This window comes from Streptococcus sp. 3167, from assembly GCF_013277175.1.
Lineage (GTDB): Bacteria > Bacillota > Bacilli > Lactobacillales > Streptococcaceae > Streptococcus > Streptococcus pseudopneumoniae.
Map to the genome: position 1 here is coordinate 1 of NZ_VMML01000021.1, position 57,456 is coordinate 57,456.

The window sequence follows — 57,456 nt, forward strand, 5'->3', positions numbered from 1 at the left end:
ATCATCGTAAACGCTTCGGCTTACGAATGAATTTGATTGCTGGCATTATCAATCATGAACTAGGATTCTAGTTTTGCAGGAAGTCTAATAAAAGTAAAGGAAATCTAGTGCGAGTAAAAATTAATCTCAAATGCTCCTCTTGTGGCAGTATCAATTACCTAACCAGTAAAAATTCAAAAACCCATCCAGACAAGATTGAGGTTTTAAAGTATTGTCCCAAGGAAAGAAAAGTAACCCTACATCTTGAATCTAAGTAGATTTTATGGTAAAATAATAGGGATTGTAAGGAGTTTGATATGTATAACCTATTATTAACCATTTTATTAGTATTATCTGTTGTGATTGTGATTGCGATTTTCATGCAACCAACTAAAAACCAATCCAGCAATGTATTTGATGCCAGCTCAGGTGATTTGTTTGAACGCAGTAAAGCACGCGGTTTCGAAGCTGTGATGCAGCGTTTGACAGGGATTTTAGTCTTTTTCTGGCTAGCCATTGCCTTAGCATTGACGGTATTATCAAGTAGATAAGAAAATAATGGGCAGGACTAGGTCTTTGCCTCTTTTTGTTTTTATATTCTTCAAAAATCTCTTCAAACCACGTCAGCTTTCATCTGCAATCTCAAAACAGTATTTTGAGCTGACTTCGTCAGTTCTATTCACAACCTCAAAACGGTGTTTTGAGCAACCTGCGGCTAGCTTTTTAGTTTGCTCTTTGATTTTTATTGAGTATGAAAGGATGTTTGAGAAGGTTTTACAGTAAAAGAAAATTAAAAAATCTAGAAAGAAAATATGAAAGATAGAATAAAAGAATATTTACAAGATAAGGGAAAGGTGACTGTTAATGATTTGGCTCAGGCTTTGGGAAAAGATAGTTCCAAGGATTTTCGTGAGTTGATTAAAACCTTGTCCCTAATGGAAAGAAAGCATCAGATACGCTTTGAAGAAGATGGTAGTCTGACATTAGAAATTAAGAAAAAACATGAGATTACCCTCAAGGGGATTTTTCATGCCCATAAAAATGGCTTTGGCTTTGTTAGTCTGGAAGGCGAGGAGGACGACCTTTTTGTAGGAAAAAACGATGTCAACTATGCTATTGATGGTGATACCGTTGAGGTAGTGATTAAGAAAGTCGCTGACCGCAATAAGGGAACAGCAGCAGAAGCAAAAATTATTGATATCTTAGAACACAGTTTGACAACTGTTGTAGGTCAAATCGTTCTGGATCAGGAAAAACCTAAGTATGCAGGCTATATCCGTTCGAAAAATCAGAAAATCAGCCAACTCATCTATGTTAAGAAACCAGCCCTTAAACTGGAGGGAACAGAAGTTCTCAAGGTCTTTATCGATAAATACCCAAGCAAGAAACATGATTTCTTTGTCGCGAGTGTTCTCGATGTGGTGGGACACTCAACAGATGTCGGAATTGATGTTCTTGAGGTCTTGGAATCAATGGACATTGTATCCGAGTTTCCAGAAGCTGTTGTCAAGGAAGCAGAAAGTGTGCCTGATGCTCCGTCTAAAAAGGATACGGAAGGTCGTCTGGATCTAAGAGATGAGATTATCTTTACCATCGATGGTGCTGACGCCAAGGACTTGGATGATGCTGTTCATATCAAGGCCTTGAAAAATGGAAATCTGGAGCTTGGTGTTCACATCGCAGATGTTTCCTACTATGTAACTGAGGGTTCTGCCCTTGACAAGGAAGCCCTTAACCGCGCGACTTCAGTCTATGTAACAGACCGCGTGGTGCCAATGCTTCCAGAGCGTTTGTCAAATGGGATCTGCTCTCTCAATCCTCAAGTTGACCGCCTGACCCAATCTGCTATTATGGAGATTGATAAACATGGTCGTGTGGTCAACTATACCATTACACAAACAGTTATCAAGACCAGTTTTCGTATGACCTATAGCGATGTCAATGATATCTTAGAGGGCGACGAGGAAAAGAGACAAGAGTATCAGAAAATTGTTCCAAGTATCGAACTTATGGCCAAGCTTCATGAAACTCTAGAAAACATGCGTGTGAAACGTGGAGCCCTCAATTTCGATACCAATGAAGCTAAGATTTTAGTAGACAAGCAAGGTAAGCCTGTTGATATCGTTCTTCGTCAGCGTGGTGTTGCCGAGCGCATGATTGAGTCCTTTATGCTGATGGCTAACGAAACAGTTGCTGAGCACTTTAGCAAGCTGGATTTGCCTTTCATCTATCGAATTCACGAGGAGCCTAAGGCTGAAAAGGTTCAGAAGTTTATTGATTATGCTTCGAGCTTTGGCTTGCGCATTTATGGGACTGCCAGTGAGATTAGCCAGGAGGCCCTCCAAGACATCATGCGTACTGTTGAGGGAGAACCTTATGCAGATGTATTGTCCATGATGCTTCTTCGCTCTATGCAGCAGGCTCGCTATTCGGAGCACAATCACGGTCACTATGGATTAGCGGCTGACTATTACACTCACTTTACCAGTCCGATTCGTCGTTATCCAGACCTTCTTGTTCACCGTATGATTCGGGATTACGGCCATTCTAAGGAAATAGCAGAGCATTTTGAACAAGTGATTCCAGAGATTGCGACCCAGTCCTCAAACCGTGAACGTCGTGCTATCGAGGCTGAGCGTGAAGTCGAAGCCATGAAAAAGGCTGAGTATATGGAAGAATACGTGGGCGAAGAGTACGATGCGGTTGTGTCTAGCATCGTTAAATTCGGTCTCTTTGTCGAATTGCCAAATACGGTTGAAGGCTTGATTCACATCACTAATCTACCTGAATTTTATCATTTCAATGAACGTGATTTGACCCTGCGTGGAGAGAAATCAGGAACAACCTTCCGTGTAGGACAACAAATCCGTATTCGAGTTGAAAGAGCCGACAAGATGACGGGTGAAATTGATTTCTCTTATATCCCAAGTGAGTTTGATGTGATTGAAAAAGGCTTGAAACAGTCTAGTCGTAGTGACAGAGGGCGTGGTTCAAGTCGTCGTTCAGATAAGAAAGAAGACAAGAGAAAATCAGGACGCTCAAATGATAAGCGCAAGCATTCACAAAAAGACAAGAAGAAAAAAGGCAAGAAACCTTTTTACGAGGAAGTAGCTAAGAAAGGAGCCAAGCATGGCAAAGGGCGAGGGAAAGGTCGTCGCACAAAATAAAAAAGCGCGTCATGACTATACAATCGTAGATACGCTAGAGGCAGGGATGGTCCTGACAGGAACTGAAATCAAGAGTGTACGAGCAGCTCGAATCAATCTCAAGGATGGCTTTGCCCAAGTAAAAAATGGGGAGGTCTGGTTGAGCAACGTTCATATCGCACCTTACGAAGAGGGCAATATCTGGAACCAAGAACCAGAACGTCGTCGCAAACTCTTACTCCATAAGAAGCAAATCCAAAAGTTGGAACAAGAGACCAAAGGAACAGGAATGACCCTGGTTCCCCTTAAAATCTATATCAAAGATGGTTACGCTAAACTCCTTTTAGGTCTAGCTAAAGGAAAGCATGACTATGATAAACGGGAGTCAATCAAGCGACGTGAGCAGAATCGCGATATTGCGCGCGTGATGAAAGCTGTCAATCAGCGATAAAAAGAGGAATGAAGATGGAAAAACTAGTTGCCTATAAACGCATGCCTTTGTGGACTAAAGAAACCATGCCAGAGGCTGTTCAGCAGAAACACAATACCAAGATTGGGACTTGGGGGAAAATTACTGTCTTGAAGGGAGCTCTCAAGTTTATTGAATTGACAGAAGATGGTGAGGTTTTAGCTGAGCACCTCTTTGAAGCAGGAGCAGACAATCCAATGGCGCAACCTCAAGCCTGGCACCGAGTGGAAGCTGCCACAGATGATGTAGAGTGGTACTTGGAGTTTTATTGTAAACCTGCGGATTATTTCCCTAAGAAATACAATACCAATCCTGTTCATTCAGAGGTCCTAGAGGCTATGCAGACAGTAAAACCAGGGAAGGCCTTGGATTTGGGATGTGGTCAGGGGCGTAATTCCCTCTTTCTAGCCCAGCAAGGTTTTGATGTGACAGCTGTGGATCAAAATGAACTGTCCCTTGAAATCTTGCAAAGCATTGTGGAGCAGGAAGATTTGGACATGCCTGTTGGTCTTTACGATATCAATTCAGCCAGCATTGGGCAAGAATATGATTTTATCGTTTCAACAGTTGTTTTGATGTTTCTACAAGCGGATCGTATTCCAGCTATTATCCGAAACATGCAGGAGCAAACCGCGGTCGGTGGCTATAACCTTATCGTCTGTGCTATGGATACGGAAGATTACCCTTGCTCTGTGAACTTCCCATTTACCTTTAAAGAAGGGGAATTGGCAGACTATTACAAGGACTGGGAATTGGTTAAGTACAATGAAAATCCAGGCCATTTGCACCGTCGCGATGAGAATGGCAATCGTATTCAACTACGCTTTGCGACCATGCTAGCTAAGAAAATCAAGTAAACACACATGAAGATTAGGAATTTTCCTGATCTTTTTTCTTTTTTACGAATAGATAAGATAGAAGCATTGACAAAAATACGCATTATAAGTATAATTTTAGCTAGAAAGGTGACCATACATGCCAATCACAGGTAAGGAAATGGTAAAATTAGCTCTTGCAAATGGATGGATTGAAGTTCGTAAGAGAGGAAGTCATCATCATTTTAAGAAAGAAGGGGTCTCCTATCTTGTCACTATTCCAGTTCACGGTAATGATGATCTAGGAAAAGGTTTAGAGAGAAAAATATTAAAAGATTTAGGATTGTAGTTGATTTGGAAATTGTGGAGGTGTATTATGCTAAAATCTTATCCTGCTATTTTTCATAAAGAAGGTACTGGATACTGGATTGAATTTCCGGAGTTTGGAGGCGGGACTGAAGGAGCAACGATTGAACTTGCAATGAAAAATGCTCGGGAAATGCTTGAGAGTGTTTTAGCTTCTTATATTGATGAAGGACTGGCTCTGCCTACTCCTAGTGACATTGCTGAGTTGAAAGCACCCGATGGATTTGTGACTTTGATTCAAGTCAATCCCTTGCCTTTCGTAAAGAATAATAAGGCGATTCGAAAAAATGTTACAGTTCCAGAGTGGCTAGTCAGACTTGCAGATCGTGAGAAAGTGAACTATTCTGAAGTGTTGACACAAGCTCTTGAAAGTCGCTTGCAACTCTAAAATTATAGAGTGATGAAGATTAGGAAATTTCCTGATCTTTTTTCTTTTTTACGAATAATATAGAAAAAGGAGGGAAATCATGTTTGTTGCAAGAGATGCTAGGGGGCAGCTGGTAAATGTGTTAGAGGATAAGTTTGAGAAGGAAGAATACACCTGCCCAGCTTGTGGAGGTCAGCTCCGTTTGCGTCAAGGACCAAGTGTCCGGACCCATTTTGCCCATAAATCTTTAAAAGACTGTGATTTTTCCTTTGAAAATGAAAGTCCAGAACACCTGGCAAATAAAGAATCACTTTATCACTGGTTGAAAAAAGATGCAGAGGTGCAATTAGAATACCCTCTTCCAGAGCTTAAACAAATTGCAGATGTATTTGTAAATGGCAATCTAGCTTTAGAAGTTCAGTGTAGTCCCTTGCCTCAAAAAATTCTTAAAGAGCGTAGTGAGGGCTATCGTAGTCAGGGTTACCAAGTACTGTGGTTGCTGGGTCAAAAACTTTGGCTCAAGGAGCGTTTGACTCGTCTGCAAGAAGGTTTTCTATACTTCAGTCACAACATGGGATTTTATGTTTGGGAAATAGACAAGGAAAAACAGCTTTTAAGACTCAAATACCTGATTCACCAGGATCTCCGCGGTAAACTCCATTATCAAATCAAAGAATTTCCCTATGGTCAAGCTAGTCTACTGGAGATATTACGTCTCCCCTATAAGAAACAAAAAATATCTCATTTTACAGTTTCTCAGGACAAGGACATCTGTCGCTATATTCAGCAACAACTTTATTATCAAAATCCCATTTGGATGAAAGAACAAGCAGAAGCCTATCAGAAGGGAGAAAATCTCCTGACTTATGGCTTAAAAGAATGGTATCCACAAATTCGACCACTAGTAGGTGATTTTTGCCAAATTGAGCAAGATTTGACTAGCTATTATCAGTATTTTCAAACCTATTATCAACAAAATCCTCAAAATGATTGGCAAAAGCTCTATCCACCAGCCTTTTATCAGCAATATTTCTTGAAAAATATGGTAGAATAGAAAGGATGGAGGAATCTAATGGTATTACAAAGACATGAAATAAATGAAAAAGATACATGGGATCTATCAACGATTTACCCAACTGACCAGGCTTGGGAAGAAGCCTTAAAAGAGTTAACAGAACAATTGGAGAAAGTAGCCCAGTATGAAGGCCATCTCCTGGATAGTGCGGATAGCCTACTCGAAATTACTGAATTTTCTCTTGAAATGGAACGCCAAATGGAGAAGCTTTACGTTTATGCTCATATGAAGAATGACCAAGACACACGTGAAGCCAAGTACCAAGAGTACTATGCCAAGGCCATGACTCTCTATAGCCAGCTAGACCAAGCCTTTTCATTCTATGAACCCGAATTTATGGAAATTAGTGAAAAGCAGTATACTGACTTTTTAGAAGCTCAGCCAAAATTGCAGGTTTATCAACACTATTTTGACAAGCTTTTGCAAGGCAAGGAACACGTTCTTTCCCAACGAGAAGAAGAATTATTGGCTGGAGCTGGGGAAATCTTTGGTTCGGCAAGTGAAACTTTCGCTATCTTGGACAATGCGGATATTGTGTTCCCTTATGTTCTTGACGATGATGGTAAGGAAGTACAATTATCACATGGCGTTTATATGCGTTTGATGGAGTCTAAAAATCGTGAGGTTCGTCGTGGTGCTTATCAAGCCCTTTATGCGACTTATGAACAATTCCAACATACCTATGCCAAAACCTTGCAAACCAATGTTAAAGTACAAAACTACCGTGCCAAAGTTCGCAACTACAAGAGTGCGCGTCATGCAGCCCTTGCAGCAAATTTTGTTCCAGAGAGTGTTTATGACAATTTGGTAGCAGCAGTTCGCAAGCATTTGCCACTCTTGCATCGTTACCTTGAACTTCGTTCAAAAATCTTGGGGATTTCAGACCTTAAGATGTACGATGTCTACACACCGCTTTCATCTGTTGAATATAGTTTTACCTACCAAGAAGCCTTGAAAAAGGCAGAAGATGCCTTGGCAGTCTTGGGTGAGGATTATTTGAGCCGTGTTAAACGTGCCTTCAGTGAGCGTTGGATTGATGTTTACGAAAATCAAGGCAAGCGTTCAGGAGCCTACTCTGGTGGTTCTTACGATACCAATGCCTTCATGCTTCTTAACTGGCAGGACAATCTAGACAATCTCTTTACTCTTGTCCATGAAACAGGTCATAGTATGCATTCAAGCTATACTCGTGAAACGCAGCCTTATGTTTACGGAGATTACTCTATCTTCTTGGCTGAGATTGCATCAACTACCAATGAAAATATCTTGACGGAGAAATTATTGGAAGAAGTGGAAGACGACGCAACGCGCTTTGCTATTCTCAATAACTTCCTAGACGGTTTCCGTGGAACAGTTTTCCGCCAAACTCAATTTGCTGAGTTTGAACACGCTATCCATCAAGCAGACCAAAATGGTGAAGTTTTGACAAGCGATTTCCTAAATAAACTCTACGCAGACTTGAACCAAGAGTATTATGGTTTGAGTAAGGAAGACAATCCTGAAATCCAATACGAGTGGGCACGTATTCCTCACTTCTACTATAACTACTATGTATACCAATATTCAACTGGATTTGCAGCAGCCTCAGCCTTGGCTGAAAAGATTGTCCATGGTAGTCAAGAAGACCGTGACCGTTATATTGATTACCTCAAGGCAGGCAAGTCTGACTATCCACTTAATGTCATTAGAAAAGCTGGTGTTGATATGGAGAAGGAAGACTACCTCAACGATGCCTTTGCAGTCTTTGAACGTCGTTTGAATGAGTTTGAAGCCCTTGTTGAAAAATTGGGATTGGCATAAGATGGTTGAATCGTATAGTAAGAATGCCAACCATAACATGCGTCGCCCTGTTGTTAAGGAAGAAATTGTGGACTTGATGCGCCAGCGTCAAAAGCAAGTCACAGGTTCCTTGAAAGAATTGGAAGACTTTGCCCGCAAGGAAAATATTCCTATTATTCCCCATGAAACGGTAGCTTATTTCCGTTTTCTCATGGAAACCATGCAACCTAAAAACATTCTGGAAATTGGGACGGCCATCGGGTTTTCAGCCCTCTTGATGGCAGAACATGCGCCAAATGCCAAGATTACAACCATTGACCGCAATCCAGAGATGATTGGATTTGCCAAGGAAAATTTCGCCCAGTTTGACAGTCGCAAGCAAATTACGCTCCTAGAAGGAGATGCGGTAGATGTCTTATCTACACTGACAGAGTCCTATGATTTCGTCTTTATGGATTCAGCCAAGTCTAAATACATCGTCTTTCTGCCAGAAATCCTCAAACATTTGGACGTTGGAGGTGTGGTTGTCTTGGATGATATTTTCCAAGGTGGTGATGTTGCCAAGGATATTATGGAAGTCCGTCGTGGCCAGCGAACCATTTATCGAGGCCTTCAAAGACTATTTGATGCAACCTTAGACAATCCAGGACTCACCGCAACACTAGTACCTCTGGGTGACGGCATTCTCATGCTTCGTAAAAATGTAGCAGATGTTCAATTGCCTGACAGCGAATGATTTTCAGAAAAATTTAAGAAAATATAGTAAAATAGATAGAGTAACACTTATCTCAAAGGAGTAGACATGAAGAAAAAACTATTGGCAGGTGCCATTACACTATTATCAGTAGCAACTTTAGCAGCTTGTTCGAAAGGTTCAGAAGGGGCAGACCTTATCAGCATGAAAGGGGATGTCATCACAGAACATCAATTGTATGAGCAAGTGAAAAGCAACCCTTCAGCCCAACAAGTCTTGTTAAATATGACCATCCAAAAAGTTTTTGAAAAACAATATGGCTCAGAGCTTGATAATAAAGAGGTAGATGATACTATCGCCGAAGAAGAAAAACAATATGGCGAAAACTACCAACGTGTCTTGTCACAAGCAGGAATGACTCTTGAAACACGTAAAGCTCAAATTCGTACAAGTAAATTAGTTGAGTTGGCAGTTAAGAAGGCAGCAGAAGCTGAATTGACAGATGATGCTTACAAGAAGGCCTTTGACGAATACACTCCAGATGTAACGGTTCAAATCATCCGTCTTGATAATGAAGATAAGGCCAAAGAAGTTCTCGAAAAAGCCAAGGCAGAAGGTGCTGATTTTGCTCAATTAGCCAAAGATAACTCAACTGATGAAAAAACAAAAGAAAATGGTGGAGAAATTACCTTTGATTCTGCTTCAACGGAAGTACCTGAGCAAGTCAAGAAAGCCGCTTTTGCTTTAGATGTAAATGGCATTTCTGATGTGATTACAGCAACTGGCACACAAGCCTACAGTAGCCAATATTACATTGTAAAACTCATTAAGAAAACAGAAAAATCATCTAATATTGATGACTACAAAGAAAAATTAAAAACTGTTATCTTGACTCAAAAACAAAATGATTCAACATTTGTTCAAAGCATTATCGGAAAAGAATTACAAGCAGCTAATATCAAGGTTAAGGACCAAGCCTTCCAAAATATCTTTACCCAATATATTGGTGGCGGAGATTCAAGCTCAAGCAGTAGTGCATCAAACGAATAGTCCAAATCAATGAGTCAGGGAAAAAACTCGACTTCAGGAAAAAATGAAGTAAATCTTCCCACAATAAAACGCATAGTACAAGGTTTTCAATACCTGATATTATGCGTTTTTTGATTTTAAAGACTTTTTGACCAGCCTCATTTTTTTAACTTAATACTCAGTGAAAAGCAAAGATTAAACTAGGAAGCTAGCTGTAGGCTGCTCAAAGAACAGCTTTGAGGTTGCAGATAAGACTTATGAGGTCACCAACATATATAATGTGAAGCTGACATGGTTTGAATAGATTTTAGAAGAGTATGAGTCTGGAAGTTTTAATGGATAATGCAAGATTCCATAGAATGGGTAAGCTAGAGTTCTTATGTGAAGAGTTTGGGCATAAACTTTTACCTCTTCCTCCCTACTCATCTTATACTCAATGAAAATCAAAGAGCAAACTAGGAAACTAGCCGCAGGTTGTACTTGAGTACGGCAAGGCGACGTTGACGCGGTTTGAAGAGATTTTCGAAGAGTATTAGTATAGAAAAGTGAATCTGAACTAGTACATCACTGCTTCTAAAACATTATTATAAATTGATTTAAATTCTCAAATCACATTATTCAGTTCTTATTTCATTTTGCTCTACAATCCTGTTGAGAAGACACGTGTTCATATCAAAAAGGTATTGGCAAATTGCAATACCTTTTTACGAGGCTCTTTTGTCTTATTTTTGTTTCAACTGACTATATCTCCTATGGTTCTAGTTCAGAAGGCTAGGCTATAATTATGATTGATAAGAAGTATCATTCCAAGTATCGAGAGTGAATGTTTCAAAATCATGGGTTTCTAGAATGGTCAGGCTGGCATTTGCTAGACCGCCATCTTTACGAAGAAATGGTTCTTTATAACCTAGAAGAGTACGAAGACTGGCAGTAAGATTGGCACCGTGACCGACAATTAGAATACGCTCAGCTGGACTATCTTTTAATGATTTGATAAATTGGATGGTCCGTTGCGTGGTGCTATAGAGGGATTCGGCTCCAAACATTTGAGTGTCAAATTGAGCAAGATTAGATCGGAAAGCCTGGATTTGTTGTGGGTAAATAGCTTCCAAGGTTGCAATTTTCAAACCTTCTAATTTCCCCAGTTGCCATTCACGAAGATTAGAAACACTTTCTAAAGGACAGGGGCTCTGGAGTTGACTTTGGATAATTTCAGCAGATTTGACCGCTCGAGGTAAATCACTTGAATAAATCTGATCAAAAGGAATTTCCTTGAGATATTGGCCAAGTAGTTTTAGGGTTTCAATGGATTCAGGAAGAAGGGGAGAATCTCCACTAGCACCTTGAAAACGACCTTCTTGGTTCCAGACCGTACGACCGTGGCGGACAAAGTAGAGTTTCATTACTTGCTGTCCTCCAAAATATCTACAAAGTCGGCTTTTACAAAGTTAGCCAAGTCTTGGGGAGCAACGATAATGCTGTGACCAACTTCGCCTGCAGAGACAATCATTTGATCCAAGTCTAGAGCAATTTTATCGATAAAAATGGGATAATTGTGTTTCTGACGAATACCGACAGGATTATTGGCTCCATGAATGTAGCCAGTTGTTTTTTCCAAGTCCTTTTGTGGAATCATGCTCACTTTTTTGTTGCCAGAAATTTTGGCGAGTTTCTTTTCCGACAAGTGTTTAGTGATGGGCACAATTCCGATAATCGGTCCTGTTTTATCTCCCAAAAGAGCTAAGGTTTTGAAAATCTGATCTCGTTCATAACCTTGCGGAAGTTCTCCTTCCAGGGCATTGATTTGAATTCCCTGATGTGGGATACCTGCTTTAGATAGGATTTGTTCCACCAATGTTTTTTTGATTTTAACTTTTTTTGCCATTATTTATACTTATCCTCCAATTGGCTCATCCAAATACCAAGCCAGATTCCCAGTGCAAAGAAGAAGGCGATGATGACATAGCCAACAAGTGAGAGGCCGGTGTATTGGATACTTTCAGCGTTTCCTGCATTTGGAATCAAGATCAAAAGGGTACTTGATAGGACAATACCGATGATGAAATGATAGACGCGTGAGTGGTAGTTGTTTAAGGCATAATCCATCAATTTTGAAAAAACGATGAGAGTGGCACCTGCCCCGATTCCAATCGGGAAGAAGGTTCCCAAAAGGTCAAAGGTTTTAAAACCAGTCAACATCGGAGCATAGAGACCCAAAATCAAAAGTAGATTTGATGGACTGAGGCCAGGAACTAAGACGCCAAGAGCCAGCAGTGCACCTGCTAAAACAAAATTAAGAAAGCTAGCACTTAAGGTTCCAACGACAAAATTTAAGGCATAGAGTCCTAATCCAGAAATAATAAAGGTTGTCCAGAACCAAGCCAAATCAATCTTGTCTCGATCAGATTCTCGAGTTGATTCTTTGAGGAGGCTAGGAACTGTACCAATGATGGCACCCGCAAAGCTCCATAAGACAAAGACCTGATAATTTTCAAGCAGGTATTCAATCGGATAAGAAAATAGGCCAATTCCCAGAAGCATGCCGATGGCAACTGGAATAAAGTACAAAACATTTTCTTTAAAGTCTTTAAAAGGATGGGCCAGAAAGCCAATCATTCGTTCGTAAATGCCTAAGATTGCTGCTAGAACCCCTCCGGAAATTCCCGGTAGGATAAATCCAAGAGCAATCACAATCCCTTTAATAAGGCGCGCTAACCATGAGAGCATATATTTCCTCCAACTATTTCTATTTCAAAAAATCCTTACTATATTGTATCACAATCAAACACAAAAAGAAAAAGCAAATGCTAAACAAATGCTTTTAAGGTTTTAAAAAGATTTTTCTAAAGGTTTCTTCTTTGTTTTTTAAGGGAGAGATGACGTTGATATCCAAATCGTGGTCAAAGCCGGCAATTTTTCCTTTAGATGTGTATTGGTGAATATCATAATCTAAATCAGTTTTAGGACTGCTCTCCAAAAATCCTGAGTTAGAGCCGTAGGACGGAATCCAAACAGAGGTAAACTTGCCTGTATCAATACTATGTTCTTCCATGAAGTAGACACCAACGTAGATGCCGATGTTTTTAGCACCTAGTGATGCTAGTTTTGCTCGAAAGGCTTCAACACCCTCGTTCATATTGGACATGGTTTTGTCTTCTACGTCTAGCCAATAGTAACTAGGGCTGTAAGGAGAGGCAGCATTGTAGAAAACTTCAGCTGCTTTTTCCATTTCTTGGACACTTTTTCCAGCTACATAAGCGTAGACCCCAACGGGGACATTCCGCTTTTGAAGTTCAGTGATATGACTCTTATAGGCCTTGTCTATTCCATTGATAAAGGAAGCATCATTTTCTTTTGTCGTTTGAGCACCGCTGTGAACACGAACAATAGCGCCTGAAATATTTTGTGAGAGGGCGTCATAGTTGATTTCCTCAGGACGCTGCCAGCCAGAGAGGTCAATAATCGGTTTGTCTAAATGTTTCAAAGCCTGTGCTTCAATCTGCGCTATGTTGGATTTTGTTTTAAAGGATTGGTTGTCATTAAGTGGGCGATTGATGATTAAAATGAAAATTATGATCCCAAAAAAACCAAATAAAATAAGTGGATGAATTTGTTTTCTCATATCTCATAATTTTACCCTAAAAATCAAAAAAAATCAAAAAAATGGGTTAAGGAAAGGACTTTGGAGCATTTTTTCATTCAAGAGCGCGGAATGATTTGAAATATGGTATAATAAAAGGGAATTTCTACAGAAAAGAGAAGATTATGTCAAATTTTGCCATTATTTTAGCAGCGGGTAAAGGGACTCGCATGAAATCTGATTTGCCAAAAGTGTTGCACAAGGTTGCGGGTATTTCTATGTTGGAACATGTTTTCCGTAGTGTGGGAGCTATCCAACCTGAAAAGACAGTAACAGTTGTAGGACACAAGGCAGAATTGGTTGAGGAGGTCTTGGCTGGACAGACAGAATTTGTGACTCAATCTGAACAGTTGGGTACTGGGCATGCGGTTATGATGACAGAGCCTATCTTGGAAGGTTTGTCAGGTCACACCTTGGTCATCGCAGGAGATACTCCTTTAATCACAGGTGAAAGCTTGAAAAACTTGATTGATTTCCACATCAATCATAAAAATGTGGCTACTATCTTGACTGCTGAAACGGATAATCCTTTTGGCTATGGACGAATTGTGCGTAATGACAATGCTGAAGTTCTTCGCATTGTTGAGCAGAAGGATGCTACAGATTTTGAAAAGCAAATCAAGGAAATCAACACTGGAACTTATGTTTTTGACAACGAGCGTTTATTTGAGGCTTTGAAAAATATCAATACTAATAATGCTCAAGGCGAATACTATATTACAGATGTCATTGGCATTTTCCGTGAAGCTGGTGAAAAAGTTGGCGCTTATACTTTGAAAGATTTTGATGAAAGTCTTGGGGTAAATGATCGTGTGGCTCTTGCGACAGCTGAGTCGGTTATGCGTCGTCGCATCAATCACCAACATATGGTCAATGGGGTTAGCTTTGTCAACCCAGAAGCAACTTATATTGATATTGATGTTGAGATTGCGCCTGAAGTTCAAATCGAAGCCAATGTTACCTTGAAAGGTCAAACGAAAATTGGCGCTGAGACTGTTTTGACAAACGGTACTTATGTAGTGGATAGCACTATCGGAGTAGGTTCTGTCATTACCAATTCTATGATTGAAGAAAGTAGTGTTGCTGACGGTGTGACAGTCGGTCCTTATGCCCACATTCGTCCAGGTTCAAGTCTGGGTGCCCAAGTTCATATTGGAAACTTTGTTGAGGTGAAAGGTTCTTCAATCGGTGAGAATACCAAGGCTGGTCATTTGACTTATATTGGAAACTGTGAAGTGGGTAGCAAGGTTAATTTTGGTGCAGGAACCATTACAGTCAACTATGACGGCAAAAACAAATACAAGACAGTCATTGGAAACAATGTCTTTGTTGGTTCAAATTCAACCATTATTGCGCCAGTTGAGTTAGGTGATAATTCCCTCGTTGGTGCTGGTTCAACTATTACTAAAGATGTTCCAGCAGATGCTATTGCTATTGGTCGCGGTCGTCAGGTCAATAAAGACGAATATGCAACACGCCTTCCTCACCATCCTAAGAATCAGTAGGAGCCTATCATGGAATTTGAAGAAAAAACTCTTAGCCGAAAAGAAATCTATCAAGGACCAATATTTAAACTGGTTCAAGATCAGGTTGAATTACCAGAAGGTAAAGGAACTGCTCAACGGGATTTGATTTTCCACAATGGAGCTGTCTGTGTTTTAGCAGTAACGGATGAACAAAAACTTATCTTGGTCAAGCAGTATCGCAAAGCCATCGAGGCTGTGTCTTACGAGATTCCAGCTGGAAAACTGGAAGTAGGAGAAAACACAGACCCTATAGCAGCAGCCCTTCGTGAATTAGAGGAAGAAACAGCCTACACAGGGAAATTAGAACTTTTGTATGACTTTTACTCAGCCATTGGATTTTGTAATGAAAAGTTAAAATTATACCTAGCAAGCGATTTGACGAAAGTGGAAAATCCGCGTCCGCAGGATGAGGATGAAACCTTGGAAGTCCTTGAAGTGAGCATAGAAGAAGCCAAGGAATTGATCCAATCAGGTCATATTTGTGATGCCAAGACAATTATGGCTGTTCAGTATTGGGAATTGCACAAAAAATAGAGGAGGTCAGTATGGGTAAACCTTTATTAACGGATGAAATGATTGAAAGAGCTAATAGAGGCGAAAAAATTTCAGGTCCCCCTTTGCTAGATAATGAGGAGACAAAAATTTTACCAACCTCTTCTTCCCGTTTTGGTTATGCTAATCCTAAGGATCATGGTTTTAGCCAGGAAACCTTGAAGATTCAGGTCGAACCATCTATTCATAAAAGCCGTCGCATTGAAAACACCAAGAGAAATGTCTTCAATTCTAAGTTAAATAAAATCTTATTTGCAGTCATCTTTCTCTTGATTTTGCTTGTCTTAGCAATGAAACTGTTGTAATAGAAAAGGAATTGAAATGAAAATAGGAATTATTGCGGCTATGCCAGAAGAACTGGCTTATTTGGTCCAGCATTTAGAAAATGCCCAAGAGCAAGTTGTCTTAGGGAATACCTATCATACAGGCACCATTGCCTCGCATGAAGTCGTTCTTGTAGAAAGTGGAATTGGTAAGGTCATGTCTGCTATGAGTGTGGCGATTTTGGCTGATCATTTCCAGGTGGATGCTCTTATCAATACAGGTTCAGCTGGGGCAGTAGCAGAAGGTATTGCTGTTGGGGATGTCGTGATTGCTGACAAGTTAGCCTATCATGATGTGGATGTCACAGCTTTTGGCTATGCTTATGGACAAATGGCGCAACAACCGCTTTATTTCGAATCAGATAAAACCTTTGTTGCCAAAATCCAAGATAGTTTATCTCAATTGGACCAAAACTGGCATCTTGGTTTGATTGCTACAGGAGATAGTTTTGTTGCAGGAAATGACAAGATAGAAGCGATTAAGTCCCATTTCCCAGATGTTTTAGCTGTTGAGATGGAGGGGTCAGCGATTGCTCAGGCAGCGCATGCTCTTAATCTTCCAGTCTTAGTCATCCGAGCTATGAGTGACAATGCCAACCATGAAGCAAACATCTCTTTTGATGAGTTTATTATCGAAGCTGGACGTCGTTCTGCCCAAGTCTTACTAGCCTTTTTGAAGGCCTTAGATTAAGCGAAAATTTGACAGTTTTTCTAGCTTATGATAAGATTTAAGTAAAGAAAAGCTAGAAAACGTTTCAGAGGATATTATGAGTATTGAAATGACCGTCAGTGAGATTGCAGAGGTCTTAGGATTATCTCGCCAAGCAATCAATAACCGTGTCAAAGAATTACCAGAAGAAGACACAGATAAAAATGACAAAGGGGTAACAGTCGTTACCAGAAGTGGCTTGATTAAGCTAGAAGAAATCTATAAAAAAACGATTTTTGAAGATGAGCCTGTCAGTGAAGATGTCAAGCAACGTGAATTGATGGAGATTCTAGTTGACGAGAAGAATGCAGAAATTCTTCGTCTTTATGAACAATTAAAAGCCAAGGATCGTCAGTTATCAGAAAAAGACGAGCAGATGCGTATCAAAGACCGTCAGATTGCTGAGAAAGACAAACAACTCGATCAGCAGCAACAATTGACCCTTCAAGCTATGAAGGATCAAGAAAATCTCAAGCTAGAGCTGGACCAAGCAAAAGAAGAAGTCCAATCAACTAAGAAAGGCTTTTTTGCTCGTTTATTTGGAGGATAATCAAGGAGCTGTTTAGGTTAAATGCTAACATGATGGCTTCTTTTGTTTCTAATAGTATAGTTGCTCAAGTAATACTCAATGAAAATCAAAGAGCAAACTAGGAAGCGAACCGCAGGCTGCTCAAAGCACTGCTTTGAGGTTGTAGATAAGACTGACGAAGTCAGTTCAAAACATGTTTTTGAGGTTGCGGATAAAACTGACGAAGTCAGTAACTATATCTACGGTAAGGCGACGCTGACGTGGTTTGAAGAGATTTTCGAAGAGTATAAAATAACAGTATAGGAGAGGTAGAAAATGGAACGATTAGAAGATTATATTGCTTTTGACTTAGAATTTAATCAGCACGAAGGACAAATACACTTGATTCAAGTATCGGCAGTGCGTTTTAGAGATGGTCAGGAAATCGACGCCTATGATTCCTATGTCCATACTAGTGTGCCTCTAAAGAGTTTTATCAATGGATTGACGGGGATTACAGCTGAGACCTTAAAAGATGCTCCCCCAGTGGAGGAAGTTATCAAAGATTTCCAAGAGTTTGTGGGTTCTTTACCCATGGTAGGCTACAATGCTGCTAAAAGTGATTTGCCTATTCTAGCAGAGCATGGTTTAGACTACACCCAGCAGTACAAGGTGGATCTGTATGATGAAGCCTTTGAACGTCGTAGTTCAGATTTACATGGCATTGCCAATCTCAAATTGCAAACTGTTGCCTCATTTCTTGGATTTCAAGGTCAGTCTCATAATAGCTTAGAGGATGCTCGGATGACGGCGCGTGTGTATGAGTCCTTCCTAGAATCAGATCAAGCTAGAGAATTGTTAGAGACGGAAAGCAGCTTATCAAACAATCCTTTTGGCGGCTTGGACTTGTCTCAATTATTTGACTAGGAGTGCCTATGAAACCTGAAAAACCTAAAAAATTGGGTTTTAAACAGATTTACCTCAATCTTGATAAAATCCTCTTTCTCTTTTTCTTAATTTTTATGATAGTGGAGTATTTGTGGGTCCCATTCAATTCATGGTTGGCTAGCTTCTTATTAGATCAGACAGGTTATCTTTTTATTTCCTATAACAATGTCTTAGCCATCCTCACTCATTCTCCATTGATTAGTCTAGCTTTTTTAGCCTTGATTGTCATTAACCTTCTGGTTGCTTATTTTCAAATAGGACTCCTCTTTATTGGTGCTCGTCATCTTCTCTATCATGAAAAGCGAAGGCTAATTGAGTATATCCGCAAGGTTTTCCATGAAAGTTTTGGATTTATGAAAAAGCTAACTTGCGCTAAAGCCTTGTTTATCTTTTTCTATATAGCTATGCTTTTTCCTTTTATACGGAAAATGCTGAAGATTTATTATCTCAATAAAATCGTTATTCCAGAGTTTATCCAAGATTATTTAGAAGATAAATATTGGATGTGGTGGCTGAGCATCCTACTTCTATCTCTTATTTTTCTCTATATCTCTGTCAGATTGATGTTTGCCCTTCCGAAGATTGTATATGATCAGCTGACTGTTCGAGAAGCAGTGATGTTTAGCTTGGAGAAAACCAAGAAAAGAGTTGCTTTTTATGCTTGGAATTTATTTTATATCTTGCTAAAGGCAAATTTATTATTTTATCTTCCTTTGATTCCTTTGTTATTGGCTCAAACTTTGGTAGATGACATCACTCAGAGAGAGTCTCTGATTCTTGGTATTTTGAATTTTGTTGTGATTAAAAATCTTTATTATATGGCTCTGACTTACTTTTTGGTTAAATTTGTTTCATTTTTGACAGGAAAGGAGCTGGATATGCTTCCTCGGAGAGAAAAAGATCACATCATGCGATGGGGAGTCATGACTTGTGCCAGTCTTTTCTTTGCCTTAGAAGGTTATATTTATCTGGAGGCTCCCATGGTTCATCTACCTCAGCTTATTTCTCACCGAGGGGTTTCCAATGCAAATGGGATTCAAAATACAGTAGAATCCTTGGAAACTACAGCACAACTCAAACCAGACTTGGTGGAGACGGACGTGCAGGAGACAAAAGATGGGCAGTTTGTCATGATGCATGATGCTAACTTGAAAAATTTAGCAGGTATCAATAAAAGTCCTCAAGACTTAAACTTGGAGGAGCTTAAAGGGATTGATATTTTTGAAAATGGCTACCAGACTAAAATTTCAAGCTTTGAAGATTATCTCAGTCGAGCCAACGAACTTGGTCAAAAATTACTAATTGAAATCAAAACTAGTAAAAAAGATAGTCCAGACATGATGGACCGCTTTTTAGCCCGTTATGCTGCAAAGCTCAAGATTTATGGACATCAAATCCAGTCTTTAGACTACCATGTTGTCGAAAAAGTAAGACAGTATGATGCCGAACTGCCAGTTTATTTCATCATGCCCTACAATTCTGTCTTTCCTAAAACAAGGGCGACAGGATATACTATGGAGTACTCAACCTTGGATGAATATTTTGTAAGCAAACTATGGACAACGGACCAGAAACTTTATGTCTGGACTGTCAATGATTCAGAAGCTATCAGCAAATCGCTTCACTTAGGAGTAGATGGAGTGATTACAGATGATTTGGAAAAAGTTCAGTGGGAAATAGAAGTAGCCCAAGAAGATCCAGAATATACGGATTTGCTCTTGAAAAAAGCTCTGGAATTCTTTGAATTTTAGTAATAAAAAGAGGAACAACTATTCCTCCCATGATAGGTAAGTATTTTTCGGAGAGCCTGTTTTTTTATTTGCTGAGTCTAGGATAGTTCTTGCTGGCGATAGATAGCAAGACGAACAGCTTCTTTTGAATGTCATATAAATTTAAAATTTCTGAAAATAACGAAAAATATACTAAATTTACAAATAAGGAGCCTCTAAATCCTTTAAAATAAGAAATATATATATATATATATAATCATCGATTTTCTAAAACAAAGTGAGGTTGAAGGAAGGGAACTAAGTTGATATAATGAAGTATTAGTAGACAATGGGCCTTTTTGTCATTTGTTTAAGATGAAAAAAGGTCATGTTTTCCTGTTTTTATTGCGAGTTGATGCCTGCATGAACATGGCTAGAGGAGCAAAGACAGGGTAGAAAGAAAGGAAAAACTATGAAACAGTTTAAAATGAATGAGCGTCAACGCTTTTCTATACGCAAGTTTTCAATTGGAGCAGTCTCAGTCTTGCTAGGGTCTGTCTTTTTTATAGCTAATCCAGCGACAGAAGTCCAGGCGGCGGAAGTAAATACAGAAGTGGTCAGTCAGGATGGAAATGGCAACACTGGGAATCCATCTGTCTTACCGCCATCAGATACAAGCAATCAAAATCTTAACGTAGAACAAGAAGGAGCTAAACCAAACACTCAAGAGACAGAGAAAAAAAGAGCCAGGAACTTCATCTAAAGATAGTGAAGGAAAAGCTAAGTCAACAGTAGAGAATAAAGGTGATGAAAAAGTTGATGGTGTAGTTAAACCTGTATCTGGTGAATTATCTACTGTGTCCGAGGTAGAAAAAGATAAAAAAAGAAGTACAACCAGAGTTGGAAGAAAAATCCTCAATTATCAAAGAAGAAGCTAATAGAGAAGATAAGATAGATCAATCTCAAGAAGAAGATGGGGATCAGTTATATGATAAATTGATAGATGCATCTAAAAGATTGAAAGAATCCAATCCTGAGTCGGCAGCAGCTTTTAAAAACTTAGCAGATACTATCAACGAAAAGTTAGGACTTTCAGACGACGGAAAGATTTCTGGAGAACTTGTCGAAAAAGCTCACAAGTTACTAGATGGTAATCAAGTGATGATGTCAAAAAATGATAGTGAGGAAAATTCTGAGGAAAGAGGAGTTCATGTAAGAAAAAGACGGAATATAGCAGGATTAACAATTGGGAGATGGAATGCAGTACGTAAACAAATAGAAGTTTCTAATATACTAGTAGTACCAGGTGGAGATAGAGTATTTGGTAATATTTTGAAAATTAGTGCTAAATCAAATCATGAGAAAATTACTAGCATATCTGTAACTGGTCATGAAAACATGGGGTTAAAGGTCGAATCTTCTGTCAATGGGAGTGAAGCATCTTTGACTTTCGACGGAATTACTCCGCGCAGGGGTCAGTATTTATTGAATGTAACAGTAACTACTTCAAGCGGTAGTCAGACGACACAATTTGGATACTATCTCCCTTTTCAGAAGCCGACTATTAATACACCAAATGATAGTACAGATGCAAGTGTCCCGAGCTTAGCAGGTAAAGCTAATGAAAAACCTAATATTGATGTGACAATTCCTTATGTTCCTAAATTACCTAATGGCGCAAAGATGAAAGTATATTTGGTAACCGGAGGTTCGGATATTTCTAATTATGGAGGGAGTACGGATGGATTAGCTTATCCGGAAGGTTATAATATACTTGCCTCTAAAGATATATCTCCTAATAATGATGGGGATGGTTCTGCACGCCAAATTACTATTACCCAGTCTGATTATAAGTCTGGAGTTAATAAGATAGGAACAGATAAATTTAGAGCACTCACTGTTATCGAAGTAAATAATAACGTAAACGATGGTAATCCACGAGAACGTGGTTCCTGGTTTAGTGATGAAAGAAGAGCGACAGCACCAGTAGCTAAAGAAGCAACACCTGAAAAACCAACAGTTGCCTCTAGCGAAGCGAATGCCAATGTAACGGTAACACCAAGTGCGAATGCAGACCATGTAGAAATTAGCATTGGAAGCGACAAAGTTGTAGCTACGAAATCAGGGTCAAGCTGGAGCCTAACACCAACAAAATCAGGTGTCAGCATTGATGGAGTAAGTGGTGTTGTTACAATTTCCCATAATGCGGCTAGTGCAGGAACTCAAGTAAGTGCGACAGCTAAACATGGTAATAGTGAAGTTAGTGCTTCTTCAACACCAGTCAGCTTGCCATCAAAACGATATTATCCAATTCCCGATTCGTATAACGTAACATCGCAACCATCTACTCCTACTCAGCCAGACCAAGGAGCTACTGAGACTCCAACAGCTCCATCTGAGCCAGCTCCACAACCGTCTCAACCAACTGCTTCGGGTCAACCTGCAAGTCCTGCTCCAGCTCCGACTCAAGCACCTAGAGCGGCAGCAAGTCCTTCAGTTAGCTCAACGAGCACGCAAGCTCCAGCTCAAGAGCAAGTTGACAAGTCTGAACTTCGTGCCTTGACTCAAGAGTTAGACCAACGCTTGAAAGCTTTGGCAACAGTATCTAATCCGAAAATCGATGCAGCCAAGGCGGTCCTCCTAGATGCTCAAAAAGCTCTGGAAGATAGTGCCTTGACAGAGCAAGGTCTACGTACTGCAGTAGAGTCTGTGAAGGCTGCCTTGGACTCTCTCAAAGATGTGAAAGCAAATGCTAGCGACAGCAAGCCTGCACAGGACAAGAAAGATGCCAAACAAGGAACGGAAGATAGTAAGGATTCAGATAAGATGACTGAAACAAACTCAGTTCCAGCAGGAGTGATTGTAGTCGGTCTACTCGCCCTTCTAGGTGTGATTGCCTTCTGGTTGGTTCGCCGTAAGAAAGAGTCAGAAATCCAGCAATTAAGCACGGAATTGACAAAAGTTCTTGGACAGCTAGATGCAGAAAAAGTAGATAAAAAAGTCCTTGCTAAAGCCCAAAACCTTCTCCAAGAAACCCTTGATTTCGTGAAAGAGGAAAATGGCTCAGCAGAGACAGAAGCTAAACTAGTAGAGGAGCTTAAAGTAATCCTTGCCAAACTCAAGTAAAACTTGATTTATGAAATGTCAGATCTAAAAGACATTTTCGTTCACAAAAGCAGCGACGAGTAACCCTTGTCGTTGCTTTTTGGCTATTTTGGGGGATAAGATCCGCCTTGACTAGCAAAAGAAAAGATTGGTCCAGTAGTGCCCGATACGATTTTGCGTAGCAGAAAGCATACAAATGAAATTGAATATAGTAAAATAGGATTAGAAATCTTAAGAAAGTTGGTTCTTTATTGGAAACGATAGTATTTTCAATTTCCGTTTTTTTAGCAGGGGTCTTGTCCTTCTTTTCTCCCTGTATTTTTCCTCTTCTGCCAGTCTATGCTGGGATTTTATTGGATGATCAGGAAAGCGCAAAAAGCTTTTCTTTATTTGGGAGAAAGGTTCTCTGGTCAGGCTTGATTCGAACACTTTGCTTTATCGCAGGTATTTCACTCATTTTCTTTATTCTAGGCTTTGGTGCTGGTTACTTTGGTCATATTCTCTATGCAAATTGGTTTCGATATGTTATGGGAACAATTATTATCATTTTGGGACTTCACCAGATGGAAATTTTTCATTTTAAGAAATTAGAGGTTCAAAAAAGCTTTACTTTTAAGAAATCAGAAGCCAATCGTTATTGGTCAGCCTTTTTACTCGGTATTACCTTTAGCTTTGGTTGGACGCCTTGTATTGGTCCAGTTTTAAGTTCTGTTTTAGCGCTTGCGGCTTCTGGAGGCAATGGAGCTTGGCAAGGTGCTATCTATACTCTTATTTACACTCTGGGGATGGCTCTTCCTTTCTTGGTCTTGGCTCTAGCTTCAGGTCTAGTCATGCCTTATTTTAGTAAAATCAAACGTCATATGATGCTAATGAAGAAAATTGGTGGTTTCCTCATTATTTTAATGGGAATTTTGTTACTATTAGGACAAGTAAATGTTCTAGCTGGAATTTTTGAATAAAGGAGAAAATGATGAAAAAAGTAATGTTTGCTGGCTTAAGTCTCTTGTCATTAGTTGTATTGATAGCCTGTGGTGAGGAAGAAACTAAAAAAACTCAAGCCCCACAACAGCCAAAACAAGAAACGCCTGTACAGCAAATTGCTGTTGGGAAAGATGCTCCAGACTTCACCTTGCAATCCATGGATGGTAAAGAAGTCAAGTTATCTGATTTTAAGGGTAAAAAGGTTTACTTGAAGTTTTGGGCTTCCTGGTGTGGTCCATGTAAGAAAAGTATGCCTGAGTTGATGGAATTAGCTGCAAAACCAGATCGCGATTTTGAAATTCTTACTGTCATTGCACCAGGAATTCAAGGTGAAAAAACTGTTAATCAATTCCCACAATGGTTCCAAGAACAAGGATATAAAGATATCCCAGTTCTTTATGATACTAAAGCAACAACCTTCCAAGCTTATCAAATTCGAAGCATTCCTACAGAATACCTAATTGATAGTCAAGGAAAGATTGGAAAGATTCAATTTGGTGCTATCAGTAATGCGGATGCAGAAGCAGCATTTAAAGAAATGAACTAGAATCGATAAAAATCTGATTACAAGATGTAGTCAGATTTTTTTTTTAGAAAAATATTTTATAAATAGTCACAAATCTCCTATATTTATGGTAAAATAGAATCATCATTTTATTTGGAGAAGAAATATGAATATATTTAGAACAAAGAATGTAAGTTTGGATAAAACGGAGATGCACAGGCATTTGAAGTTATGGGATTTGATTTTGCTGGGTATCGGAGCCATGGTAGGGACAGGCATCTTTACAATTACAGGTACTGCAGCTGCCACACTTGCTGGTCCAGCCCTAGTGATTTCAATCGTCATTTCTGCCTTGTGTGTGGGATTATCAGCCCTCTTTTTTGCAGAATTTGCTTCACGAGTACCTGCTACAGGTGGTGCCTACAGTTATCTCTATGCTATTTTAGGAGAATTCCCAGCCTGGTTGGCTGGTTGGTTAACCATGATGGAGTTCATGACAGCCATATCAGGCGTAGCTTCGGGTTGGGCAGCTTATTTTAAAGGCTTGCTCTCTCAATACGGGATAGCCCTTCCTCAGCCTTTAAATGGTACCTTTAATCCTCAAGCAGGGACATTTGTTGATTTATTGCCTATTCTTGTCTTGGTCTTGGTGACCTCGCTTGTTTTACTCAATGCTAAAGCAGCCTTACGCTTTAATTCTATTCTAGTTATTTTGAAATTCTCGGCTTTAGCTCTCTTTGTTTTAGTAGGAATTTGGCATATCAAACTTGATAATTGGAGTAATTTTGCTCCTTATGGTTTTGGACAAATCTATGGTGCTAGTACTGGTATTATGGCTGGTGCCTCCTTGATGTTCTTCGGTTTTTTGGGATTTGAATCCATCTCTATGGCTGTAGATGAGGTCAAGACTCCTCAAAAAAATATTCCTAGAGGGATTGTCTTATCGCTTTCTATCGTAACCATTCTCTATGCCTTGGTGACGCTTGTTTTGACTGGTGTGGTTCACTATAGTCATTTAAATGTCAATGATGCCGTTGCCTTTGCCCTTCGTAGCGTTGGGATCAGTTGGGCAGCCAACTATGTGTCATTAGTGGCTATCTTGACCTTGATTACAGTTTGTATCTCGATGACCTATGCCCTATCGCGTATGATTTACAGTTTAGCGCGCGATGGCTTAATGCCTGCCGCCTTTAAAGAACTAACGAAGACTAGCAAGGTACCAAAGAATGCTACTATTTTAACAGGTCTAGCTTCAGCAGTAGCAGCAGGAATCTTCCCGCTAGCTAGTATTGCAGCCTTCTTAAACATTTGTACCTTGGCCTACTTAATCATGCTGGCTTACGGCCTGATTCGCTTACGGAAAGAAAAAGGGATGCCAAAAGCTGGGGAATTTAAAACACCCTTGGTACCCCTGTTACCGATTTTATCAATCATCATTTGTTTATCCTTTATGTTACAGTATAATATGGAAACTTGGATTGCTTTCCTAGTTGCCTTGTTAGTAGGAAGTATTATTTACTTCACTTATGGCTATAAGCATTCTACCATAGAAGAATAAAGTAAAAGTCTGTTGAGTTGTTGAAACTCAGCAGATTTTTATATGTGAAAGAAATTTCAAATTTTTTCTAAAAATATCTTGACAGATTAAGTTTTTAGGAGTAGAATGTTTACTAGTTAATTAAACAGTTAAGGAGTTGTTCATGAAGAAACAAAATTTATTTTTAGTCTTGTTAAGTGTCTTTCTTTTATTGCTAGGAGCCTGTAGTCAAAAGGAAAGTCAGACAGGAAAGGGGATGAAAATTGTGACCAGTTTTTATCCTATCTATGCTATGGTTAAGGAAGTATCTGGTGACTTGAATGATGTTCGGATGATTCAGTCAAGTAGTGGGATTCACTCCTTTGAACCTTCGGCAAATGATATCGCAGCCATCTATGATGCAGATGTCTTTGTTTACCATTCACATACGCTCGAATCTTGGGCAGGAAGTTTAGATCCCAATCTAAAAAAATCCAAAGTGAAGGTTTTAGAGGCTTCAGAGGGAATGACTTTAGACCGCGTCCCAGGGCTAGAAGATGTAGAAGCAGGGGATGGAGTTGATGAAAAAACGCTCTATGACCCTCACACTTGGCTAGATCCTGAAAAAGCTGGCGAAGAAGCTCAGATTATCGCTGATAAGCTTTCGGAGGCGGATAGTGAGCATAAAGAAACTTACCAAAAAAATGCGCAAGCCTTTATCAAAAAAGCTCAAGAATTGACTAAGAAATTCCAGCCTAAATTTGAAAAAGCGACTCAGAAAACATTTGTAACACAACATACAGCCTTTTCTTATTTAGCTAAGCGATTTGGACTCAATCAACTTGGTATTGCAGGTATCTCTCCGGAACAAGAACCAAGTCCAAGACAACTAACAGAAATTCAGGAATTTGTTAAAACCTATAAGGTTAAAACGATTTTTACAGAAAGTAACGCTTCTTCAAAAGTAGCTGAAACTCTTGTCAAATCAACAGGTGTAGGTCTTAAAACTCTGAATCCTTTAGAGGCAGACCCACAAAATGACAAGACCTATTTAGAAAATCTTGAAGAAAATATAAGTGTTCTAGCAGAAGAATTAAAGTGAGGAAAAAATGAAAATCAATAAAAAATATCTAGCAGGTTCAGTGGCAGTTCTTGCCCTAAGTGTTTGTTCCTATGAACTTGGTCGTTACCAAGCTGGTCAGGCTAAGAAAGAGTCTAATCGAGTTGCTTATATAGATGGTAATCAGGCTGGTCAAAAGGCAGAGAACTTAACACCAGATGAAGTCAGTAAGAGAGAGGGAATCAATGCTGAACAAATTGTTATCAAGATTACGGATCAAGGTTATGTGACTTCTCATGGAGACCATTATCATTACTATAATGGCAAGGTTCCTTATGATGCCATCATCAGTGAAGAGCTCCTCATGAAAGATTCGAATTATCAGTTGAAGGATTCAGACATTGTCAATGAAATCAAGGGTGGTTATGTCATTAAGGTAAACGGTAAATACTATGTTTACCTTAAAGATGCGGCCCATGCGGATAATATTCGGACAAAAGAAGAGATTAAACGTCAGAAGCAGGAACATAGTAGTAATCACGGTGGCGGTTCAAACAATCAGGCGGTAGTTGCAGCCAGAGCCCAAGGACGTTATACAACGGATGATGGTTATATCTTTAATGCCTCTGATATCATTGAAGATACAGGCGATGCCTATATTGTTCCTCATGGCAATCACTTCCACTATATTCCTAAGAGTGATTTGTCTGCCAGTGAATTAGCTGCTGCCCAAGCCTTCTTATCTGGAAAAGGCGGTCAATTAAGTACGGTTGAATATCGTTCTAGCAGGGGAGAAACAAGATCTAGTGTGAGAACGAGTCCATCTGAAACTCCTCAAAATCTTACAACAACTCCTGAGAGTCAAAATGAGGATTTAGCTAGTCTCCTTCAAGAATTGTACGCTTTGCCACTTAGCCAACGTCATGTGGAGTCTGATGGATTAGTATTTGACCCAGCACAGATTACAAAACGTACTGCAAATGGTGTGGCAGTACCTCACGGAGATCATTTCCATTTCATTCCTTATTCGCAAATGTCTGCCTTGGAAGAAAAATTGGCTCGAAATCTACCAATTGGAGGTCAGCCAGTTCAAAAGCATTCTGATAATACGAAACCAAGCAGTCCTGCGAAACCAAGTTCAGCCATTAAAGCAAACTTTAATCTCAATACGCAGGCACCGAATAGAGCAACTGGAGGAGCCTATACAACGGATGATGGGTATGTCTTTAGTCCAACAGATGTGATTGAAGATACAGGTGACGCTTTTGTTGTACCGCATGGAAATCATTTTCACTATATTCCTAAGAGTGATTTGTCTGCAGGAGAATTGGCTGCAGCCCAAGCCTATTGGAATGGGAAGCAGGGGTCTCGTCCTTCTTCAAGTTCTAGTCATAATGCAAATCCAGCTCAACCAAGCTTGTCAGAGAACCACAATTTGACTGTCACTCCAACTTATCATCAAAATCAAGGGGAAGACATTCCAAGCCTTTTACGTGAATTGTATGCTAAACCCTTATCAGAACGCCATGTAGAATCGGATGGACTAGTATTTGACCCGGCACAAATAACAAATCGTACAGCTAATGGTGTTGCTGTACCGCACGGAGACCATTATCACTTTATCCCTTATTCACAAATGTCACCTTTGGAAGAAAAATTGGCTCGTATGATAGCTATTAAGGGACAAAATGGTGCAGTCTTGCCGGGAATGAATTATTTGAAACCAGCACCAAAACCGCAAGCTCAACCATCAACTGAGAAAAAACAAACTGATTTTACAGTAGAACAGGTTGTTAGAAAAGTTGGGGAAGGATATGTTGTGGAAATTGCTGGTGTCAGTCACTATGTTTTTGCTAAAGACTTGGCTAAGGATAAGATTGATGCTATTGAAAATCTCTTGTCTAAGAAAACTCAAGAGACACATGCTCTAGTTGCTAAAAAAGAAAATGTCGCTTCTCGTGACCAAGAATTTTATGATAAAGCCTACAATCTGTTAACCCAGGCTCATAAAGCCTTGTCTGAAAATAAAGGTCGCGTTTCTGATTTCCAAACTTTAGACAAATTAGCAGAGCGCTTGAATGATGAATCTTCTAATAAAGTAAAATTGGTAGATGATTTATTGGCATTCCTAGCACCAATTACCCATCCAGAGCGACTTGGCAAACCAAATGCTCAAATTGCCTATACAGACGATGAAATTAAATTAGCGAAATTAGCAGGTAAATATACAACAGAGGATGGCTATATCTTTGATGAGCATGATATTGAAAGTGATGAAGGAAATGCCTACGTCACTCCACACTTGAACCATAGCCACTGGATTAAAAAAGACAGCTTATCTGAAGCTGAAAGAGCAGCAGCTCAGGCTTATGCTAAAGAAAAAGGCTTACAAGCTCCAAATTCTACTGAAGCAACAGAAGCAAAACCAGAGGCAACAGGGACAGAAGCTATCTATAACCGCGTAAAAGCTGAGAAAAAGGTACCATTAGAAAAAATACCGAATCATTTACAGTATACTGTAGCTGTACAAAATGGTCACTTTATAATTCCTCACTTTGATCACTATCATAACCTTAAGTTTGCATGGTTTGATGAAGGACTTTACTCAGCTCCTGAAGGCTATACCTTAGAAGATTTATTTGCGACAGTGAAATACTACGTTGAACATCCTGACCAACGTCCTCATTCAGATAATGGTTGGGGTAATGCTAGCGACCATGTTCGTAAAAATAAGGCAGACCAAAACGGTAAACCTGATGAAGATAAGGAACATGATGAAGTAAGTGAGCCAACTCATTCTGAATCTGATGAAAAAGAGAATCACGCTGGTTTAAATCCTTCAGCAGATAATCTTTATAGACCAAGCACTGATGCGGAAGAGACAGAGGAAGAAGCTGAAGATACTACAGATGAGGATGAAGTTCCACAAGTAGAGCGTTCTGTTATTGACGTTAAGATAGCAGAGGCGGAGACCTTGCTAGAAAAAGTAACAGATTCTCGTACTCGCCAAAATGCTATGGAGACATTGTCTGGTCTAAACAGCAGTCTTCTTTTCGGAACGAAAGACAGTAACACTATTTCAGCAGAATTAGATAGGCTCTTGGCTTTGTTAAAAGAGAGTCAACCGACTCCTATACAGTAGTAAAAAGAATGAAGCATATTTTATGGAGAAGTAACCTTTCGTGTTGCTTCTCTTTTTTAGAAGAAAGTAACAGAAACTTGACAGAAGTATAATAGATTGAATCTAGAATAGTACACCTTGACTTCTAAAATATTGTTAGAAATTGATTTGACTGTCCTGATCAATTTGTCCTATTCTTATTTCATTTCTCTATAATTTTAAATAGTAAACTATTTACTGGTTAATTAAATGGTTAAATAAGCGGTTTAGAAAAATTGTTTAACCGAGAAAAAAGAAGTTAAGAAAAAGTTTCATCATTTATTGAAATGAGGGATTTATGAAATTCAGTAAAAAATATATAGCAGCTGGATCAGCTGTTATCGTATCCTTGAGTCTATGTGCCTATGGACAAAACCAGCATCGTTCGCAGGAAAATAAGGACAATAATCGTGTCTCTTATGTGGATGGCAGCCAGTCAAGTCAGAAAAGTGAAAACTTGACACCAGACCAGGTTAGCCAGAAAGAAGGAATTCAGGCTGAGCAAATTGTAATCAAAATTACAGGTCAGGGCTATGTAACGTCACACGGTGACTACTATCATTACTATAATGGGAAAGTTCCTTATGATGCCCTCTTTAGTGAAGAACTCTTGATGAAGGATCCAAACTATCAACTTAAAGACGCTGATATTGTCAATGAAGTCAAGGATGGTTGTATCATCAAGGTCGATGGAAAATATTATGTCTACCTGAAAGATGTAGCTCATGCTGATAATGTTCGAACCAAAGATGAAATCAATCGTCAAAAACAAGAACATGTCAAAGATAAGGAGAAGGTCAGCTCTGATGTTGCTGTAGCAAGGTCTCAGGGACGATATACGACAAATGATGGCTATGTCTTTAATCCAGCTGATATTATCGAAGATACGGGTAATGCTTATATCGTTCCTCATGGAGGTCACTATCACTACATTCCCAAAAGCGATTTATCTGCTAGTGAATTAGCAGCAGCTAAAGCACATCTGGCTGGAAAAAATATGCAACCGAGTCAGTTAAGCTATTCTTCAACAGCTAGTGACAATAATACGCAATCTGTAGCAAAAGGATCAACTAGCAAGCCAGCAAATAAATCTGAAAATCTCCAGAGTCTTTTGAAGGAACTCTATGATTCACCTAGCGCCCAACGTTACAGTGAATCAGATGGCCTGGTCTTTGACCCTGCTAAGATTATCAGTCTTACACCAAATGGAGTTGCGATTCCGCATGGCGACCATTACCACTTTATTCCTTACAGCAAGCTTTCTGCCTTAGAAGAAAAGATTGCCAGAATGGTGTCTATCAGTGGAACTGGTTCTACAGTTTCTACAAATGCAAAACCTAATGAAGTAGTGTCTAGTCTAGGCAGTCTTTCAAGCAATCCTTCTTCTTTAACGACAAGTAAGGAGCTCTCTTCAGTATCTGATGGTTATATTTTTAATCCAAAAGATATCATTGAAGAAACGGCTATAGCTTATATTGTAAGACATGGTGATCATTTCCATTACATTCCAAAATCAAATCAAATTGGGCAACCGACTCTTCCAAACAATAGTCTAGCAACACCTTCTCCATCTCTTCCAATCAATCCAGGAACTTCACATGAGAAACATGAAGAAGATGGATACGGATTTGATGCTAATCGTATTATCGCTGAAGATGAATCAGGTTTTGTCATGAGTCATGGAGACCACAATCACTACATCAAGGTTCAAACTAAGGGCTATGAAGTAGCCTTGAAAAACAAAATTCCAGCCCTGCAATCCAACTATCAACCTGGAACTTTTGATGAGAAGGCAGTCTTGGCAAAAGTAGATCAACTTCTTGCTGAAAGTCGAAACGTCTATAAAGACGATCCAATCAAACAAAGACAGATTGAGTTAGTTTTAGGTCAGTTTACTGAAAATATGAAGAAACTAGCAACTAACTCTACAGCAGGTTATCTAAAAACACTTGACCTCTTTGATAAGCAATATATCCATATTGATGAAAGTGTCAAACCTGTTGAAACAAGTGCTTTAGATAAGAAATATCAGGCCTTGATTGATAAAATCAATACGCTAGATACAGATACTTATGGACTTCCTAAGAAAGACCTTCTCGTTCGACTCCAAGAGGCTAAGTTGGCTAAAGATGAGGCTGCTTTAGCAGCGGTTGAATCACAACTTCAAGCTCTTCAAGACTTTAATGACCGTACTGGCGATACAACAGTGGAATACATCAAGTACTTCTATGAGCATGTAAACGATGGTCGTTTAAGTGATGAGCTTCGTAATAAAGTAGCTAATTTGACTTTTACTTTATATCAATCTCAATCCTTCCGTAAGGCTGTGGACTTGAATAAACTGTTCCCAAGCATTTACCAAACAAAACAAGAAGTAGAAGAGGCTTTGAAAAATCAGCCAGCTACTGCAAAAGTAAATGAAACAGTTTTAGATAAAGAAAAAGTTGATAACCAATCTGCTAAGCAAGCGATTTATGAATTTTTGAAAGATCTTTATCCTGATCTTAAAAAAGAAGAATATGTCAATCATGTCAGCAAGGAAGAAGTAGAAAGTCTTTTGAACAAGGCAAATCAACTCTTGGAACAAATCCATGAAGAAGGAATCAGACAATCCTTGGCAGAAGAAGTAGAAAATCTAAAAGCTGCCACAAACAAGGCTGATGCAGACTTGGATGAAGTAAACAGTCAGGTAAAAGATGTTTTGACTCGTATCGCTAGCGCCCTTCAACAAGAAAAGGAAAATGCTGAGCAAGATTCTCAGACACTTGTACTCTATCAAAAACTCTACGATATTCTCATGTCGCTTCACTCTTATTTAGAAAGTAATAATGGTTCTGATGAGGACTTTGATAAAGTGGATGCATTACTAGATCAACTTTCTGCTAAGAGTAAAGACAAAGCAGCTTTACTTGAATTGACAAAAGCTATTCTAGTTTTGAATCACCAAATCCAGTCAAAAGCTAGCGCAAGTGAAGAAACAAGTCCAGCAAGAAATGCTGAAGCAAATGGTGATAACACCAGTGCTGAGAACCAACCAAACGCAACTACAGAATCTAACAGCGAAACTGCTAGCGACGAAAACAAAGCAAGCAACACAAGAGATTCTAAACCTGCTGAATTAACTTCAGAAAAGGGATCAACTGAATCTACAACAAGCACTGGTAATCAAGAAAAAGCAGTAGAATAAACAGAAAGGCGAAGTAGCTGAGCCACCTCGTCTTTTTAGCCTTTATAAGCTACGATGCCAATGATGGTATCAACTGCACGTTCCATAGTCTGAAGGCTAACGTATTCAAAACGTCCGTGCATATTTTCGCCACCTGCAAAGATATTCGGAGTTGGGATTCCCATAAAGGAAATCTTAGAGCCGTCTGTTCCACCCCGGATTGGTTCGATAATAGGCGTGATACCTAGATCTTCCATAACGGCTTTAGCAACGGTAATTGGAGTCATATCTTTTTCAATGACTTCTTTCATATTGTAGTACTGGTCTGTCAAGTTGAGAGTGACACGGTTGCTCCCAAGTTCTTGATTCATCTTATCAGCGATAGATTGCATGGATGCTTTACGCGCTTCAAAGGCATCTTTTTCAAAATCACGAATGATGTAGCTTGCACGCGCCTCCTCAACACTACCTGTCACATCCATTAGATGGTAAAAACCTTGGTAACCTTCAGTTAACTCAGGTCGGTCATTTTCTGGAAGTTGATTATGAAAATCAATTGCTAGCTGAAGGGCATTGACCATCTGCCCTTTGGCAGTACCAGGGTGGACATTACGGCCTTGGAAATGCAATTCAGCACCAGCGGCTGAGAAAGTCTCGTACTGAAGTTCACCTAGTGGACCACCATCAACAGTGTAGGCAAAATCCACATCAAAATCTTCTGCATCAAATTTATTAGCACCAACACCGATTTCCTCATCTGGACCAAAACCAACACGAATCTCACAGTGTTTGATTTCAGGATGAGCAGTCAGATATTCAATAGCTGTCATAATCTCAGCAATACCAGACTTGTCATCAGCACCTAGCAAGGTTGTTCCATCAGTTGTAATGAGCGTTTGGCCTGGATATTTCTCAAGACTCTTGAAGTCGGCTGGATCCAGTTTAAAACCAGAATTTCCAAGTTCAATCACACCACCATCGTAGTTTTCAATTACCTGTGGATTGACTCCTTCAGCATTAAAATCAGCAGTATCCATGTGGGAGATGAAGCCAATCTTACGTGTTAAAGATGGATCATTGGCTGGCAAGGTTCCAATAGCAAAACCATTCGGTAGATAGTAAACATTTTGCAGTCCAACACGTTTCATTTCAGGAATTAGGACATTTGTTGCGAAGTCAACCTGACTCTGTGTACTTGGAGTAGTAGTAGAGTGTTCATCAGAGCGCGTGTTGACCTTAACGTAGGTTAAGAAGCGGTCCAAGAGATTTGGATAAGTCATAAAAAACTCCTTTTGAATTTATTTTTTCCATTGTATCATAGAAAGAAGAGAAAAACAAAAGACAGAAGTTAGGGCAATCTGCTATGTTAGCGTTTACTTATCAGTGGATTCATGATAAAATAAACTTGATAAAAACATCACAAGGAAGCGATTATGAAAAAAGCAATTTTAATGATGACCTTCGGTTCGCCAGAAGAGATTACCTTTGAAGGTGTAGCTGATTTTTTCACAAATATTCGTCGTGGAGTGAGACCTCAAGACCACGAGATTCAGACTCTCTATGATAATTATGTACGAATTGGAGGCACGCCTCTGCAAAAAATTACCCGTCAAGAGGTTGCCTTGGTAGAAGCTAGGCTGGGGAATGAATACAGTGTCTACTTTGCTAATAAGTTTTCCAGTCCCTTTATTCCAGATGTGATCGGTCAAATGGAAGCAGACGGAATTGAACAGTGTATTTGTTTGATTTTGGAGCCTCATTATTCTTTCTACTCTGTCATGGGCTATGAAAAATTTTTAGAAAGCAAACAAATTCAATTTTTGGTCATTAAGGACTGGTATCAGGAAGAAGCACTTTTAAACTATTGGGCAGATGAAATTGCTAAAATTTTAAAAGAAGAAGTAAAGCAGGATAGCTTTAAAGTCATCTTTTCAGCCCATAGTGTGCCCATTTTTGCCTTGGATTTTGGAGATCCTTATATCGATCAAATTTTCGAAAATAGCAAGTTAGTTGCTGAAAAACTAGGTTTGAGTTCCGATCAATATACAAATACCTGGCAAAGTGAGAGTGATATTGGGATTCCATGGATTAAGCCAGATGTTTTGGAGTATCTCAGAGAACAGACAGAACATCCAGACCATTATATTTTTGTTCCAATCAGCTTTATCAGTGAGCACATTGAAGTCTTGTTTGATAATGATGTGGAATGTTATGACTTGTGTCAGGAATTTGGGGTAAACTACCATCGTCCACCAATGCCAAATACAGATTCTCGCTTGATTGATGCCTTGGTCAATACAGTTAGAGCCAATGAACATCAAGAGTTTAAGGAATTTCTCCCAGAAGAAGAGACCTTTGATGAGTTAGTTCCTTCAGACGAGACGAAAAACATTTTGGCTGAATCTCAAGATTTACAAATGCCGGAATTTGTGAAAAAACTGATTGAGAAAAAAGGGCGGGAGAATGTTAAGATGCCTTATCTTATCAAGAAGATGCTAGAAAAAGCAGGCAAGTTGCCCAAAGAGTAAAGAAAAAGGATTTAGCTTTGTGCTAGATCCTTTTAATCGATTATTTTTTCTCAAGAAGGGCTTTGATTTCTTGAAGGACTTCCAATTCGGTTGGTTTTTTTTCGTCAGTTTTTTCTTCCTTTATACCAGTCAGTTTCTGTGCTTTTTCAATACCCTTGATAATAAAGAAGAGGGCGGTACCCACAAAGATAAAATTGATAATAGCACTTAAAAAGTTACCATAGCCGACTCCATGCCAAGAAAGTTGAGCGATACGTTCGACTTTAGCAGCTTTCAAAGCGGGATTTAAAATAAGAGGAGTGATAATGTCGTTTACAAGTGAAGTAACGATAGCACCAAAAGCAGAGGCAATGACAACACCGACAGCAAGGTCAATAACATTTCCTCGAAGCAAGAACGATTTTAGATTTTTTAACATACTGTTTTCCTTTCAATGTTTCGTGTTTCATTGTATCCTAAATCATTATAGAAGGCAATTAAAAGGCTCATAAATGGAGCATTATTTTCTAAAAATATAGATCTTGCTCAAGATATAATTGATGATAATAATGAGTATTTGTGCAATTATTGTTTCAATTGCATTTACCTTATCAGGATTTTCGTTTACAAATTGCCCTATGATATGAGGGAATTGAGTTACAAAGAGAAAAGTTAAAAACAAGTCTAACAGAAAAGTAGAAAGGCGGGCAAGAAAAAATTTCACTAAACGGATAAGCCGATTCTTCCTTGCTTGCTTAAATACAAGCCTATCATTTGTGATAAAGGCAAATAGGATACCAAATATATTTGCCAAGGCCGTAGCAAGAAGTTCCTGATGAGTTAGTTGATAAATGACCAATCGCGAGAGAATCGAAACTAGAGTTGTTGCAAGGCCAAAAAAGAGATAGGCTAAGATTTCATTGTTAAAAAATTTTTGAATAGGTTTTTTCATGCTTTAAGTATAGCATAAAGCAGGCTATTGTGCTATACTAGTAAGGTTGAATAAAGCAACCCTTGGTGCTTAGCTTCTTTCACCAAGCATATTACACGCGGATAACCGCCAAAGGAGAAAAAATGAAAAAATTAACTATTCGTGATGTTGCAGATATTGCAATCGTTGCTGCTATTTATGTCGTTTTGACTGTCACACCGCCCCTAAATGCCATCAGCTATGGTGCTTATCAGTTTCGTATTTCAGAAATGATGAACTTTATGGCTTTTTACAATCCCAAGTACATCATCGGAGTTACTATCGGTTGTATGATTGCTAATTTCTTTAGCTTCGGACTACTAGATGTCTTTGTTGGTGGCGGATCAACCTTGGTATTCCTCAGTTTAGGTGTTTGGCTTTTTGCAAAATATAGCAAGGATTACCTCTTTAACGGATTGATTCGAAAAGATCATTTCTTCTTTTCAATCCTCTTTTCAATTTCCATGTTTACCATCGCTGCAGAGTTAAATATTGTAGCAGAATTACCATTTTTCCTTACTTGGTTTACAACAGGAATTGGTGAATTTGCCTCATTGATTATTGGAGCGATTATCATTGGTAAAATTGGTCGTCGAATCGATTTAAGCAAATAGAACAGGACAAGCTAGGTAGCCTTTACCTGGCTTTTTCTTATGGAAAATTTCTAAGAAAACTTGACAAGTTTTTCTGATTATAGTATACTTACTTAAGTAAGCTGATTTAGCTCAGTTGGCAGAGCGCATCCATGGTAAGGATGAGGTCGCCGGTTCAATCCCGGCAATTAGCATGATATGTATAGGGAAACTCTTGAATACGAGAGTTTTTTGTTATACTCGATCGAAAAAATTTCTTATTGACAAAATCAAGTATCTCTAGTAATATAGAATATGCGATGAGTCGATAGGTAGTCTTCGGACTACTATTGAGCATAAGGAGGTCATAACGCAGGAGCGGACCTTGATGAGTTGTGTGAACCTGCTCATCACATGAAGATGCCTCTTAGTCCCTAGTCTAACGACTGGGGATTTTTATTTTCCAAAAAATGATGAAAAAGCTTTGCAATTCATGGAAAAAGTAGTATAATACTTCTATTATAGAAATTTTTAGAAAATTCCGAAAGAGGTTATTTATGGGATATACAGTTGCTGTAGTCGGCGCGACAGGTGCTGTCGGTGCTCAGATGATAAAAATGTTGGAAGAATCAACACTTCCAATCGATAAAATTCGTTTACTTGCTTCTGCACGTTCAGCAGGCAAGACTTTGAAATTTAAAGATCAAGATATTACGATTGAAGAAACGACTGAAACAGCTTTTGAAGGAGTTGATATTGCTCTCTTTTCAGCAGGTGGTTCTACATCAGCTAAGTATGCACCATACGCAGTGAAAGCTGGAGCGGTAGTAGTAGATAATACATCTTACTTCCGTCAAAATCCAGACGTTCCTTTGGTTGTTCCAGAGGTCAATGCTCACGCACTTGATGCCCACAATGGGATCATTGCCTGCCCTAACTGTTCAACAATTCAAATGATGGTGGCTCTTGAGCCAGTTCGCCAAAAATGGGGCTTGGACCGTATCATTGTTTCAACTTACCAAGCAGTTTCAGGTGCTGGTATGGGAGCAATTCTTGAGACACAACGTGAACTTCGTGAAGTCTTGAATGATGGTGTAACCCCACGTGATTTGCATGCCGAAATCTTGCCTTCAGGTGGTGACAAGAAACATTATCCTATCGCCTTCAATGCTCTTCCACAAATTGATGTCTTCACTGACAATGATTACACTTATGAAGAGATGAAGATGACTAAGGAAACTAAGAAAATCATGGAAGATGATAGTATTGCCGTTTCAGCAACATGTGTTCGTATTCCAGTCTTATCAGCTCACTCTGAGTCTGTTTATATCGAAACAAAAGAAGTGGCTCCAATCGAAGAAGTCAAAGCAGCTATCGCAGCCTTCCCGGGTGCTGTTCTTGAAGATGATGTAGCTCATCAAATTTATCCTCAAGCTATCAATGCAGTTGGTTCGCGTGATACCTTTGTTGGTCGTATCCGTAAAGACTTGGATGCTGAAAAAGGAATCCACATGTGGGTTGTTTCAGACAACCTGCTCAAAGGTGCTGCTTGGAACTCAGTTCAGATTGCTGAAACTCTTCATGAACGTGGCTTGGTTCGTCCAACAGCTGAATTGAAATTTGAATTAAAATAGTCATATCGTTTAGGAGTTCAGATGAACTCCTTCTTTGAAATAGAGAGGTGTTTTCATGTCTTATCAAGATTTAAAAGAGTGTAAAATCATCACAGCCTTTATTACCCCCTTCCATCAGGATGGTTCCATCAACTTTGATGCTATTCCAGCCTTGATTGAGCATTTGTTGGCTCATCATACGGATGGAATTCTTCTCGCAGGGACCACTGCTGAGAGTCCAACCTTGACTCACGATGAAGAGTTGGAGTTGTTTGCGGCTGTACAAAAGATTGTCAATGGACGCGTTCCTTTGATTGCGGGTGTTGGTACCAATGATACGCGTGACTCTATCGAGTTTGTCAAAGAAGTCGCGGAATTCGGCGGTTTTGCTGCTGGGCTTGCTATTGTACCTTACTACAATAAACCTTCTCAAGAAGGAATGTATCAGCACTTTAAGGCCATTGCAGATGCTTCTGACCTGCCTATTATTATCTATAACATTCCAGGTCGTGTGGTTGTCGAATTGACTCCAGAAACCATGCTTCGTTTGGCTGATCATCCAAATATTATTGGTGTCAAAGAATGTACCAGCTTGGCCAATATGGCTTACTTAATTGAGCACAAGCCTGAAGAATTCTTGATTTATACAGGTGAGGATGGAGATGCTTTCCATGCCATGAACCTTGGTGCGGATGGGGTTATTTCTGTTGCATCCCATACAAATGGGGATGAAATGCACGAGATGTTTACTGCTATTGCAGAAAGTGATATGAAGAAAGCTGCAGCTATTCAGCGTAAATTCATTCCTAAAGTCAATGCCCTCTTCTCTTATCCAAGTCCTGCTCCAGTTAAGGCAGTTTTGAACTATATGGGATTTGAAGCTGGCCCAACTCGATTACCTCTAGTTCCAGCACCAGAAGAAGATGCCAAACGCATTATCAAAGTCGTCGTAGATGGCGACTACGAAGCGACCAAGGCAACTGTAACAGGTGTCTTAAGACCAGATTACTAATAAGACAATAAAATCCATGACCGAATGAAGGATCATGGATTTTTCTTATTTTCCTAAACAGAATTGGCTAAAAAGTTGGGTAATGAGTTCATCAGGAGCCGCATCTCCAGTGATTTCTCCGAGGATTTCCCAAGTACGGGTCAAGTCAACTTGAAGCAAGTCAACAGGCATCCCCAGTTCAAGACCTTCATTAACAGCTTGCAAACTTTCAACGGCCTTCTCAATCAAGGAAATGTGACGGGCATTTGACAAGTAAGTAGCATCTTGCTCAACCAAACCAGCATTTTCAAAGAAGAGGTTGTTGATTCGCTCTTCAATCTTATCGATATTTTGATTTTTAAGGACTGAAATGCGAATGACATCTTCTGGAAGTTCAGAGGTTTCAATAACTTCTGGCAGGTCAGTTTTGTTAAGGAGAATAATTCGGTTGGTTTCTTGGCTGATTTCTAGGAGTTGGCGGTCTTGGGCGGTTAGTGGTTCACTAGCATTTAACACTAGTAGTACTAGGTCAGCTTCCTTGAGGGCTTTTTTCGAACGCTCGACACCGATTTGTTCAACGATATCATCCGTTTCACGAATACCAGCTGTGTCAATCAATTTTAGGGGAACACCGTTGATGTTGACGTATTCTTCAATGACATCACGTGTCGTACCAGCAATATCGGTTACGATTGCCTTATCTTCACGTAAGAGGTTGTTGAGAAGGCTTGATTTCCCAACGTTGGGGCGTCCGATGATGGCAGTGGAAATTCCTTCACGAAGGATTTTACCGCGACGGGCTGTTCTAAGGAGATTGGTTAGTAATTGTTCAAACTCCATTGTCTTTTCTCGGACCACAGCAGTAGTCGCTTCTTCAACATCGTCATACTCAGGATAGTCGATATTGACCTCGACTTGGGCAAGTGTGTTAAGGATTTCTTGACGGATATTGTTAATAAGGTCAGAAAGTGAGCCGTCTAATTGTTTAACTGCAATGTTCATAGCCTTGTCTGTCTTAGCACGGATGATGTCCATAACGGCTTCAGCCTGAGTCAAGTCAACACGTCCATTTAGGAAGGCACGTTTGGTAAATTCACCAGGTTCTGCCAACCGAGCTCCTTCACGGATAGCTAGCTGGAGAATCTCATTGGTCACCGCAATCCCACCGTGAGTGTTAATCTCGATAATATCTTCACGAGTGAAGGTTTTTGGAGACTTCATGGCTCCAACCATAACCTCGTCCATGACCTTACCATTTTGAGGGTCAACGATGTGACCGTAGTTAAGTGTATGGCTAGCAACCTGACTCAAGTATTTTCCTTTAAAAATCTTTTGCGCAATAGCAAAACTTTCTGTTCCGCTCAAGCGGACAATACCAATAGCCCCTTCACCTAGTGGAGTAGAGATAGCAGCGATGGTATCAAATTCTCGTGTAATCATAATGTTTCCTTTAATCAATAACTCTTTTCTTGGAAATTTTTCCAAGTCTCTTTTCAAATTGTAACAAATTTGAACTATTTCTTCAATGGATGCTACTTGGAGATTGAAAAAGCCTAAGCAATTCTGCTTAAGCTAGCTTATTTAGTACGCATTTCCCCTTGTGGGAAGTAAGTTCCTTCTGGCATGTCGTTGATGATGACATGGACAGCAGATTGAGGGGCTCCAGTGTTGCGGACAACTGCTTCCGTTACTTCCTTAGCAAGAGCTTTCTTTTGCTCGAGCGTGCGTCCTTCAAATAAATCGATGCGTACAAATGGCATAATAGCTTCCTCCACTAGTTTTGATTTCTTCCATTTTACCACATTTTGCCGTTTAAAGCTTCAGAAAATTATGATATACTAGAATGTAGCAAAAATTTAGAAATGGACGTGAAGCAAGAAACATGGCACAGTTGTATTATCGTTATGGGACCATGAACTCTGGTAAAACGATTGAGATTCTCAAAGTGGCCTATAACTACGAGGAGCAAGGAAAAGGTGTTGTCATTATGACCTCGGCTCTGGATACGCGTGACGGTGTTGGCTATGTGTCGAGTCGAATTGGCATGAAACGCCCTGCCCTTGCGATTGAGGAAACAACGGATATCTTTGGCTATATCCGAGACCTACCAGAAAAACCTTATTGTGTTTTGGTCGATGAAGCCCAGTTTCTTAAACGCCACCATGTTTACGACCTAGCTCGTGTTGTGGACGAGTTAGACATACCCGTCATGGCTTTTGGCTTGAAAAATGACTTTCGCAATGAATTGTTCGAAGGTTCCAAATATCTCTTGCTTTTAGCAGACAAGATTGACGAAATCAAGACCATCTGTCAGTATTGCAAGAAAAAGGCGACCATGGTGTTGCGAACACAGGATGGACTGCCCGTTTACGATGGAGAACAGATCCAGATTGGTGGTAATGAAACCTATATCTCGGTTTGCCGTAAACATTATTTTGCCCCTGAAATCAATAAGGAGAATGAAGAAAAATGAACATCTATGATCAACTACAAGCTGTAGAAGACCGTTATGAAGAACTAGGAGAATTGCTGAGTGACCCTGATGTCGTTTCAGACACCAAGCGTTTTATGGAGCTTTCAAAAGAAGAAGCTTCCAATCGTGACACCGTAATAGCCTACCGTGAGTATAAACAAGTCCTTCAAAATATCGTCGATGCCGAAGAGATGATTAAGGAATCAGGCGGAGATGCGGACTTGGAAGAAATGGCCAAGCAAGAACTCAAAGATGCCAAGGCTGAAAAAGAAGAATATGAAGAAAAACTGAAAATTTTGCTCCTTCCAAAGGATCCAAACGATGACAAGAATATCATCCTTGAAATCCGTGGAGCAGCTGGTGGAGACGAAGCGGCACTTTTCGCTGGAGATTTGCTAACTATGTACCAAAAGTATGCGGAAGCCCAAGGTTGGCGCTTTGAAGTCATGGAAGCCTCTATGAACGGTGTCGGTGGTTTTAAAGAAGTGGTTGCTATGGTTTCTGGTCAGTCGGTTTACTCTAAACTCAAGTACGAATCAGGTGCCCACCGTGTGCAACGTGTCCCTGTGACAGAAAGCCAAGGCCGTGTTCATACTTCGACAGCGACAGTTCTTGTTATGCCAGAAGTTGAAGAGGTTGAATACGACATTGATCCAAAAGACCTTCGTGTCGACATCTATCACGCCTCTGGTGCTGGTGGACAGAACGTCAACAAGGTTGCGACAGCCGTTCGTATCGTTCACTTGCCAACCAATATTAAAGTTGAGATGCAGGAAGAACGTACCCAGCAGAAGAACCGTGAGAAAGCCATGAAAATCATCCGTGCGCGTGTTGCTGACCACTTTGCACAAATTGCTCAGGATGAACAAGACGCTGAGCGTAAATCAACAATCGGTACTGGTGACCGTTCAGAACGTATTCGTACTTATAACTTCCCACAAAACCGTGTCACAGACCACCGTATCGGCTTGACTCTCCAAAAACTAGATACTATTTTGTCTGGTAAATTGGATGAGGTTGTGGATGCTTTGGTGCTCTATGACCAAACACAAAAATTAGAAGAATTAAATAAATAATGATATTAGCTCAATTATTTTCAGATTTTGAAGAAGAGTTGATAAGACAAGGAGAGGAAGCTGAAAGCCTCTCTTTTGTCTATCGTGGCCTGAAAAATCTTCCTTTCACAGATTTTGTTTTTGCCCTCCAGAAAGAGGTAACAGAGGAAGAAAAACAATTTGTAAAAGGAATTTTTCAACAGTTAGTAGATCATAAACCAGCACAGTATATCATCGGACAGGCAGATTTTTATGGAATGCAGTTAAAAGTTGATGAGCGGGTTTTGATTCCCCGTCCAGAGACAGAGGAATTAGTCGAGCTTATCCTGGCTGAAAATTCTGAAGAAAATCTTAAGGTCCTAGATATCGGGACAGGTAGTGGAGCTATTGCTCTCGCTCTAGCAAAAAATAGACCAGATTGGTCAGTGACAGCAGCAGATATTTCCCAAGATGCTTTAGATTTAGCTAACGAAAATGCTAAAAATCAAAATCTTCAAATATTTTTAAAAAAATCTGACTGTTTTACAGAAATTTCTGAAAAATATGATATAATTGTTTCCAATCCACCCTATATCTCTCGTGAAGATGAGTCAGAGGTTGGCTTGAATGTTTTGCATTCGGAGCCTCATCTAGCTCTCTTTGCAGACGAGGATGGCCTAGCTATTTACCGTAGAATTGCGGAAGATGCAAAAGACTATCTCAAAGATGGTGGTAAGATTTACCTTGAAATTGGATACAAGCAAGGTCAAAGTGTTCCTGAACTTTTTAGGAAGCATCTTCCTGAAAAACGTGTAAGAACGCTTAAGGATCAATTTGGTCAAGATAGGATGGTTGTGGTTGATGATGGACAGGATTAGGCAAGAGTTGGAAAAGGGTGGAGCTGTTGTTCTGCCTACAGAGACTGTTTATGGTCTTTTTGCCAAGGCTCTAGACGAAAAAGCAGTTAATCATGTATACCAGATTAAACGTCGTCCCAGAGACAAGGCACTCAATCTCAATATTGCCTCTTTAGAGGATATCTTGCACTTTTCAAAGAATCAGCCAACTTATCTTCAAAAACTTGTAGAGACCTTTTTACCAGGTCCCTTGACCATTATTCTCGAAGCTAATGACCGAGTTCCCTATTGGGTCAATTCGGGTCTCGCAACGGTGGGATTTCGGATGCCTAGTCATCCCATCACGCTTGATTTGATTAGAGAGACGGGACCCTTGATTGGGCCGTCTGCCAATATTTCAGGTCAGTCAAGTGGTGTAACCTTTGAACAAATTCTGAAGGATTTTGACCAAGAGGTTTTGGGTCTAGAAGACGATGCTTTTCTAACTGGACAGGATTCGACTATTTTGGACTTGTCTGGAGACAAGGTGAAAATCTTACGCCAAGGGGCCATTAAGCGAGAAGATATTCTTGCTCAGTTGCCAGAGATTTCTTTTGAGGAGGAATGAGATGCTAAGAGATTTAAGAGAAACTGATGTGAACGCTATATGTGAGATCAACCAAGAGGCTTTGGGTTATTCTTTTAGTCCAGAGGACACGGCTAGTCAATTTGCTAGACTATCTCAGGATTCCCATCATTTCCTACTTGGCTATGAGAATGAAGCTAGTCATGCCTTGCTTGGATATGTCCACGCTGAGGTCTATGAATCACTTTATTCTAAAGCAGGATTTAATATTTTAGCTTTAGCAGTTTCACCTCAAGCGCAAGGTCAAGGTATTGGTAAAAGCTTATTACAAGGGTTGGAAGAAGAAGCAAAAAGACGTGGTTATGGGTTTATCCGCTTAAACTCTGCCGATCATCGTCTGGGTGCTCATGCATTTTATGAAAAAGTTGGTTATACTTGTGATAAAATGCAGAAACGGTTTATTCGCATCTTTTAGTTTGATTTTCTAATAAGAAAATTAAACTAATGGACTAGTCACACAATAAAAGGAGAAGACCTATGATTTTTGACAAAGATGATTTTAAAGCATACGATGCTGATCTCTGGAATGCTATTGCCAAAGAAGAAGAACGCCAACAGAATAATATCGAGTTGATTGCTTCGGAAAACGTAGTTTCCAAGGCTGTTATGGCAGCTCAAGGGTCTATCTTGACAAACAAATATGCCGAGGGTTACCCAGGCCGCCGTTATTATGGTGGAACGGATGTGGTAGACGTGGTAGAGACTCTTGCTATTGAACGCGCAAAAGAAATTTTCGGTGCAAAATTTGCTAATGTCCAACCTCACTCAGGAAGCCAAGCCAACTGTGCGGCTTACATGGCCTTGATTGAGCCAGGTGATACCGTTATGGGGATGGATTTAGCAGCAGGTGGACACTTGACCCACGGAGCTCCAGTTAGCTTCTCAGGTCAAACCTACAACTTTGTTTCTTATAGTGTAGATCCTGAAACGGAATTATTGGACTTTGATGCTATATTGAAGCAAGCCCAAGAAGTAAAACCAAAATTGATCGTAGCAGGTGCTTCAGCCTATTCTCAAATTATCGACTTTTCAAAATTCCGTGAAATTGCAGATGCCGTTGGTGCTAAGCTCATGGTAGATATGGCTCATATCGCTGGTTTGGTTGCGGCTGGCCTTCATCCAAGCCCAGTACCATACGCTCATATCACTACAACAACGACCCACAAAACCCTTCGTGGACCTCGTGGTGGTTTGATTTTGACCAATGACGAAGAACTTGCTAAAAAAATCAATTCAGCTATTTTCCCAGGTATTCAGGGCGGTCCTTTAGAGCATGTTGTGGCGGCTAAGGCAGTTTCCTTCAAAGAAGTTTTGGATCCAGCCTTCAAGGAATATGCTGCCAATGTAATTAAGAACAGCAAGGCTATGGCAGATGTCTTCTTGCAAGACCCTGATTTCCGTATTATTTCAGGTGGAACTGAAAACCATCTCTTCCTTGTTGATGTGACTAAGGTTGTAGAAAACGGAAAAGTTGCTCAAAACTTGCTGGATGAAGTCAATATTACCCTAAATAAAAATTCAATCCCTTACGAAACCTTGTCACCATTCAAGACAAGTGGGATTCGTATCGGAGCAGCAGCCATTACTGCACGTGGATTTGGTGAAGAAGAAAGTCGCAAAGTGGCTGAACTCATCATTAAAACCCTTAAAAATGCAGAAAATGAGGCTGTATTAGAAGAAGTGAGAAGTGCAGTCAAAGAATTGACAGATGCCTTCCCATTATACGAGGACTAAAACTTTTATGGACATTTATATTAAGAAAGCCATTATTCACCAGTTCAGTCCGGATGATACCGAGCTGTTCCTAGCGGATAAGCTTCTCAATATTACTCCAAAAATCGAAGAATACCTGCGTAAAAAAATTGAACGTGTGTATTCAGATGAAGCCAAGACTGGGATTTTCGAGGAAGAAAATCCCTTCTTCAATCACATCACAGACGATTTATTGGAGACATCAGTAACACTGGCTAATCTCTGGAAAGAGGAGTTTAGCATTTCTGAAAATCTCAAGACCAATGACTTGATTTTTGTGCAATTGTCTAAAGAAGGTGTGGAACATTTCGCTTTCTTGAGAATTGCCCTGCGTGAGACCTTGACTCACCTCGGAGGAGAAGTTGATAATCCAATCAAGCTGACTCAGAATAACCTGCCTGGATTTGGAACAGGGGCTGATGAGGCCTTGGTGGTTAATCTTCAGAGTCGCAAGTACCATCTGATTGAAAAACGAATCAAGTATAACGGGGCTTTCTTGAACTATTTTTCAGATAATCTTCTTGCTGTCGCTCCTAAGATTTCTCCTAAGAAATCTATCAAGGAATTGGAAAAAACAGCACAGCGCATTGCTGAGACTTTTAACACAGATGATTTTCAATTTCAATCCAAGGTCAAATCAGCGATTTTCAACAACCTAGAAGAAAGCAATGAATTGTCACCAGAGAAACTGGCCAATGACCTTTTTGACAACAATCTGACGGCTCGTTTGAGCTTTATTGACCAAGTCAAAGAAGCCGTACCAGAACCTGTTCAATTTGATGAAATTGATGCCAGTCGCCAATTAAAGAAATTTGAAAATCAAAAACTTTCCTTGTCAAATGGAATTGAGCTCATCGTTCCCAATAACGTCTATCAAGACGCCGAGTCTGTTGAGTTTATCCAAAACGACAATGGAACCTACTCTATCTTAATCAAAAATATCGAGGATATCCAAAGTAAATAATGTTTAAACGAATTCGAAGAGTGCTTGTACTAGCAGTCTTCCTTTTTGCTGGATATAAAGCTTACCGCATTCACCAAGATGTTAAGCAAGTTATGACCTATCAACCCATGGTGCGAGAAATCTTGAGTGAAAAAGACACCCCAGCAAACGAAGAGCTTGTGCTCGCTATGATTTATACCGAAACAAAAGGAAAAGAAGGCGACGTCATGCAGTCTAGTGAGTCTGCCAGTGGTTCCACCAACACCATAAATGATAACGCCTCTAGCATTCGGCAAGGCGTTCAAACTCTGACAGACAATCTCTATCTGGCCCAGAAGCAGGGTGTTGATGTCTGGACGGCTGTTCAAGCCTATAATTTTGGACCAGCCTATATCGATTTTATCGCCCAAAATGGCAAGGAAAATACCTTGGCTCTGGCCAAACAGTACTCTCGTGAGACTGTTGCTCCCTTGCTTGGTAATACCACTGGAAAGACTTATAGTTATATTCACCCTATTTCCATTTTTCACGGTGCTGAACTTTATGTAAATGGAGGAAACTATTACTATTCTAGGCAGGTTCATCTTAACCTTTACATCATCAAATGTTTCACTCTCTTTTCAACATCTGGCTAATCCAGGTGTTTTTGTTATAAGTTTTCTTTAAGATAGATATATTACTCTAAAAAGGTAAAGGAGGGAATTCCCTATGAGAAAGAAACTCTTTCTGACCAGTGCTGCGGTCTTGTGGGCAGTAACAGCTATGAATAGCGCCCATGCAGCAACAGATGTTCAAAAAGTTATCGATGAAACCTATGTTCAACCTGAATATGTCCTAGGTTCATCATTGTCTGAAGATCAAAAAAATCAAACCCTTAAAAAACTAGGCTACAATGCCTCAACAGACACCAAAGAACTCAAGACCATGACACCTGATGTCTATTCTAAGATTATGAATGTGGCCAATGACTCTAGCTTACAATTGTATTCATCAGCCAAGATTCAAAAACTAGGTGACAAGTCGCCACTTGAGGTCAAGATTGAAACACCAGAGAACATCACTAAGGTGACTCAGGATATGTACCGAAATGCAGCAGTAACCTTGGGTGTGGAACATGCTAAAATCACTGTAGCAGCCCCTATTCCAGTTACAGGTGAGAGTGCTTTAGCAGGGATTTATTATTCGCTAGAAGCTAATGGAGCCAAGGTGCCACAAGCCAACAAAGATTTGGCTCAAGAAGAGCTAAAGGCTTTGTCCGATATCAATGCTGAAAACAAGGACAAAACAGGCTATGATGCTAATAAATTAAACGTTGCCTTAGCAGATATTAAGTCAGGACTCGCCAAAGCTAAAGAAAGTAAGGGAAATCTGACAGAGGAAGATGTCCGTAAAATTGTTGAAGATACCTTGAAAAATTACAAACTTGATCAGGTTATAACAGGAAACCAAATCAATATCATCATCAATTTTGCTTTGAATCTCTCAAAAAGTGATATTCTTAGCAATACAGACTTCACTAAAACTCTAAATGACCTTAAACAAAGTATTGTTTCACAAGCTGGCGACAGTTTTAAAAATATCAACCTTAACTTTGATGCTGATAAGGCGCTAGAGGACGGTGGGAACTTCTTAAGTTCCCTCTGGCAAGCCATTGTCAACTTCTTCAAGAGTTTTGGTTCTTAAGAAATTTCATGGTATAATAGATGGTAACCCTAACGTTGCCGTCTTTTTTGTCGGCCAATAGAAAGAGAAAATAATGTTAAAGAAAAATGATATTGTAGAAGTTGAGATTGTTGACTTGACCCATGAAGGGGCAGGAGTTGCCAAGGTGGATGGTTTGGTATTTTTTGTTGAGAATGCTTTACCGAGTGAAAAAATCCTTATGCGTGTCCTCAAGGTTAATAAAAAGATTGGTTTTGGGAAAGTTGAAGAATACCTTGTCCAATCACCACACCGTAATCAAGATTTAGATTTGGCTTACCTGCGTTCAGGAATCGCGGATTTAGGTCATCTTGCCTATCCAGAACAGCTCAAGTTTAAAACCAAGCAAGTCAAAGACAGTCTATATAAGATTGCTGGAATTGATGATATAGAGGTTGCTGAAACTTTAGGTATGGAAAATCCAGTCAAGTACCGTAACAAAGCACAGGTCCCTGTTCGTCGAGTGAATGGTGTTTTGGAAACAGGATTTTTCCGTAAGAATTCCCACGACCTCATGCCTTTGGAAGATTTCTTTATACAAGATTCTGTGATTGATGAGGTAGTAGTAGGTCTACGTGACTTGCTACGTCGTTATGATTTGAAACCTTATGATGAAAAGGAACAATCTGGCTTGATTCGAAATCTTGTGGTGCGTCGTGGGCACTATTCAGGGCAAATCATGGTCATTTTGGTGACAACTCGTCCCAAAGTTTTTCGTGTTGACCAATTGATTGAACAAGTCATCAAGCAGTTTCCAGAGATTGTGTCTGTTATGCAAAATATCAATGACCAGAACACTAATGCTATTTTTGGTAAGGAATGGCGTACGCTTTATGGACAAGATTTTATCACTGACCAGATGTTGGGAAATGACTACCAAATCGCTGGCTCTGCCTTTTATCAAGTCAATACTGAAATGGCTGAAAAACTTTATCAAACAGCTATTGACTTTGCTGAATTAAAAGAAGATGATGTGGTCATTGATGCCTATTCTGGTATCGGGACGATTGGTATTTCTGTTGCGAAACACGTCAAGGAAGTCTATGGTGTTGAAGTAATTCCAGAAGCGGTTGAGAATAGTAAGAAGAATGCTCAACTGAACAATATTTCAAATGCCAACTATGTCTGTGACACAGCTGAAAACGCCATGAAGAATTGGCTTAAAGATGGAATTCAACCAAGCCTTATCCTAGTTGATCCACCAAGAAAAGGACTCACCGAGAGTTTTATCAAAGCTAGTACCCAAACAGGAGCTAACCGCATCGCCTATATCTCATGTAATGTCGCAACCATGGCGCGTGATATCAAACTCTACCAAGAATTGGGATATGAATTGAAGAAAGTCCAGCCGGTTGATCTTTTTCCGCAGACGCACCACGTGGAGTGTGTTGCTCTGCTCGTAAAAACCTAGAAACCTTTGAATGAAAGGGATAACGAAAAGCCTTGATTGCAAGGCTTTTTGTATTGGCGTGGGGAAGTATCAGAGTGAGAAAATTTTTGGAATGAATAGAAGTGATAGCTAGAAATTATCAGTTTCTATTTCCATTTACCCTGTGGGTACGTGTTTGTTTCCATTGACAAGGAGATTGTGGGAATAGAAACGTCCACACCTTACATATCTCCAGAATGGGCGATTGAAATTGATACAATTTAATAGAGATAAGCTCTTGTTATGTTTCTTTTAAGTCAATTAACTAACAATACTCAAAGTATGCTCAAAAATATGATATAATCTAGGACATAAGGCAATACTGTTTTAAAGTATTTTCTCTTAACCATGTCTCGTTAGACAAATCTGATTCGTCTGGTTTTCTAATAGATTTTAATGCTGACTTGGTTTTATAGCCATTATGCTCTCCATTATTTTAGTGTGGAACACTTTGGTTATTAGTTTTTTGTTACATTGTAAGCAAATCAATAGAGATAGAAAAAGGAATTATATGTTTAGTTATGAGGTTGTAGCAAGTTTTAACGACTTAGAAAATGCTATTTATACAACTATTTTAGAAAATGAAAATATATCCTCTATGACAATCAAGGAATTGGCCCAACTTGCACATGTATCAGTTGGAACCGTACAACGATTTTGCAAGCATCTAGGATTTGATGGATATAGCCATTTTAAGATTGCTTATAAAGAATATTTAAAAAATGAGCAAATTATTTTAAACAATCAAAACAATCATTCTTTGAAGCTATTCATTGATTATACTGAGCAAGATACTTTTTTGCAGCTGATTATGGAGGCTGTGGCAATCTTAAAGAAAGTTGAACAGATTGTTTTTGTCGGAATTGGTTCCTCTGGAACTTTAGGTCGATATGGAGCGCGCTATTTTTCAAATATTGGCAAATTTAGTATGTGTATTGAAGATCCTTGGCAACCAGTGCTACAAAACAGTATGGAAAAAACTTGTGTCATTGCCTTATCCGAATCTGGTGAGACTTCTCAAACATTGAAAATTGTACAAAAATTAAAGGAAAAAGGTTGTCCAGTTATTGCCATCACAAATACATTGGAATCAACATTGTCAAGGCTATCTGATTGCTCCATAACCTATCATGTTCCTCAATTATTTTTAAATGGGTTTAATATTACGACGCAGGTACCTGTTATTCTTATTATTGAAATGTTAATGAAACAACTATATACTACAAAAGCATAAGGGTGTCTATGAATTTATTTGATTATCATAAAGTAAAAGGGCTAAATAATAGTGAATTAAGCGTGTATAATTTTATATTGCAACATAGAGATAAAGTTGCTACGATGACTATCAGAGAGCTATCGACATCTATAAATCTATCGACAACAACCATCATTCGTTTTGCGAAAAAGATGGGATTTGATAGCTACAATGATTTAAAATATGTTTTGTCAAGGTCGGAAGATAAGGAAAATAAACATCGTCACTACTTTCCTATTGATATTCCAGCAATACAATTTTTACAGACTAGTGTCCAAGATGAAGCTTTAAAAAAACAACTATCAGAGATAGCAGACTTGATCGTTCAAGCCAAACAAGTTATCTTTTTAGGGGTGGGTACTAGTCTAAGTTTGGCAGAATATGGCTCATATCTTTTTTCTGGAATCGGTATTCTTAGCTTTGCTATTACTAACCCATTTTATTCTCTGAAATTGCATCATTCTAATTTGGAGGATGTTTTGGTTATTGCTCTAAGTGTCAGCGGTGAGACAGAAGAAGTTCTAACTCTGGTACAGGGATTCAAAGAAAGAAATGCTAAGATTGTTAGTCTGACAAATACAGATATTTCCACTTTATCACAGCTATCGGATATAAATTTATCCTACTTTATGCCAGTTGCCTACGCAGATTCCTCGCTACGTTCCACTAATTTGACCACTCAGATTCCAGTTGTCTATTTTTTAGAATCCTTACGTTACCAAGTTTATTTAAAAAAATAGGAGTGAAAACTCTTGTTTTTTTTATGTAACAAATATTGTTCGACTGTACATTTATTTTCTATCTCAATATCTATTGTCAGCAGATACAGTATGTTATAAAATAGACTTGTTCATAGCGCTAGTACAAAATACAGAAAGGATTGGTAAAATGGCAAAAATACCAGAAGGCTTTTTATGGGGTGGGGCAGTTGCTGCTCACCAAATTGAAGGAGGATATGATAAAGGTGGAAAAGGCATTTCGATAGCCGATGTGATGACGGTTGGAAGTGCTACCCACTCTCGACAGATTACTGATGGCGTCTTACCTGACGAATATTATCCGAATCATGATGCAATAGATTTTTACAGAACCTATAAGGACGATATACAATTATTCGCTGAGATGGGATTTAAGTGTTTTCGAACTTCGATTGCCTGGACTCGTATCTTCCCAAATGGAGATGAAGAAGAACCTAACGAAGAAGGGTTGAAATTTTATGATGATTTATTTGATCAGCTGCTAGCTCGTCAAATTGAACCGGTCATCACACTCAGTCACTTTGAAATGCCCTATCATCTAGTTACTAAGTATGGTGCTTGGCGTAATCGCAAGTTGATTGATTTCTTTGTTCGTTTTGCGGAAGTCGTCATGGAACGATATAAGGACAAAGTTAAGTATTGGATGACCTTTAACGAGATCAATAATCAAGGTGCAATTAATGTTCCTTGGTGCTCATGGACTAATTCTGGTGTCATTTATCAAGAAGATGAAAATCCAGTTGAGGTACTACAGCAGGTTATCCATTATCAGTCAGTGGCTTCTGCAAAAGTTGTACAATTGGGTCGGAAAATCAATAAAAATTTCAAAATTGGTTGTATGCTGGCAATGGTACCATTTTATCCGAATACATGTGATACAAAAGATATACTTGCTAGCCAGAAGGCAATGGAGCATCGTTTATTTCACTATGGAGATCTTCATGTTTTTGGAGAGCGTCCTTACTATATCGAGGCCTTTTGTCGAAAAAATAATATCAAACTGGATATTTTACCAGAAGATCTAGAAACTCTAAAAGAAGGTTGTGTAGATTATATTGGCTTGAGTTACTATATGAGTGATACAGTGACTGCTACAGCATCTGAGGAAACAGAAGAACTTTTCAAAGATGTTTATACTAAGAAAAATCCCTATATTGAATCAAGCGATTGGGGTTGGCAGATTGATCCTGAGGGATTACGCTATAGCTTAAATCTTTTATACGATCGCTATCATTGTCCGCTTTTTATAGTTGAAAATGGATTCGGTGCTTATGATAAGGTAGAGCCTGATGGAATCCATGATTCTTACCGCATTGATTACCTCAAACAACACATTGAACAAATGATGTTAGCGATTGAAGAAGATGGCGTAAATGTCATTGGTTATACCCCTTGGGGCTGTATCGATATTGTTAGTGCTGGTACAGGTGAAATGGAGAAGCGTTATGGCTTTATCTATGTCGATAAGAATAATAATGGCGAAGGAACTTTGCAACGAATGAAGAAAGATTCCTTTACATGGTATCAAAAAGTGATTACATCAAATGGAAACGAATTATAAGGAGTAATTAAAATGAATATTGGATTGTTTTGTGCAGCAGGTATGTCAACAAGTATTTTGGTTGAGCGAATGAAAGAAGCGGCTCAGAAAAAAGGGAAAGATGCAACAATTGCAGCTTATTCCATCAGTGAATTGGAACAAAGAGTTGGAGATATTGATGTGGCTCTATTAGGCCCACAGGTTGGTTTCCAACTTGAAAAAGCAAAAGAAATTTGTGCTTCTCACAATGTTCCTGTAGAAGTGATTGCAATGGCTGATTATGGCACTGCAAACGGTATGGCAGTTCTTAAACAAGCTTACATGATGAAAAAATAAGGAGAAGATGATGAAGGATAAACTGATTAAAAAGTTTGTTGATGGGATGATGGCCTTTGTCAATACCAAAGGTGTAACAGCGATAAAAGATGGTATTGTTTTCTCTATGCCATTGTTGATTGTTGGCTCCATCTTTCTTATCTTGGCCAATCTTCCAGTTCCAGCTCTAGCAACGATGTTAGAAACTAGTGGTATTACCCCTGTTCTCAATCAAGCAATTGGTGCAACCTTTAATATCAGTGCGATTGTAACAGTCATTGGGATTGCGTATACCTATGCTAAGCTAGAAAAACAGGAGCCGCTTGGGGCAGGTGTCATTGCCCTAGCAGTTTTCTTGCTAATCCAGCCCTCCAGTTTGATTTCTAAAAATGGGGATGTAGTTGGTAACATTATTCTGAAGGATTGGACTTCCGGGAAAGGGATGATTGGTGCCATTATCGTTGGTTTGATTGTAGGAGCAAGCTATTCTTGGTTTTTGAAGAAAAATATCAAAATCAAAATGCCAGATGGCGTACCAACTGGTGTAGCCAACGCATTTTCAGCCTTGATTCCTGCTACTGTTATCATCACAGCGGCAACGATCTTTGTCGGACTTGTTGAACAATTGTTTAAGGTCACAACGATTGAAATGATTTATAATCTTATTCAAACACCAATGCAAGGCTTGACTGACTCATTGTTTGGTGCGGTGCTTATGTGTTTCCTTGTACCATTCTTATGGATGTTTGGGGTGCACGGCTCAACTGTAGTTGGTGGCATCATGAGTGGCTTGCTACAGGCGAATGCTTTGGAAAACCAAGCCATTTTAGATAAGGGCCTTGAATTAAATCTAGCCAATGGTGGTCATATTGTGACGATTCAATTTTTTGATCAATTTATCAATGTTACAGGTGCCGGGATTACGATTGGTTTGGTAGTTTACATGGTTGCATTTGCAAAATCAAAACAACTAAAAATTCTTGGACGTCTTGAAATGGTTCCAGCCATCTTTAATATCAATGAGCCGGTGCTCTTTGGTTTGCCGATTGTAATGAACCCAGTTTTAGCAACTCCCTTTATATTAACGCCTATTTTATCTTGTATCATCCAGTATTCAGCGATTTATTTTGGACTGACACCTATGTATGGTGCCGTTCAAGTTCCGTGGACTTGTCCTCCAATTATTTCAGGATTTATCATCGGTGGTTGGAAAACAGCCTTGTTGCAAACACTTATTTTGGTTATGTCTTTCTTTGTTTATTATCCATTTATTAAACAGATGGATAAACAAGCTTTACAAGCTGTAATGCAAGAAACAAGCGATTTAGAAGACGAAGATTGGTAAGAGAGGTATTAAAATGGACGAAAAAGTACTCGAAGTGTGTTTTCAAATTATCACCTATGTAGGAACAGCAAAATCTATGTACATCGATGCTATTCAATTGGCTAAGCAGGGTGAATTCGAGCAGGCTAAAGATAGAATTAAACAAGGCGAAGAAGCATTTGTACAGGGACACAATGCTCACCACTCACTTTTGACAAAAGAAATGAATGGGGCATTAAGCCAAACAGGTCTACTTCTGATGCACGCTGAGGATCAGTTAATGAGTGCAGAAGGTTTTAGAACGATTGCTGAGGAATTTATAGCAGTCTATAAACGCTTTGAGGAAGGTAAATAGAGCAAGTTATGAAAGTAAAAAATCAAGCAATGTTAATTACCTATTCAGACAGTCTTGGAAAAAATCTGAAAGACTTGAAGTAGGTCTTAGAAGGCCCTTTGAAAGATGTGGTCGGTGGGGTCCATATTCTTCCCTTCTTTCCATCGTCAGGCGACCGCGGGTTTGCACCCATGGACTATACCAAGGTTGATGAGGCTTTTAGAGATTGGAGCGATATTGAGGCACTCAGTCAAGACTACTACCTCATGTTTGATTTCATGATTAACCATATCTCAGCCAAGTCGCCTTTTTCCTTGATTTCCTAGAAAAGAAAGATGAGTCTGCCTATGCGGATTTGTTTATCCGCTACAAAAATTTTTGGCCAAACAGTGGGCCGACTCAGGAAGATGTAGACCTGATTTACAAACGGAAGCCACGTGCTCCCTATCGCATTGCCAAGTTTGCTGATGGTAGTAAGGAAAAAGTTTGGTGTACCTTTGATGAGCAACAGATCGACCTCGATGTGACAACAGAAACAACTCGTCGCTTTATTCAGGAAAATCTGGAACAGCTGGCGGACCACGGAGCTTCCATTATTCGCTTGGACGCCTTTGCCTACGCCAATAAGAAAATCGGCACCAACTGTTTCTTTGTTGAGCCAGATATTTGGGAAATGCTTCATTTTCCGCGTCAGCTATTGGCACCAAAAGGAGTGGAAATTCTTCCAGAAATTCATGAACATTACACCATTCAGCAAAAAATCGCTGAGCAAGACTACTATGTCTATGACTTTGCCCTTCCGATGCTGGTTCTTCATGCTCTTTATTCAGGTAATGTCAACCGTCTTGTTCACTGGATGGAAATCTGCCCTCGCAAGCAATTTACAACCTTGGACACGGAGTGGTCGATGTCAAGGACTTGCTGACAGATGAGGAAACAGAGGTGACAAGAGAAGCCCTCTATGCCCAAGGAGCAAATGTCAAAACAGAGGACTACAACAATTTGGATATTTATAAGATAAATTGTACCTACTATTCAGTTTTAGGAAATGATGGCCAAGCCTATCTCTTGGCACGTGTGCTTCAATGTTTTGCACAAGGTATTCCGCAGATTTACTACGTTGGCTTGTTGGCAGGAGAAAATGATATCGAATTGCTCGAATCAACCAAAGAAGGCCGCAACATCAACCGTCACTATTATGATTTGGAAGAAATTGAGCGAGAAGTTCAACGCCCAGTTGTCCTTGTTCAATCTGCTCAAATTCCGTAATAGCAGCGCAGCATTTGATGGAGAGTTTACTGTTGACATGGAAGACGCTAATACTATCCACATCAGT

At 39.5% G+C, this 57,456-nt stretch carries 56 protein-coding genes, 1 tRNA gene, 3 pseudogenes and 1 riboswitch (1 of these 61 only partly in view); of the genes and pseudogenes, 51 read left to right on the forward strand and 9 right to left on the reverse strand.

All coding sequences use genetic code 11. The annotated features are described in order from the left end of the window. The first annotated feature begins 107 nt into the window (after positions 1-107). The 12 genes and pseudogenes from rpmG to HT678_RS03070 form a co-directional block, all read left to right on the forward strand. Positions 108-257, forward strand: coding sequence for a 50S ribosomal protein L33 (gene rpmG, locus HT678_RS03015; protein ID WP_001809104.1), 150 nt, complete (start codon positions 108-110; stop codon positions 255-257). A 39-nt stretch (positions 258-296) separates the two neighbouring features. Continuing rightward, on the forward strand, positions 297-530 hold the full coding sequence (gene secG / locus HT678_RS03020; RefSeq protein ID WP_000282517.1) for a preprotein translocase subunit SecG: 234 nt from the start codon (positions 297-299) through the stop codon (positions 528-530). Between the two features lie 261 nt (positions 531-791). Then, positions 792-3,146, forward strand: a complete 2,355-nt coding sequence (gene rnr, locus HT678_RS03025) for a ribonuclease R (protein WP_172924582.1) — start codon at positions 792-794, stop codon at positions 3,144-3,146. Further along, positions 3,109-3,576 carry an SsrA-binding protein SmpB gene (gene smpB, locus HT678_RS03030; protein ID WP_172924583.1) on the forward strand — a complete coding sequence of 156 codons (468 nt, stop codon included), beginning with the start codon at positions 3,109-3,111 and terminating at the stop codon, positions 3,574-3,576. Before rnr ends, smpB begins: the two co-directional genes overlap by 38 nt. Positions 3,577-3,590: 14 nt before the next feature. Further along, complete coding sequence (gene tehB, locus HT678_RS03035) at positions 3,591-4,451, forward strand: SAM-dependent methyltransferase TehB (RefSeq protein WP_172924584.1); 861 nt, start codon at positions 3,591-3,593, stop codon at positions 4,449-4,451. A gap of 118 nt (positions 4,452-4,569) precedes the next feature. Further along, on the forward strand, positions 4,570-4,758 hold the full coding sequence (locus HT678_RS03040; RefSeq protein WP_172924585.1) for a type II toxin-antitoxin system HicA family toxin: 189 nt from the start codon (positions 4,570-4,572) through the stop codon (positions 4,756-4,758). Between the two features lie 27 nt (positions 4,759-4,785). Then, the gene (locus HT678_RS03045) at positions 4,786-5,163 is read left to right on the forward strand and encodes a type II toxin-antitoxin system HicB family antitoxin (RefSeq protein WP_050252888.1); all 378 of its coding nucleotides are present in this window, start codon (positions 4,786-4,788) and stop codon (positions 5,161-5,163) included. Positions 5,164-5,242: 79 nt separating this feature from the next. Beyond that, positions 5,243-6,196 (forward strand): competence protein CoiA family protein, encoded by a 954-nt coding sequence (locus tag HT678_RS03050; protein ID WP_172924586.1) that lies wholly within the window; start codon positions 5,243-5,245, stop codon positions 6,194-6,196. Between the two features lie 18 nt (positions 6,197-6,214). After that, positions 6,215-8,017 (forward strand): oligoendopeptidase F, encoded by a 1,803-nt coding sequence (pepF, locus tag HT678_RS03055; RefSeq protein ID WP_172924587.1) that lies wholly within the window; start codon positions 6,215-6,217, stop codon positions 8,015-8,017. A 1-nt stretch (position 8,018) separates the two neighbouring features. Beyond that, on the forward strand, positions 8,019-8,732 hold the full coding sequence (locus tag HT678_RS03060; protein WP_029689930.1) for an O-methyltransferase: 714 nt from the start codon (positions 8,019-8,021) through the stop codon (positions 8,730-8,732). 66 nt (positions 8,733-8,798) lie between these two features. Then, a complete protein-coding gene (prsA, locus tag HT678_RS03065) occupies positions 8,799-9,740 on the forward strand; it encodes a peptidylprolyl isomerase PrsA (RefSeq protein ID WP_172924588.1) in 942 nt (313 codons plus the stop codon). Between the two features lie 308 nt (positions 9,741-10,048). Next, positions 10,049-10,144 (forward strand): annotated as a pseudogene (locus HT678_RS03070) (IS630 family transposase); the annotation flags it as partial. A gap of 357 nt (positions 10,145-10,501) precedes the next feature. Here the strand turns inward: HT678_RS03070 and HT678_RS03075 are convergent. The 4 genes from HT678_RS03075 to HT678_RS03090 all read right to left on the reverse strand — a co-directional run bounded on the left by HT678_RS03075 (position 10,502) and on the right by HT678_RS03090 (position 13,341). Next, positions 10,502-11,122, reverse strand: coding sequence for a histidine phosphatase family protein (locus HT678_RS03075; RefSeq protein ID WP_119948085.1), 621 nt, complete (start codon positions 11,120-11,122; stop codon positions 10,502-10,504). Continuing rightward, a complete protein-coding gene (locus HT678_RS03080) occupies positions 11,122-11,604 on the reverse strand; it encodes an aminoacyl-tRNA deacylase (RefSeq protein WP_119948084.1) in 483 nt (160 codons plus the stop codon). The genes HT678_RS03075 and HT678_RS03080 overlap by 1 nt, the downstream gene beginning before the upstream one ends. Beyond that, positions 11,604-12,446: a DUF368 domain-containing protein gene (locus HT678_RS03085; RefSeq protein WP_023938142.1), complete on the reverse strand. Its 843-nt coding sequence runs from the start codon at positions 12,444-12,446 to the stop codon at positions 11,604-11,606. Before HT678_RS03085 ends, HT678_RS03080 begins: the two co-directional genes overlap by 1 nt. 94 nt (positions 12,447-12,540) lie before the next feature. Next, the gene (locus HT678_RS03090) at positions 12,541-13,341 is read right to left on the reverse strand and encodes a glycoside hydrolase family 25 protein (RefSeq protein ID WP_054388320.1); all 801 of its coding nucleotides are present in this window, start codon (positions 13,339-13,341) and stop codon (positions 12,541-12,543) included. Between the two features lie 143 nt (positions 13,342-13,484). Between HT678_RS03090 and glmU the strand changes: the two genes are divergently transcribed. The 17 genes and pseudogenes from glmU (at position 13,485) to HT678_RS03175 (ending at position 33,148) form a co-directional block, all read left to right on the forward strand. Continuing rightward, on the forward strand, positions 13,485-14,864 hold the full coding sequence (gene glmU, locus HT678_RS03095) for a bifunctional UDP-N-acetylglucosamine diphosphorylase/glucosamine-1-phosphate N-acetyltransferase GlmU (protein WP_119948083.1): 1,380 nt from the start codon (positions 13,485-13,487) through the stop codon (positions 14,862-14,864). 9 nt (positions 14,865-14,873) lie between these two features. Further along, positions 14,874-15,419 carry an NUDIX hydrolase gene (locus tag HT678_RS03100; RefSeq protein WP_119948082.1) on the forward strand — a complete coding sequence of 182 codons (546 nt, stop codon included), beginning with the start codon at positions 14,874-14,876 and terminating at the stop codon, positions 15,417-15,419. Positions 15,420-15,430: 11 nt separating this feature from the next. Continuing rightward, positions 15,431-15,742 carry a cell wall synthase accessory phosphoprotein MacP gene (gene macP / locus HT678_RS03105; protein ID WP_119948081.1) on the forward strand — a complete coding sequence of 104 codons (312 nt, stop codon included), beginning with the start codon at positions 15,431-15,433 and terminating at the stop codon, positions 15,740-15,742. A gap of 16 nt (positions 15,743-15,758) precedes the next feature. Then, on the forward strand, positions 15,759-16,451 hold the full coding sequence (locus tag HT678_RS03110) for a 5'-methylthioadenosine/adenosylhomocysteine nucleosidase (RefSeq protein WP_023932719.1): 693 nt from the start codon (positions 15,759-15,761) through the stop codon (positions 16,449-16,451). 76 nt (positions 16,452-16,527) lie between these two features. Beyond that, positions 16,528-17,019 (forward strand): chromosome segregation protein RocS, encoded by a 492-nt coding sequence (gene rocS, locus HT678_RS03115; RefSeq protein WP_000021242.1) that lies wholly within the window; start codon positions 16,528-16,530, stop codon positions 17,017-17,019. A 78-nt stretch (positions 17,020-17,097) separates the two neighbouring features. Further along, complete coding sequence (locus HT678_RS11445; protein WP_240153447.1) at positions 17,098-17,301, forward strand: hypothetical protein; 204 nt, start codon at positions 17,098-17,100, stop codon at positions 17,299-17,301. A 12-nt stretch (positions 17,302-17,313) separates the two neighbouring features. After that, the gene (locus tag HT678_RS03125; protein ID WP_172924589.1) at positions 17,314-17,904 is read left to right on the forward strand and encodes a 3'-5' exonuclease; all 591 of its coding nucleotides are present in this window, start codon (positions 17,314-17,316) and stop codon (positions 17,902-17,904) included. A gap of 8 nt (positions 17,905-17,912) precedes the next feature. Next, entirely contained in the window at positions 17,913-19,676 is a 1,764-nt protein-coding gene (locus HT678_RS03130; RefSeq protein ID WP_172924590.1) for a glycerophosphodiester phosphodiesterase, read from the forward strand. A gap of 430 nt (positions 19,677-20,106) precedes the next feature. Then, on the forward strand, positions 20,107-20,397 hold the full coding sequence (locus HT678_RS03135; protein ID WP_007284790.1) for a YSIRK-type signal peptide-containing protein: 291 nt from the start codon (positions 20,107-20,109) through the stop codon (positions 20,395-20,397). Positions 20,398-22,118: 1,721 nt separating this feature from the next. Continuing rightward, a pseudogene (locus HT678_RS03140) lies at positions 22,119-22,316 on the forward strand (hypothetical protein); the annotation flags it as partial. 27 nt (positions 22,317-22,343) lie between these two features. Continuing rightward, on the forward strand, positions 22,344-22,760 hold the full coding sequence (locus HT678_RS03145) for a transmembrane domain-containing protein (RefSeq protein ID WP_025170644.1): 417 nt from the start codon (positions 22,344-22,346) through the stop codon (positions 22,758-22,760). 230 nt (positions 22,761-22,990) lie between these two features. Continuing rightward, positions 22,991-23,698 (forward strand): thiol-disulfide oxidoreductase-associated membrane protein CcdA2, encoded by a 708-nt coding sequence (ccdA2, locus tag HT678_RS03150; protein ID WP_014017248.1) that lies wholly within the window; start codon positions 22,991-22,993, stop codon positions 23,696-23,698. An 11-nt stretch (positions 23,699-23,709) separates the two neighbouring features. Continuing rightward, entirely contained in the window at positions 23,710-24,267 is a 558-nt protein-coding gene (sdbB, locus tag HT678_RS03155; protein ID WP_000757366.1) for a thiol-disulfide oxidoreductase-associated lipoprotein SdbB, read from the forward strand. 124 nt (positions 24,268-24,391) lie between these two features. Beyond that, positions 24,392-25,783 (forward strand): amino acid permease, encoded by a 1,392-nt coding sequence (locus HT678_RS03160; protein WP_001020307.1) that lies wholly within the window; start codon positions 24,392-24,394, stop codon positions 25,781-25,783. A 142-nt stretch (positions 25,784-25,925) separates the two neighbouring features. After that, positions 25,926-26,843 carry a zinc-binding lipoprotein AdcAII gene (gene adcAII, locus HT678_RS03165; protein WP_000744536.1) on the forward strand — a complete coding sequence of 306 codons (918 nt, stop codon included), beginning with the start codon at positions 25,926-25,928 and terminating at the stop codon, positions 26,841-26,843. Between the two features lie 7 nt (positions 26,844-26,850). Continuing rightward, on the forward strand, positions 26,851-29,943 hold the full coding sequence (locus tag HT678_RS03170; protein WP_023938123.1) for a pneumococcal-type histidine triad protein: 3,093 nt from the start codon (positions 26,851-26,853) through the stop codon (positions 29,941-29,943). A gap of 316 nt (positions 29,944-30,259) precedes the next feature. After that, on the forward strand, positions 30,260-33,148 hold the full coding sequence (locus tag HT678_RS03175) for a pneumococcal-type histidine triad protein (RefSeq protein WP_023938121.1): 2,889 nt from the start codon (positions 30,260-30,262) through the stop codon (positions 33,146-33,148). A 35-nt stretch (positions 33,149-33,183) separates the two neighbouring features. Here the strand turns inward: HT678_RS03175 and pepT are convergent, their stop codons facing one another. Then, positions 33,184-34,407 (reverse strand): peptidase T, encoded by a 1,224-nt coding sequence (pepT, locus tag HT678_RS03180; RefSeq protein ID WP_000222060.1) that lies wholly within the window; start codon positions 34,405-34,407, stop codon positions 33,184-33,186. A 153-nt stretch (positions 34,408-34,560) separates the two neighbouring features. Here pepT and hemH point away from each other — a divergent pair, with 153 nt between their 5' ends. Beyond that, positions 34,561-35,655 carry a ferrochelatase gene (hemH, locus tag HT678_RS03185; RefSeq protein ID WP_050222852.1) on the forward strand — a complete coding sequence of 365 codons (1,095 nt, stop codon included), beginning with the start codon at positions 34,561-34,563 and terminating at the stop codon, positions 35,653-35,655. A 40-nt stretch (positions 35,656-35,695) separates the two neighbouring features. Here the strand turns inward: hemH and mscL are convergent, their stop codons facing one another. Together mscL and HT678_RS03195 are read right to left on the reverse strand one after the other, a co-directional pair. Next, a complete protein-coding gene (gene mscL / locus HT678_RS03190) occupies positions 35,696-36,073 on the reverse strand; it encodes a large conductance mechanosensitive channel protein MscL (protein ID WP_000916792.1) in 378 nt (125 codons plus the stop codon). 81 nt (positions 36,074-36,154) lie between these two features. Next, positions 36,155-36,586: a GtrA family protein gene (locus HT678_RS03195; protein WP_000743002.1), complete on the reverse strand. Its 432-nt coding sequence runs from the start codon at positions 36,584-36,586 to the stop codon at positions 36,155-36,157. Positions 36,587-36,614: 28 nt separating this feature from the next. Continuing rightward, positions 36,615-36,711: riboswitch (PreQ1 riboswitch) on the forward strand. On the opposite strand from HT678_RS03195, the gene HT678_RS03200 reads away from it, so the two are divergent. From HT678_RS03200 to dapA, 4 genes are all read left to right on the forward strand, one after another. Then, positions 36,709-37,218 carry a QueT transporter family protein gene (locus HT678_RS03200; RefSeq protein WP_000737071.1) on the forward strand — a complete coding sequence of 170 codons (510 nt, stop codon included), beginning with the start codon at positions 36,709-36,711 and terminating at the stop codon, positions 37,216-37,218. It overlaps the preceding riboswitch by 3 nt. Before the next feature lie 100 nt (positions 37,219-37,318). Continuing rightward, positions 37,319-37,391, forward strand: a tRNA-Thr gene (locus tag HT678_RS03205). A 342-nt stretch (positions 37,392-37,733) separates the two neighbouring features. After that, positions 37,734-38,810 carry an aspartate-semialdehyde dehydrogenase gene (locus HT678_RS03210; RefSeq protein WP_000542464.1) on the forward strand — a complete coding sequence of 359 codons (1,077 nt, stop codon included), beginning with the start codon at positions 37,734-37,736 and terminating at the stop codon, positions 38,808-38,810. Between the two features lie 55 nt (positions 38,811-38,865). Next, positions 38,866-39,801 (forward strand): 4-hydroxy-tetrahydrodipicolinate synthase, encoded by a 936-nt coding sequence (gene dapA / locus HT678_RS03215; protein ID WP_023935945.1) that lies wholly within the window; start codon positions 38,866-38,868, stop codon positions 39,799-39,801. A gap of 45 nt (positions 39,802-39,846) precedes the next feature. Here the strand turns inward: dapA and mnmE are convergent, their stop codons facing one another. Then, positions 39,847-41,220, reverse strand: coding sequence for a tRNA uridine-5-carboxymethylaminomethyl(34) synthesis GTPase MnmE (gene mnmE, locus HT678_RS03220; RefSeq protein WP_023938116.1), 1,374 nt, complete (start codon positions 41,218-41,220; stop codon positions 39,847-39,849). A gap of 137 nt (positions 41,221-41,357) precedes the next feature. Continuing rightward, positions 41,358-41,540 (reverse strand): 4-oxalocrotonate tautomerase, encoded by a 183-nt coding sequence (locus tag HT678_RS03225; protein WP_001117401.1) that lies wholly within the window; start codon positions 41,538-41,540, stop codon positions 41,358-41,360. A 122-nt stretch (positions 41,541-41,662) separates the two neighbouring features. On the opposite strand from HT678_RS03225, the gene HT678_RS03230 reads away from it, so the two are divergent. From HT678_RS03230 to gtfA, 17 genes and pseudogenes are all read left to right on the forward strand, one after another. Further along, positions 41,663-42,253: a thymidine kinase gene (locus HT678_RS03230; protein WP_000068143.1), complete on the forward strand. Its 591-nt coding sequence runs from the start codon at positions 41,663-41,665 to the stop codon at positions 42,251-42,253. Further along, on the forward strand, positions 42,250-43,329 hold the full coding sequence (gene prfA / locus HT678_RS03235; RefSeq protein ID WP_001028801.1) for a peptide chain release factor 1: 1,080 nt from the start codon (positions 42,250-42,252) through the stop codon (positions 43,327-43,329). The genes HT678_RS03230 and prfA overlap by 4 nt, the downstream gene beginning before the upstream one ends. Beyond that, positions 43,329-44,165 carry a peptide chain release factor N(5)-glutamine methyltransferase gene (prmC, locus tag HT678_RS03240; RefSeq protein WP_000599420.1) on the forward strand — a complete coding sequence of 279 codons (837 nt, stop codon included), beginning with the start codon at positions 43,329-43,331 and terminating at the stop codon, positions 44,163-44,165. Before prfA ends, prmC begins: the two co-directional genes overlap by 1 nt. Continuing rightward, positions 44,149-44,751 (forward strand): L-threonylcarbamoyladenylate synthase, encoded by a 603-nt coding sequence (locus HT678_RS03245; protein ID WP_000969285.1) that lies wholly within the window; start codon positions 44,149-44,151, stop codon positions 44,749-44,751. Before prmC ends, HT678_RS03245 begins: the two co-directional genes overlap by 17 nt. 1 nt (position 44,752) lies before the next feature. Then, entirely contained in the window at positions 44,753-45,184 is a 432-nt protein-coding gene (locus HT678_RS03250; RefSeq protein WP_000942969.1) for a GNAT family N-acetyltransferase, read from the forward strand. A 62-nt stretch (positions 45,185-45,246) separates the two neighbouring features. After that, the gene (gene glyA / locus HT678_RS03255; protein ID WP_023938113.1) at positions 45,247-46,503 is read left to right on the forward strand and encodes a serine hydroxymethyltransferase; all 1,257 of its coding nucleotides are present in this window, start codon (positions 45,247-45,249) and stop codon (positions 46,501-46,503) included. Between the two features lie 7 nt (positions 46,504-46,510). Continuing rightward, positions 46,511-47,485, forward strand: a complete 975-nt coding sequence (locus HT678_RS03260) for a nucleoid-associated protein (protein ID WP_031222414.1) — start codon at positions 46,511-46,513, stop codon at positions 47,483-47,485. After that, positions 47,485-48,099 carry a cell wall hydrolase Pmp23 gene (gene pmp23 / locus HT678_RS03265; protein WP_000476369.1) on the forward strand — a complete coding sequence of 205 codons (615 nt, stop codon included), beginning with the start codon at positions 47,485-47,487 and terminating at the stop codon, positions 48,097-48,099. The genes HT678_RS03260 and pmp23 overlap by 1 nt, the downstream gene beginning before the upstream one ends. A 73-nt stretch (positions 48,100-48,172) precedes the next feature. Beyond that, positions 48,173-49,147 (forward strand): DUF1002 domain-containing protein, encoded by a 975-nt coding sequence (locus HT678_RS03270; protein WP_001227752.1) that lies wholly within the window; start codon positions 48,173-48,175, stop codon positions 49,145-49,147. Between the two features lie 73 nt (positions 49,148-49,220). Then, on the forward strand, positions 49,221-50,576 hold the full coding sequence (gene rlmD / locus HT678_RS03275; protein ID WP_172924591.1) for a 23S rRNA (uracil(1939)-C(5))-methyltransferase RlmD: 1,356 nt from the start codon (positions 49,221-49,223) through the stop codon (positions 50,574-50,576). Positions 50,577-51,105: 529 nt separating this feature from the next. Then, a complete protein-coding gene (locus HT678_RS03280) occupies positions 51,106-51,828 on the forward strand; it encodes a MurR/RpiR family transcriptional regulator (protein ID WP_000493321.1) in 723 nt (240 codons plus the stop codon). 8 nt (positions 51,829-51,836) lie between these two features. Beyond that, positions 51,837-52,589 (forward strand): MurR/RpiR family transcriptional regulator, encoded by a 753-nt coding sequence (locus HT678_RS03285; RefSeq protein WP_172924592.1) that lies wholly within the window; start codon positions 51,837-51,839, stop codon positions 52,587-52,589. Between the two features lie 148 nt (positions 52,590-52,737). Beyond that, the gene (locus tag HT678_RS03290) at positions 52,738-54,168 is read left to right on the forward strand and encodes a 6-phospho-beta-glucosidase (RefSeq protein WP_001062961.1); all 1,431 of its coding nucleotides are present in this window, start codon (positions 52,738-52,740) and stop codon (positions 54,166-54,168) included. Positions 54,169-54,180: 12 nt separating this feature from the next. Beyond that, positions 54,181-54,483, forward strand: a complete 303-nt coding sequence (locus tag HT678_RS03295; RefSeq protein WP_001020606.1) for a PTS sugar transporter subunit IIB — start codon at positions 54,181-54,183, stop codon at positions 54,481-54,483. Positions 54,484-54,493: 10 nt separating this feature from the next. Further along, positions 54,494-55,807 carry a PTS sugar transporter subunit IIC gene (locus HT678_RS03300; RefSeq protein WP_031222412.1) on the forward strand — a complete coding sequence of 438 codons (1,314 nt, stop codon included), beginning with the start codon at positions 54,494-54,496 and terminating at the stop codon, positions 55,805-55,807. 13 nt (positions 55,808-55,820) lie between these two features. Next, positions 55,821-56,141, forward strand: a complete 321-nt coding sequence (locus HT678_RS03305) for a PTS lactose/cellobiose transporter subunit IIA (protein ID WP_000343789.1) — start codon at positions 55,821-55,823, stop codon at positions 56,139-56,141. An 8-nt stretch (positions 56,142-56,149) separates the two neighbouring features. Continuing rightward, a pseudogene (gtfA, locus tag HT678_RS03310) lies at positions 56,150-57,456 on the forward strand (sucrose phosphorylase); it runs 111 nt beyond the window's last position.

Excerpts from the sequence above, each read along its gene's own strand:
- secG (WP_000282517.1), top strand. The coding sequence starts at position 297 with ATGTATAACCTATTATTAACCATTTTATTAGTATTATCTGTTGTGATT.
- rnr (WP_172924582.1), top strand. The coding sequence starts at position 792 with ATGAAAGATAGAATAAAAGAATATTTACAAGATAAGGGAAAGGTGACT.
- smpB (WP_172924583.1), top strand. The coding sequence starts at position 3,109 with ATGGCAAAGGGCGAGGGAAAGGTCGTCGCACAAAATAAAAAAGCGCGT.
- tehB (WP_172924584.1), top strand. The coding sequence starts at position 3,591 with ATGGAAAAACTAGTTGCCTATAAACGCATGCCTTTGTGGACTAAAGAA.
- HT678_RS03040 (WP_172924585.1), top strand. The coding sequence starts at position 4,570 with ATGCCAATCACAGGTAAGGAAATGGTAAAATTAGCTCTTGCAAATGGA.
- HT678_RS03045 (WP_050252888.1), top strand. The coding sequence starts at position 4,786 with ATGCTAAAATCTTATCCTGCTATTTTTCATAAAGAAGGTACTGGATAC.
- HT678_RS03050 (WP_172924586.1), top strand. The coding sequence starts at position 5,243 with ATGTTTGTTGCAAGAGATGCTAGGGGGCAGCTGGTAAATGTGTTAGAG.
- pepF (WP_172924587.1), top strand. The coding sequence starts at position 6,215 with ATGGTATTACAAAGACATGAAATAAATGAAAAAGATACATGGGATCTA.
- HT678_RS03060 (WP_029689930.1), top strand. The coding sequence starts at position 8,019 with ATGGTTGAATCGTATAGTAAGAATGCCAACCATAACATGCGTCGCCCT.
- prsA (WP_172924588.1), top strand. The coding sequence starts at position 8,799 with ATGAAGAAAAAACTATTGGCAGGTGCCATTACACTATTATCAGTAGCA.
- HT678_RS03075 (WP_119948085.1), bottom strand. The coding sequence starts at position 11,122 with ATGAAACTCTACTTTGTCCGCCACGGTCGTACGGTCTGGAACCAAGAA.
- HT678_RS03080 (WP_119948084.1), bottom strand. The coding sequence starts at position 11,604 with ATGGCAAAAAAAGTTAAAATCAAAAAAACATTGGTGGAACAAATCCTA.
- HT678_RS03085 (WP_023938142.1), bottom strand. The coding sequence starts at position 12,446 with ATGCTCTCATGGTTAGCGCGCCTTATTAAAGGGATTGTGATTGCTCTT.
- HT678_RS03090 (WP_054388320.1), bottom strand. The coding sequence starts at position 13,341 with ATGAGAAAACAAATTCATCCACTTATTTTATTTGGTTTTTTTGGGATC.
- glmU (WP_119948083.1), top strand. The coding sequence starts at position 13,485 with ATGTCAAATTTTGCCATTATTTTAGCAGCGGGTAAAGGGACTCGCATG.
- HT678_RS03100 (WP_119948082.1), top strand. The coding sequence starts at position 14,874 with ATGGAATTTGAAGAAAAAACTCTTAGCCGAAAAGAAATCTATCAAGGA.
- macP (WP_119948081.1), top strand. The coding sequence starts at position 15,431 with ATGGGTAAACCTTTATTAACGGATGAAATGATTGAAAGAGCTAATAGA.
- HT678_RS03110 (WP_023932719.1), top strand. The coding sequence starts at position 15,759 with ATGAAAATAGGAATTATTGCGGCTATGCCAGAAGAACTGGCTTATTTG.
- rocS (WP_000021242.1), top strand. The coding sequence starts at position 16,528 with ATGAGTATTGAAATGACCGTCAGTGAGATTGCAGAGGTCTTAGGATTA.
- HT678_RS11445 (WP_240153447.1), top strand. The coding sequence starts at position 17,098 with ATGAAAATCAAAGAGCAAACTAGGAAGCGAACCGCAGGCTGCTCAAAG.
- HT678_RS03125 (WP_172924589.1), top strand. The coding sequence starts at position 17,314 with ATGGAACGATTAGAAGATTATATTGCTTTTGACTTAGAATTTAATCAG.
- HT678_RS03130 (WP_172924590.1), top strand. The coding sequence starts at position 17,913 with ATGAAACCTGAAAAACCTAAAAAATTGGGTTTTAAACAGATTTACCTC.
- HT678_RS03135 (WP_007284790.1), top strand. The coding sequence starts at position 20,107 with ATGAAACAGTTTAAAATGAATGAGCGTCAACGCTTTTCTATACGCAAG.
- sdbB (WP_000757366.1), top strand. The coding sequence starts at position 23,710 with ATGAAAAAAGTAATGTTTGCTGGCTTAAGTCTCTTGTCATTAGTTGTA.
- HT678_RS03160 (WP_001020307.1), top strand. The coding sequence starts at position 24,392 with ATGAATATATTTAGAACAAAGAATGTAAGTTTGGATAAAACGGAGATG.
- adcAII (WP_000744536.1), top strand. The coding sequence starts at position 25,926 with ATGAAGAAACAAAATTTATTTTTAGTCTTGTTAAGTGTCTTTCTTTTA.
- HT678_RS03170 (WP_023938123.1), top strand. The coding sequence starts at position 26,851 with ATGAAAATCAATAAAAAATATCTAGCAGGTTCAGTGGCAGTTCTTGCC.
- HT678_RS03175 (WP_023938121.1), top strand. The coding sequence starts at position 30,260 with ATGAAATTCAGTAAAAAATATATAGCAGCTGGATCAGCTGTTATCGTA.
- pepT (WP_000222060.1), bottom strand. The coding sequence starts at position 34,407 with ATGACTTATCCAAATCTCTTGGACCGCTTCTTAACCTACGTTAAGGTC.
- hemH (WP_050222852.1), top strand. The coding sequence starts at position 34,561 with ATGAAAAAAGCAATTTTAATGATGACCTTCGGTTCGCCAGAAGAGATT.
- mscL (WP_000916792.1), bottom strand. The coding sequence starts at position 36,073 with ATGTTAAAAAATCTAAAATCGTTCTTGCTTCGAGGAAATGTTATTGAC.
- HT678_RS03195 (WP_000743002.1), bottom strand. The coding sequence starts at position 36,586 with ATGAAAAAACCTATTCAAAAATTTTTTAACAATGAAATCTTAGCCTAT.
- HT678_RS03200 (WP_000737071.1), top strand. The coding sequence starts at position 36,709 with ATGAAAAAATTAACTATTCGTGATGTTGCAGATATTGCAATCGTTGCT.
- HT678_RS03210 (WP_000542464.1), top strand. The coding sequence starts at position 37,734 with ATGGGATATACAGTTGCTGTAGTCGGCGCGACAGGTGCTGTCGGTGCT.
- dapA (WP_023935945.1), top strand. The coding sequence starts at position 38,866 with ATGTCTTATCAAGATTTAAAAGAGTGTAAAATCATCACAGCCTTTATT.
- mnmE (WP_023938116.1), bottom strand. The coding sequence starts at position 41,220 with ATGATTACACGAGAATTTGATACCATCGCTGCTATCTCTACTCCACTA.
- HT678_RS03225 (WP_001117401.1), bottom strand. The coding sequence starts at position 41,540 with ATGCCATTTGTACGCATCGATTTATTTGAAGGACGCACGCTCGAGCAA.
- HT678_RS03230 (WP_000068143.1), top strand. The coding sequence starts at position 41,663 with ATGGCACAGTTGTATTATCGTTATGGGACCATGAACTCTGGTAAAACG.
- prfA (WP_001028801.1), top strand. The coding sequence starts at position 42,250 with ATGAACATCTATGATCAACTACAAGCTGTAGAAGACCGTTATGAAGAA.
- prmC (WP_000599420.1), top strand. The coding sequence starts at position 43,329 with ATGATATTAGCTCAATTATTTTCAGATTTTGAAGAAGAGTTGATAAGA.
- HT678_RS03245 (WP_000969285.1), top strand. The coding sequence starts at position 44,149 with ATGATGGACAGGATTAGGCAAGAGTTGGAAAAGGGTGGAGCTGTTGTT.
- HT678_RS03250 (WP_000942969.1), top strand. The coding sequence starts at position 44,753 with ATGCTAAGAGATTTAAGAGAAACTGATGTGAACGCTATATGTGAGATC.
- glyA (WP_023938113.1), top strand. The coding sequence starts at position 45,247 with ATGATTTTTGACAAAGATGATTTTAAAGCATACGATGCTGATCTCTGG.
- HT678_RS03260 (WP_031222414.1), top strand. The coding sequence starts at position 46,511 with ATGGACATTTATATTAAGAAAGCCATTATTCACCAGTTCAGTCCGGAT.
- pmp23 (WP_000476369.1), top strand. The coding sequence starts at position 47,485 with ATGTTTAAACGAATTCGAAGAGTGCTTGTACTAGCAGTCTTCCTTTTT.
- HT678_RS03270 (WP_001227752.1), top strand. The coding sequence starts at position 48,173 with ATGAGAAAGAAACTCTTTCTGACCAGTGCTGCGGTCTTGTGGGCAGTA.
- rlmD (WP_172924591.1), top strand. The coding sequence starts at position 49,221 with ATGTTAAAGAAAAATGATATTGTAGAAGTTGAGATTGTTGACTTGACC.
- HT678_RS03280 (WP_000493321.1), top strand. The coding sequence starts at position 51,106 with ATGTTTAGTTATGAGGTTGTAGCAAGTTTTAACGACTTAGAAAATGCT.
- HT678_RS03285 (WP_172924592.1), top strand. The coding sequence starts at position 51,837 with ATGAATTTATTTGATTATCATAAAGTAAAAGGGCTAAATAATAGTGAA.
- HT678_RS03290 (WP_001062961.1), top strand. The coding sequence starts at position 52,738 with ATGGCAAAAATACCAGAAGGCTTTTTATGGGGTGGGGCAGTTGCTGCT.
- HT678_RS03295 (WP_001020606.1), top strand. The coding sequence starts at position 54,181 with ATGAATATTGGATTGTTTTGTGCAGCAGGTATGTCAACAAGTATTTTG.
- HT678_RS03300 (WP_031222412.1), top strand. The coding sequence starts at position 54,494 with ATGAAGGATAAACTGATTAAAAAGTTTGTTGATGGGATGATGGCCTTT.
- HT678_RS03305 (WP_000343789.1), top strand. The coding sequence starts at position 55,821 with ATGGACGAAAAAGTACTCGAAGTGTGTTTTCAAATTATCACCTATGTA.